The 57671-nt window shown below is 47.0% G+C and carries 46 protein-coding genes (2 of these 46 cut by a window edge); 34 read left to right on the top strand and 12 right to left on the bottom strand.

From position 1 onward, the window contains the following. Positions 1-271, bottom strand: partial view of a flagellar basal body P-ring formation chaperone FlgA gene (gene flgA, locus OEZ43_08155; protein MDH5545549.1) — the beginning only. 431 nt of this gene lie to the left of the window's left edge; the window shows 271 of its 702 coding nt (coding positions 1-271); its start codon is at positions 269-271; its stop codon lies off the left edge, out of view. Positions 272-410: 139 nt separating this feature from the next. Here flgA and OEZ43_08150 point away from each other — a divergent pair, with 139 nt between their 5' ends. From OEZ43_08150 to OEZ43_08085, 14 genes are all read left to right on the top strand, one after another. Next, positions 411-1358 carry a chemotaxis protein gene (locus OEZ43_08150; GenBank protein MDH5545548.1) on the top strand — a complete coding sequence of 316 codons (948 nt, stop codon included), beginning with the start codon at positions 411-413 and terminating at the stop codon, positions 1356-1358. Positions 1359-1401: 43 nt separating this feature from the next. Continuing rightward, positions 1402-2256 carry a protein-glutamate O-methyltransferase CheR gene (locus tag OEZ43_08145; GenBank protein MDH5545547.1) on the top strand — a complete coding sequence of 285 codons (855 nt, stop codon included), beginning with the start codon at positions 1402-1404 and terminating at the stop codon, positions 2254-2256. A gap of 175 nt (positions 2257-2431) precedes the next feature. Continuing rightward, entirely contained in the window at positions 2432-2812 is a 381-nt protein-coding gene (gene flgB, locus OEZ43_08140) for a flagellar basal body rod protein FlgB (GenBank protein MDH5545546.1), read from the top strand. Continuing rightward, positions 2812-3225: a flagellar basal body rod protein FlgC gene (flgC, locus tag OEZ43_08135; GenBank protein ID MDH5545545.1), complete on the top strand. Its 414-nt coding sequence runs from the start codon at positions 2812-2814 to the stop codon at positions 3223-3225. The genes flgB and flgC overlap by 1 nt, the downstream gene beginning before the upstream one ends. A gap of 29 nt (positions 3226-3254) precedes the next feature. Beyond that, positions 3255-3944: a flagellar hook assembly protein FlgD gene (locus tag OEZ43_08130; protein ID MDH5545544.1), complete on the top strand. Its 690-nt coding sequence runs from the start codon at positions 3255-3257 to the stop codon at positions 3942-3944. Between the two features lie 33 nt (positions 3945-3977). Next, on the top strand, positions 3978-5381 hold the full coding sequence (flgE, locus tag OEZ43_08125) for a flagellar hook protein FlgE (GenBank protein MDH5545543.1): 1404 nt from the start codon (positions 3978-3980) through the stop codon (positions 5379-5381). Between the two features lie 30 nt (positions 5382-5411). Beyond that, complete coding sequence (locus tag OEZ43_08120) at positions 5412-6152, top strand: flagellar basal body rod protein FlgF (protein ID MDH5545542.1); 741 nt, start codon at positions 5412-5414, stop codon at positions 6150-6152. 66 nt (positions 6153-6218) lie between these two features. Then, the gene (gene flgG, locus OEZ43_08115) at positions 6219-7004 is read left to right on the top strand and encodes a flagellar basal-body rod protein FlgG (GenBank protein MDH5545541.1); all 786 of its coding nucleotides are present in this window, start codon (positions 6219-6221) and stop codon (positions 7002-7004) included. Positions 7005-7015: 11 nt separating this feature from the next. Next, entirely contained in the window at positions 7016-7684 is a 669-nt protein-coding gene (gene flgH / locus OEZ43_08110) for a flagellar basal body L-ring protein FlgH (protein ID MDH5545540.1), read from the top strand. 17 nt (positions 7685-7701) lie between these two features. After that, positions 7702-8805 (top strand): flagellar basal body P-ring protein FlgI, encoded by a 1104-nt coding sequence (locus OEZ43_08105; protein MDH5545539.1) that lies wholly within the window; start codon positions 7702-7704, stop codon positions 8803-8805. Positions 8806-9137: 332 nt separating this feature from the next. Then, complete coding sequence (flgJ, locus tag OEZ43_08100) at positions 9138-10157, top strand: flagellar assembly peptidoglycan hydrolase FlgJ (GenBank protein MDH5545538.1); 1020 nt, start codon at positions 9138-9140, stop codon at positions 10155-10157. Between the two features lie 17 nt (positions 10158-10174). Continuing rightward, positions 10175-12472 carry a flagellar hook-associated protein FlgK gene (gene flgK / locus OEZ43_08095; GenBank protein ID MDH5545537.1) on the top strand — a complete coding sequence of 766 codons (2298 nt, stop codon included), beginning with the start codon at positions 10175-10177 and terminating at the stop codon, positions 12470-12472. Between the two features lie 6 nt (positions 12473-12478). Continuing rightward, positions 12479-13828: a flagellar hook-associated protein FlgL gene (flgL, locus tag OEZ43_08090; protein ID MDH5545536.1), complete on the top strand. Its 1350-nt coding sequence runs from the start codon at positions 12479-12481 to the stop codon at positions 13826-13828. A gap of 262 nt (positions 13829-14090) precedes the next feature. After that, positions 14091-15569 carry a flagellin gene (locus OEZ43_08085; GenBank protein ID MDH5545535.1) on the top strand — a complete coding sequence of 493 codons (1479 nt, stop codon included), beginning with the start codon at positions 14091-14093 and terminating at the stop codon, positions 15567-15569. Between the two features lie 83 nt (positions 15570-15652). On the opposite strand, the gene OEZ43_08080 is transcribed toward OEZ43_08085, so the two are convergent. Both OEZ43_08080 and OEZ43_08075 read right to left on the bottom strand, forming a co-directional pair. Beyond that, a complete protein-coding gene (locus OEZ43_08080; protein MDH5545534.1) occupies positions 15653-17281 on the bottom strand; it encodes a tetratricopeptide repeat protein in 1629 nt (542 codons plus the stop codon). Then, positions 17274-19061: a tetratricopeptide repeat protein gene (locus OEZ43_08075; GenBank protein MDH5545533.1), complete on the bottom strand. Its 1788-nt coding sequence runs from the start codon at positions 19059-19061 to the stop codon at positions 17274-17276. The genes OEZ43_08080 and OEZ43_08075 overlap by 8 nt, the downstream gene beginning before the upstream one ends. A gap of 353 nt (positions 19062-19414) precedes the next feature. Here OEZ43_08075 and OEZ43_08070 point away from each other — a divergent pair, with 353 nt between their 5' ends. The 6 genes from OEZ43_08070 (at position 19415) to fliT (ending at position 26523) form a co-directional block, all read left to right on the top strand. After that, positions 19415-20890 (top strand): flagellin, encoded by a 1476-nt coding sequence (locus tag OEZ43_08070; GenBank protein ID MDH5545532.1) that lies wholly within the window; start codon positions 19415-19417, stop codon positions 20888-20890. 746 nt (positions 20891-21636) lie between these two features. Then, positions 21637-23109 (top strand): flagellin, encoded by a 1473-nt coding sequence (locus OEZ43_08065; protein MDH5545531.1) that lies wholly within the window; start codon positions 21637-21639, stop codon positions 23107-23109. A gap of 58 nt (positions 23110-23167) precedes the next feature. Beyond that, the gene (locus tag OEZ43_08060; protein ID MDH5545530.1) at positions 23168-23578 is read left to right on the top strand and encodes a flagellar protein FlaG; all 411 of its coding nucleotides are present in this window, start codon (positions 23168-23170) and stop codon (positions 23576-23578) included. A 112-nt stretch (positions 23579-23690) separates the two neighbouring features. After that, entirely contained in the window at positions 23691-25709 is a 2019-nt protein-coding gene (gene fliD / locus OEZ43_08055; protein MDH5545529.1) for a flagellar filament capping protein FliD, read from the top strand. A 33-nt stretch (positions 25710-25742) separates the two neighbouring features. After that, entirely contained in the window at positions 25743-26201 is a 459-nt protein-coding gene (gene fliS / locus OEZ43_08050; GenBank protein MDH5545528.1) for a flagellar export chaperone FliS, read from the top strand. Between the two features lie 13 nt (positions 26202-26214). Further along, entirely contained in the window at positions 26215-26523 is a 309-nt protein-coding gene (gene fliT / locus OEZ43_08045) for a flagellar protein FliT (protein MDH5545527.1), read from the top strand. Here fliT and OEZ43_08040 read toward each other — a convergent pair. Then, a complete protein-coding gene (locus OEZ43_08040) occupies positions 26505-27968 on the bottom strand; it encodes a sulfotransferase (protein ID MDH5545526.1) in 1464 nt (487 codons plus the stop codon). The two genes, fliT and OEZ43_08040, sit on opposite strands and share 19 nt — an antisense overlap. A 261-nt stretch (positions 27969-28229) precedes the next feature. Here OEZ43_08040 and OEZ43_08035 point away from each other — a divergent pair, with 261 nt between their 5' ends. After that, entirely contained in the window at positions 28230-29237 is a 1008-nt protein-coding gene (locus tag OEZ43_08035; GenBank protein ID MDH5545525.1) for a hypothetical protein, read from the top strand. A gap of 112 nt (positions 29238-29349) precedes the next feature. Here OEZ43_08035 and OEZ43_08030 read toward each other — a convergent pair whose 3' ends face one another. After that, positions 29350-30219 (bottom strand): sulfotransferase, encoded by an 870-nt coding sequence (locus OEZ43_08030; GenBank protein ID MDH5545524.1) that lies wholly within the window; start codon positions 30217-30219, stop codon positions 29350-29352. 82 nt (positions 30220-30301) lie between these two features. Continuing rightward, positions 30302-32392, bottom strand: a complete 2091-nt coding sequence (locus OEZ43_08025; protein ID MDH5545523.1) for a tetratricopeptide repeat protein — start codon at positions 32390-32392, stop codon at positions 30302-30304. A gap of 126 nt (positions 32393-32518) precedes the next feature. Here OEZ43_08025 and pseB point away from each other — a divergent pair, with 126 nt between their 5' ends. The 10 genes from pseB to asnB all read left to right on the top strand — a co-directional run bounded on the left by pseB (position 32519) and on the right by asnB (position 45410). Next, positions 32519-33517: a UDP-N-acetylglucosamine 4,6-dehydratase (inverting) gene (gene pseB / locus OEZ43_08020; protein ID MDH5545522.1), complete on the top strand. Its 999-nt coding sequence runs from the start codon at positions 32519-32521 to the stop codon at positions 33515-33517. Positions 33518-33525: 8 nt separating this feature from the next. Continuing rightward, positions 33526-34662, top strand: coding sequence for a UDP-4-amino-4,6-dideoxy-N-acetyl-beta-L-altrosamine transaminase (pseC, locus tag OEZ43_08015; protein ID MDH5545521.1), 1137 nt, complete (start codon positions 33526-33528; stop codon positions 34660-34662). A gap of 9 nt (positions 34663-34671) precedes the next feature. Continuing rightward, positions 34672-35703 carry a glycoside hydrolase gene (locus tag OEZ43_08010; protein MDH5545520.1) on the top strand — a complete coding sequence of 344 codons (1032 nt, stop codon included), beginning with the start codon at positions 34672-34674 and terminating at the stop codon, positions 35701-35703. A 1-nt stretch (position 35704) separates the two neighbouring features. Next, a complete protein-coding gene (locus OEZ43_08005) occupies positions 35705-36805 on the top strand; it encodes an NTP transferase domain-containing protein (protein MDH5545519.1) in 1101 nt (366 codons plus the stop codon). Between the two features lie 91 nt (positions 36806-36896). After that, positions 36897-37925: an N-acetylneuraminate synthase family protein gene (locus OEZ43_08000; protein MDH5545518.1), complete on the top strand. Its 1029-nt coding sequence runs from the start codon at positions 36897-36899 to the stop codon at positions 37923-37925. After that, the gene (locus OEZ43_07995) at positions 37903-38901 is read left to right on the top strand and encodes a hypothetical protein (protein MDH5545517.1); all 999 of its coding nucleotides are present in this window, start codon (positions 37903-37905) and stop codon (positions 38899-38901) included. The genes OEZ43_08000 and OEZ43_07995 overlap by 23 nt, the downstream gene beginning before the upstream one ends. A gap of 1 nt (position 38902) precedes the next feature. Further along, a complete protein-coding gene (locus OEZ43_07990) occupies positions 38903-40048 on the top strand; it encodes a methyltransferase domain-containing protein (protein MDH5545516.1) in 1146 nt (381 codons plus the stop codon). Further along, positions 40045-41274, top strand: coding sequence for an ATP-grasp domain-containing protein (locus tag OEZ43_07985; GenBank protein ID MDH5545515.1), 1230 nt, complete (start codon positions 40045-40047; stop codon positions 41272-41274). The genes OEZ43_07990 and OEZ43_07985 overlap by 4 nt, the downstream gene beginning before the upstream one ends. 33 nt (positions 41275-41307) lie before the next feature. Next, entirely contained in the window at positions 41308-41697 is a 390-nt protein-coding gene (locus OEZ43_07980; GenBank protein ID MDH5545514.1) for a hypothetical protein, read from the top strand. 8 nt (positions 41698-41705) lie between these two features. Further along, positions 41706-45410 carry an asparagine synthase (glutamine-hydrolyzing) gene (asnB, locus tag OEZ43_07975; GenBank protein MDH5545513.1) on the top strand — a complete coding sequence of 1235 codons (3705 nt, stop codon included), beginning with the start codon at positions 41706-41708 and terminating at the stop codon, positions 45408-45410. Positions 45411-45425: 15 nt separating this feature from the next. On the opposite strand, the gene OEZ43_07970 is transcribed toward asnB, so the two are convergent. After that, positions 45426-46412 carry a methyltransferase domain-containing protein gene (locus tag OEZ43_07970; GenBank protein MDH5545512.1) on the bottom strand — a complete coding sequence of 329 codons (987 nt, stop codon included), beginning with the start codon at positions 46410-46412 and terminating at the stop codon, positions 45426-45428. Positions 46413-46575: 163 nt separating this feature from the next. On the opposite strand from OEZ43_07970, the gene OEZ43_07965 reads away from it, so the two are divergent. Beyond that, positions 46576-47724 carry a glycosyltransferase family 4 protein gene (locus tag OEZ43_07965; GenBank protein MDH5545511.1) on the top strand — a complete coding sequence of 383 codons (1149 nt, stop codon included), beginning with the start codon at positions 46576-46578 and terminating at the stop codon, positions 47722-47724. 14 nt (positions 47725-47738) lie between these two features. Here OEZ43_07965 and OEZ43_07960 read toward each other — a convergent pair whose 3' ends face one another. Further along, entirely contained in the window at positions 47739-48887 is a 1149-nt protein-coding gene (locus OEZ43_07960) for a class I SAM-dependent methyltransferase (GenBank protein ID MDH5545510.1), read from the bottom strand. A gap of 377 nt (positions 48888-49264) precedes the next feature. Here OEZ43_07960 and OEZ43_07955 point away from each other — a divergent pair, with 377 nt between their 5' ends. Then, positions 49265-50026 carry a Stf0 sulfotransferase family protein gene (locus OEZ43_07955; GenBank protein MDH5545509.1) on the top strand — a complete coding sequence of 254 codons (762 nt, stop codon included), beginning with the start codon at positions 49265-49267 and terminating at the stop codon, positions 50024-50026. A gap of 143 nt (positions 50027-50169) precedes the next feature. On the opposite strand, the gene OEZ43_07950 is transcribed toward OEZ43_07955, so the two are convergent. Beyond that, on the bottom strand, positions 50170-53691 hold the full coding sequence (locus OEZ43_07950; GenBank protein MDH5545508.1) for a tetratricopeptide repeat protein: 3522 nt from the start codon (positions 53689-53691) through the stop codon (positions 50170-50172). Positions 53692-53993: 302 nt separating this feature from the next. Then, positions 53994-54674, bottom strand: coding sequence for a hypothetical protein (locus OEZ43_07945; GenBank protein ID MDH5545507.1), 681 nt, complete (start codon positions 54672-54674; stop codon positions 53994-53996). A 398-nt stretch (positions 54675-55072) separates the two neighbouring features. On the opposite strand from OEZ43_07945, the gene OEZ43_07940 reads away from it, so the two are divergent. Then, positions 55073-56305, top strand: coding sequence for a class I SAM-dependent methyltransferase (locus OEZ43_07940; GenBank protein MDH5545506.1), 1233 nt, complete (start codon positions 55073-55075; stop codon positions 56303-56305). 225 nt (positions 56306-56530) lie between these two features. Here OEZ43_07940 and OEZ43_07935 read toward each other — a convergent pair whose 3' ends face one another. Both OEZ43_07935 and OEZ43_07930 read right to left on the bottom strand, forming a co-directional pair. Further along, positions 56531-57295, bottom strand: a complete 765-nt coding sequence (locus OEZ43_07935; GenBank protein MDH5545505.1) for a class I SAM-dependent methyltransferase — start codon at positions 57293-57295, stop codon at positions 56531-56533. Positions 57296-57604: 309 nt separating this feature from the next. After that, positions 57605-57671: the end of an SGNH/GDSL hydrolase family protein gene (locus tag OEZ43_07930; protein MDH5545504.1), read on the bottom strand. The gene runs 1703 nt beyond the window's last position; the window shows 67 of its 1770 coding nt (coding positions 1704-1770); its start codon lies off the right edge, out of view; the stop codon is at positions 57605-57607.

Below are 57671 nucleotides of genomic sequence, written 5' to 3'. Positions count from 1 at the left end.
GACAACTGACCTGAAGTGTGCGCCTGCTACCCGTCTGTGATGCGTTCTGCTGCGTAATTGCCAGGGCTTGTCCACAGGGTTTGAGACGTAGACGCGGGTCCAGGGCGTTTACTTCGATCTTTGTTCTAACTCCAGGCTTTTGTGTGATTGAGGCGGCAATGAACTGTTTTACCTGCGTTTGAACGGCATCAAGATCCTGCACGGCACCCTGGGCCGGGAGATGGATACAGCAAATGATAAGTGGCAGAGGTGTGCGTAGGAACTTGAACATTACAGGATCGCCTTGTTTATGAGGGATTTTTGCAAGCCACATGCCCGGAATGACCATTCGATACCTATATACCTTTAAGAATCATTCGATATCCGCCGATATTGGAAAGATCGGCGATATAGCGTTTTTAAGGTATCAGATGTCAGTTCTAAAAGGTGTAGATCAACGTACAAATCTGGTGGGGCAGAATCGTCTCGAATTACTGCTGTTCTACCTGCATAACAAACAGAAGTTCGGAATAAACGTATTTAAGATACGCGAAGTCATTACCTGTCCTCCCTTGACCCGCGTACCACATGCGAGTGGCGCGGTAAGAGGTATGACCAAGCTACGTGGTAGCACGTTTCTGGTTATCGATCTGCAGCAAGCCATAGGTTTGCCACCGTTGGAAAACATTGAGAATTGTTCTGTGATCATTACTGAGTTCAATCGTAATGTTCAGGGTTTTCTGGTATCCGGCGTGGAGCACATCGTGAATCTGCACTGGGAGGATGTCCGTCCACTTTCCAAAGCCACAGGCAATAATCACTATTTAACGGCGGTTGCCGAGGTAGACAAAGAATTGGTCGAAATTCTCGATGTGGAAAAAGTACTTTACGAAGTAACCGGCGGCAGCATTGGTATTGGAGATAAAAGTGAGAGTGGCAACATTGTTGGTAACGATGTTAAAAAACTCTGTCATGTGTTGATTGCGGATGATTCTTCCGTAGCTCGGAATCAGATCAAGCGAACTCTGGGCAGAGTTGGCGTTGATATCACTACCTGTGAAGATGGACGCAAGGCACTCGACCAACTGCAAACCTGGCGCGACAACGATCCAGAGAAACTGAGGACGTTGGCACTGGTAATTTCTGATGTGGAAATGCCTGAGATGGATGGTTATACCCTGACATCCGAAATTCGAAATGACGCAGCCTTGCGTCATCTCAAAGTTTTACTACATACATCGCTTAGCGGAGTGTTTGATTCCAGCTTGCTTGAACGCGTTGAAGCGGATGATTTTCTATCCAAATTCGATAGTGACCAACTTGGTGGATTAGTTGAGCGTAGTATTCAGGAGTGGTATGAAAACTACCAGAAAAGTTAAATGGTAGTGTAGACTGCAAGGACATTAACGCGGTGGGATCCCATTGACTAACCAGGTTATTACTAAGGAACAATACGACACCTTTCGGAGTTTTCTGGAAGACGCCTCAGGGATATTGCTAGGGGATGGCAAGCAATACCTGGTGAGTAGTCGCCTCAATAGACTGTTGGAAGAGCATAAGCTTGGTGGTTTTGGTGAACTGCTGGAAAAGCTGAAGCAATCGGACGGCATACTCACAGGGCTCAGAGACAAAGTTGTCGACGCGATGACTACGAACGAAACCAACTGGTTTCGAGATAGTTATCCTTACGAAGTGCTCAAACAGAATATTCTGCCGGCGCTTTCCAAAATACGCGATCGTCCAGTCAAGATCTGGTCCTCCGCATGTTCTTCTGGCCAGGAACCATACTCTATCGGCATCATCGTTCAGGAGTTTTTGCTGGCGAATCCTGGTACGTTTTCCGGTGGTATCGAGATTATTGCCACGGATATCTCGCCGACTATGTTGGCGTATTCCCGCGCAGGGTGTTACGACGATAGCGCCATGGCCCGAGGTTTATCGGAAGAACGCAAAAAGCGTTTCTTTATCAAGAGCGGTAATCTGTGGGAGATACGACCCGAGATCAGAAAGCGTGTGGATTTTCGTCCACTCAATCTGAAAGGTTCCTATACACTCTTAGGCCGTTTTGATGTCATCTTTTGCCGCAATGTGTTGATCTATTTTTCTACAGAATTGAAGTCAGATATTCTCAACCGCATGAGTCAGATTTTGCAGCCTGACGGTTATCTTATTTTGGGTAGTTCCGAGGCACCAAATCGTTATACCGAGGCCTATTCGATGGAGCGCGTCGGTAACGGCGTCATCTATCGTCGTAACTCACAGGCTTCCTCCATATAGCCTCTATGGCGAATTTGAGCGGTAGGGGTTTGCCGCTTTGCCTCTCCCTGGAACCAGTCTGCTTTTCGTAACTCTATGAAATCCCTTTGATTTAAGAAATGGCATGTGGATTGCTGTTTTCCCTGCAGGAATAACAGGCAGGAGTAATACCGTGCGTTTCGATCTGGACAAGGCAATGGGGATACACGAGCAGGCGTTATACATACGCACGCGCCGTCATGCCCTGATATCGTCCAATATAGCCAATGCGGACACGCCTAACTACAAGGCCAAGGATATTGATTTTCAGTCTGTGCTCCAGGGCATGGCTGGCATGAACAAAGGCGAACAACTCACGATGACGCATGCAGGCCACATCCAGCCTAACGGTGCTACAGCTGCCGATGCGGAAGAACTTTACCGCGTGCCGTTCCATGCATCACTCGACGGTAATACCGTCGACCAACAGGTAGAGAAGGCTGAGTTTGCACAGAACAGTGTGCAGTATCAGGCCAGTCTGCAATTCTTGACAGGAAAGTTTCAGGGCCTGATCAAGGCCATCAAGGGAGGTGAATAATGTCGCTGTTAGGCATTTTTGATGTTTCCGGTTCGGCGATGAGTGCGCAAATGGTTCGCTTAAATGTGACCTCAAGTAATCTCGCCAATGCGGAATCTGTGAGTAGCAGTACTGAACAGACTTATCGTGCGCGGCATCCGGTTTTTGCGGCAGCATTAAACGAAGCGCGTGAAGATGGTTCCCTTGTCGGCGTGCGCGTTAAAGGGATAATTGAAAGCAAGGCTGAGTTACGTATGCGTTATGAACCTCAGCACCCGTTAGCAAATGAAGAAGGCTATATCTTTTTACCCAACGTGAATGTGGTGGAAGAGATGGCAAACATGATTTCGGCTTCCCGTTCTTATCAGAGTAACGTGGAGATTATGAACACATCAAAGCAGTTGTTGATGGCAACACTGAGACTGGGACAATAGTTTCCGGTGAGTACGCGGAGTAAGACGCTATGAGTAACGACATCTCAAAACCGAATCCTCTGATTGATCAACTAGGGATAGGTAAAAAACAGGTCAAGGAAGCCGAGAAGCGCGACACGCTTGGTCAGGAAGAATTCTTAAAAATTCTGATTGCGCAGGTGCAGAGTCAGGATCCGATGAAGCCACAGGATAACGGCGAATTCCTCGGGCAAATGGCGCAGTTCAGTACCGTCTCAGGTTTGCAGGAAATGCAGCAGTCCATAGATAAACTGAATGAGTCCATGGTTTCAAATCAGGCACTACAGGCGTCTAGCTTGGTTGGACGTTTTGTGATGGTTCCTGCGGATAAAGGCTTTCTACCGCAAGGTGAAGGTGAGCGATTTTTTGGTGGAGTTGAATTGCCAGAAACAGCAACAGATATTCAAGTGCAAATTCGCAACAATATGGGTGTTCCGATACGCAACATATCGTTGGGCAGTGAACCCGAAGGTTTGGCGCGTTTTGCATGGGATGGTAAAGACGATCAAGGGCAAGATATGCCGTCTGGCGATTACACCATTACAGCCACAGGAAATATTGCGGGTAAACAAGAAGCTTTTACGACAAATTTTGTTGCGCCAGTTGATAGCGTTACGCTTGGGCGCAATGGCGAAGGGATGAAACTAAATGTTGCCGGTCTTGGCAGCATGACGATGGATCAAGTGAAAGAAATTTTGTAACAGTTTTGCGGTAATCGTAAGAAGGAGGCTCTTATGCCATTTCGTATCGCGTTAAGTGGTCTGCACTCAGCTTCAGCAGATTTAAAAGTCACGGGTAATAATATTGCCAACTCCAGTACCACGGGTTTTAAACATTCTCGTGCGGAATTTGTTGATGTATACGCATCGGCGTATGGTGGGATCACTGCTGTTACCAACGGTAGCGGCGTGCGTACCTCCAATATTCGACAAATTTTCAGTCAGGGCAATATCGAATATACCGACAACAGTACCGACCTCGCGATTACTGGACAGGGATTTTTCATTTTAAAAGATGACAAAGGTCGTTACTTGTCACGCAATGGCACCTTCGGTCTGGACCGTGATGGTTTTGTGGTAAATAGCACAGGACAGACACTGCAGGTGTTTCCACCCGCATCGGTGGGTACGAGTGTAACGTTCAATACCGGTTCACTTCAGGATCTGCAATTGGATAATACGATTGGGGCTCCGGTTGCGTCTACAAGAGTCAATATGAATGTGAATGTCGATGCCGATGTTACGCCAATACGGATAGACACCGCTGCTGCAGATACCTACTTTAGTAATGTTGCCCCTGGTACCGTCTTTGATCGGCTTAACCCAGCGACTTATCACCATGTTACCGCAACGACGGTTTACGACAGTCTGGGTGCGCCACATGAGTTGCAAATGTATTACCGCAAAGTAGATGAGTATGCAGGTGCTCCTCTCGTCCCAGCAGGTACGTATAACAATGTGTGGCAAATGTTTACCTTTATGGATGGTAACTCGCTAAATGCCACGAATACCGGTGCGCCAGGTGCAATACCCGCAGCGGATTCAAATCGTCCATCGGTATTGCTGTTTAACAACGACGGAACCTTATTGGAAACGCGTTATTACGACGGTACTGCGGCTGGCGCTATTAGTACCACTAATGATGAACTGGTGTTAGTCGACTACGACGCACCTTTATTGAAAACCGGTGCAGCAGCGATTCAGTTGTCTGTGGATGTGGGCCCTACCACGCAGTACGGAAGTGATTTCGCCGTTAACACGCTAGACCAGGATGGTTTTACCACTGGTCGACTCACCGGATTCGATGTGGAAGAAAATGGCGTGGTGTTCGCGCGCTATACCAACGGTAATAAAGAAGTTCTGGGCATGGTTGGCCTGGCCAACGTTCCAAACCCTCAAGGCCTGAGACAAAAAGGTGATTCACTGTGGGTCGAATCTTTCGACGCCGGTGATACGGTGCTTGGTCAACCCGGTACCGCAAGTCTTGGTTTGATTCAATCAGGTGCGTTGGAGTCATCGACAGTCGAAATCGCCGACGAACTGGTCAACATGATCGTGGCGCAACGAAACTATCAGGCCAATGCTCAGGTTATCAGTACGGCGGACCAGTTGACGCAGGCCTTGTTGAATATCCGTTAATCCCCAGTCTGACATAAGGTGACATAAACAATGGATCGCATGCTGTATATCGGAATGTCCGGGGCCAAGGAAACTCTCCTGGCCCAGGGACTCAACAGCAACAATCTCGCTAACGCGAGCACGGTGGGATTTCGTCAGGACCTGGAACAGGCGCGCAGTATGCCGGTATTCGGTCCGGGTTTGCCGACGCGCGTTTATGCGATGACAGAACGGCCAGGAATTGATTTCACACCAGGACCGATTGAGAACACCGGTCGCGATCTGGATATTGCTATCGAACAAAATGGTTGGATTGCGATAGAAGCGGCAGACGGAACTGAAGCATACACGCGTGCAGGCGATTTGCGCGTGTCGGCAACAGGCCAGTTGGTGAATGGCGTTGGCAATCCTGTTATGGGTAACGGCGGGCCGATTGTAATCCCTCCTGCCCAAGGCATTTCGATTGGTCGTGATGGCAGTATCACAATTCAGCCCATCGGCGAAGGCGCGGATGCCTTAGTTGTCGTCGATCGCATAAAGCTGGTCAATCCTGCTTTCGCCGATATGGAAAAAGGTAGAGACGGCTTGTTTCGCCAGAAAAACGGTTTACCCGCTGACGCCGATGCTAATGTCAATCTCGTGCCTGGCGCACTGGAACGCAGCAATGTCAGCGTGGTTGAGTCGATGGTGAAAATGATCGAGTTGTCGCGACATTTTGAAATGCAGACCAAGGTGATGAGTAGTGCGGAAGAAGCCGCGCAGGCGACAGATATGTTGCTGCGCATGAATTAGTGAGTGAATTGAAATTTTATCGCGACACTGAATAGTCGTTAATGCGTTTGAGCATAGAGGTACGAGATGGACAGAGCACTTTGGGTATCAAAAACAGGACTGGAAGCGCAAAATATGCGCATGGCGGTGATTTCGAATAACCTCGCCAATGTCAGTACCGTTGGCTTTAAACGTGGACGCGCAATCTTTCAGGATTTGATTTATCAAAATCTGCGTCAGCCAGGTGCACAAACCAGCGAAGATACCATCTTGCCTTCAGGTTTGATGCTCGGTAGCGGTGTTCGAACAGTGGCGACAGAAAAGCTGCATTCACAGGGCAACTTGATACACACCGAAAACTCGTTTGACCTGGCGATACAGGGGCGAGGCTTTTTGCAGATTCTTATGCCCGATGGACAGGTTGGATATACCCGTGACGGTTCGTTCCGCGTCGATGCGCAGGGACGTCTTGTAACTGCAGGTGGTTATCCATTAGAACCACAAATCACTATTCCCGAAGATGCACAGAGTATCAGTGTCTCCGGTGATGGAAATGTCGGTGTGGTAATTCCGGGCAACGTTGAACCTGTGCAAGTGGGAAATATTCAGTTGGCGGATTTTATTAATCCGGCCGGTATGCAACCTGTCGGTGAAAATCTTTATCGCCAGACTGTTGCCAGTGGTGCGCCGATCCTCGGTACCCCTGGTCTTGATGGATTTGGTTCGCTGATACAGGGCTCTTTGGAAAGCTCGAATGTTAATGTCGTTGAAGAACTGGTCAATATGATCGAAACACAACGTGCTTATGAAATGAATTCCAAGGCAGTCGCCGCCACCGATGGCATGTTGCGCAACCTTAATCAGAATACCTAGGTAGGTGATGGATGAAACAAGGATTCGTGTTTTTACCCGTATTGTTGTGCATGGCATGCGCACATAATCCGCCGCCACCTGCTGATATTGAATTTGCGCCGATTAGACCGGTCGTTGCGTCTCCGCCACCACAGGAAAACGGCAGTATTTATCAAACCGGCTATGGAATGAGTTTGTTTTCCGATATGTCAGCCAAGCGAGTCGGTGATTCGATCACGGTAATTTTGCAGGAAAATACCAACGCAAAAAAATCGTCGAGCACCAGTACGTCTAAAGACAGCTCAGTCGATATCGCGGCGCCAACGGTATTTGGCAATCCCCTGTCTATTTTGGGCAGACCGCTCAGCGCTGGACTTGAATCGGGTAATTCGTTTGCCGGCGCAGGTGATGCCAGTCAGAGCAATAGTCTTAATGGGCGGGTAACTGTTACTGTTTCCGAAGTGCTACCCAACGGCTATTTGATCGTACAAGGGGAAAAGCGTTTGCAGCTCAACCAGGGTGGGGAGCACGTAAAGTTTTCCGGTATTGTTCGACCGGCTGATATAAAAGCGGACAACACGGTGTTGTCGACGAATGTTGCGAATGCGCAAATTATTTACGGATCGAGCGGCGTGATTGCCGACGCCAATACCCAGGGTTGGTTGGCGCGATTATTTAACAGTCCCATGTGGCCTTTCTAATTCGGAGTAAGAGTTTAATGCGCACGATAAATCAATGGGTCTTGACTGTGATATTGCTGACTGTTTCGGCGAATGCTTTGTCCGAACGGGTGAAAGATATTTCCTCAGTAATGGGGGTGCGCAGCAACCAACTCGTAGGCTATGGCCTGGTGGTGGGACTAAACGGCAGCGGTGATCAGACCAATCAGACACCATTTACAGTGCAAAGCCTCAAGAGCATGCTGGCGCAGTTTGGCATTACTTTGCCACCGGACTTAAATCCACAGTTGAAAAACGTCGCCGCAGTTACGGTGCAAGCCGAGTTGCCAGCGTTTGCTAAACCAGGTCAAAGGCTCGATGTTACGGTGTCCTCAATAGGTAACGCCAAAAGTCTGCAAGGCGGAAGTTTGTTGATGACGCCACTCAAGGGCGCTGATGGCAATGTCTACGCATTGGCGCAAGGCAATCTAATTGTGAGTGGTTTTGGCGTAGATGCCGATGGATCCCGCGTGACTGTAAACATTCCAAGTACAGGTCGTGTTCCCAATGGCGCAACGGTGGAGCGTGCGGTGTTGACCTCGTTTCATAATGGAAACTCTGTAATGCTGAATCTGCGTCAGGGTGATTTTACAACGGCAAATCGTATGGCTGAAGCCATCAACCAACAGTTTGGCGAAGGAACGGCGCAACCGCTAGACGGTACAACTGTGCAGGTTATCGCGCCGCGTGATCCATCACAGCGCGTCTCTTTTGTTTCTATGTTAGAAAATATTGATGTTAAACCCGCATTGGGCGCCGCAAAAGTTATCATCAATTCCCGCACCGGCACGGTAGTGATCGGATCTGAGGTAAGAGTTTCTCCGGCCGCAGTTTCACACGGATCACTGGTGGTGCGTGTTAATCGCGAAGAAACTGTTAATCAACCTCCTCCACTCAGTAATGCGCAAACGGTGGTCACCGCCGCGACGACAATTACGGCGGAACAGGAAAATAATCGCATGTTTCTTTTTGATCCTGGTGTATCACTAGACGAAATCGTTCGTGCAATAAACAAGGTCGGCGCCGCGCCTGGTGATCTGGTTGCCATTCTCGAAGCCTTGAAAGAAGCGGGTGCTTTGAAGGCTGAACTCATCGTGATCTAGGCTTCTTCCTGATATTGGGTCTGGTACTCGACGGCTGTCTAACAAGACGGATGTTTTCACGTATTAAACTGAGCCGATTCAATTTCCCTGTCTCATCCTATGCAGTAATTTAGAACAAGTTTTTCGTTCATTCTTCAAGCAGGAGTAACTCTCCAGCGGCAAGCCATTTCCGGTGAGGCATTGCCGCTCATTCCCAGTCTTTTGCCAGTCGCCACACGGCACGGCAATCTCCTTGTAACTCATTGAAAATACGATGTTTAAATCGTCTCAAAAAAGCCAGAAGTTGGCACGCATTCTGAAATCCCATAGGCAGGAATCTCAGGAATGAAGACATGACGCTTGCTGCAAAAAACACTGACTTCTATTACGACTCACGCGCGCTGGACGGCCTGCGTCAGAAGTCACGTCGCCAGGACTCGGGTGCCTTGCAGGAAGTCGCCAAGAAATTTGAATCTATCTTTATGAAGATGATGATCAAGTCCATGCGCGAAGCAAGTGAAGGTAATCCTTTATTCGATTCCGAAGGCGAAAAGTTTTATACACAGATGTATGACGATCAACTCTCTGTTGAATTGACTAAAGGTGGCAGCCTGGGTCTGGCCGACATGATTGTGCGCCAAATGGAAGGGCCAACCAGTCAATCGCCAGCTAATCGAATTGCGCCGCGCGTAAAAAGCATTTCCACGGTAGAAGAAATGCAAAAGCAGGCGTTTCCGATAAGAAACGATAAACCCGCGCCACACAAAATTAATCGTGCGGTAAAGGCCTATGAAACACATGCCCCGACGAGTACGACGGCCGCATCACCTGTTGCGAACAATGGCGACAAGAAGCTAGATCCCACTTCACGTTTTATTCATTCCATGTGGCCGCACGCGCAAAAGGCCGCAAAAGAACTCAATCTTAATCCTGAAGTATTGATTGCACAGGCGGCACTGGAAACCGGTTGGGGAAAACACGTTATTCACAAGCGTGATGGTGAGAGCAGCCACAATCTGTTCAACATCAAAGCAGATAATCGCTGGGATGGGGACAGTATTAGTCGAAACACCATGGAATTTATCAAGGGAAAACCTGAAAAAGAGCGTGCCCAGTTTCGTGCCTACGCCTCAGTGAAACAAAGTTTCGACGACTACGTGAATTTTCTCAAGACCAGTGATCGTTACCAGTCCGCGCTTAAACATGGCAACGATCCTGTGCGGTTTGTAAAAGAGCTACAGGCCGCTGGTTACGCAACAGACCCAAAATATGCGGATAAAATTGCCAATATTATGGGTCGTGAAAACGTAAAGAACACGATACAACAACTGCGCGAACGTGAAATGCAGTTGCCGACCGGTTTAACCGGTTAACCACAGGAGTATGAAAAATGGCTGGCGGTGATATTTTACAAATTGGTTTGTCCGGACTGGCGGCTTTTCAACGTAATCTGAACACAGTTGGACACAACGTTGCCAACGTCAATACCCCCGGATATTCGCGTCAACGGGTAATCGTTACAAATAATGACCCGTCGCCGTTCGGCAATGGATTCGTCGGTAATGGCGTGCGTTTGATTACTACAGAGCGCATGTATAACGACTTTGCCGTGAATCAGGTTAGACAAAGAACGTCTTCAACTGAATTTTTTTCGGTATTCAATGAATTTGCCACGCAAATAGATAATCTTCTTGCCGACCAGGATGCGGCACTTGCACCGGCCATGGAAGACTTTTTTGATGCCATACAAGGTGTGTCCGATGACCCAACATCACTACCGGCGCGCGAAGTTATGATGACGCAGGCAGAAGCAATGGTAGACCGCATCCATACCATGGACGACTGGTTTCATGATTTGCGTAAAGCACAAAATGCGAGAATTCAAAACCAGGTTTCTACGATTAATGCCCTGGCGCAACAGATTGCCGACATCAATCAAGAGGTAATTGTTGCCACAGGTATCGGGCAGGGGAACTCACCGAATGACATACTCGATCAGCGTGACCATTTGATTGATCAGCTGTCTGAACACATCGGCATTACCGTCATACCGCAAGACGACGGTAGCCTCAATATCTTCATGGGTGGTGGCCAAAGTCTCGTACTGGGTACCCAGTATAGAAAACTGGTGGCACAGTCCGATCCCGATGATCCCCTATACTATGAAGTTGCTTATGAAGATAAATACACCAATATACTGATCCCGATCACCAATACGCTGAAGGGTGGCGATCTTGGCGGTGTTATCGAGTTTCGCAATGACATTTTAGTCCCTGCACAAAATTATCTGGGATGGATTGCGCAAGGCCTGTCACGTACTTTTAATGATCAGCACAATCTGGGGATCGACCTAAATGACAATCTAGGTCTCGATTTTTTTGTCGAGCCTGACTACAACTCGATGATGAGTTCGAGTGTGTACAACACTGGTACTGCGACATTGAGTCTGAATACTGGGGGAACAACTGCTACGCTGGCGAATAGAATCGATGTGCCGGACATTCTTCCTACAGACTACGAGTTGTCTTACGATGGTACAAATTACAATTTGTTAAATCTCTCTAACGGTACAACAACTGTGTTGACTGTCTCCGTCGCGGGACCTCCTGTTGAGTTTTCGCCAGTAGATGGTATGTATTTGGAGCTGGATGTAGTTCCGCTTGCTGGCGACAAGTTCTTTATTCACGGTACGCGTGATGCGTCGCGAAAAATTGCGATGGTTTTCGATGATCCCAATCTAGTCGCTGCGGCGTCGCCCTTGCGTTCATGGCTAGACGCAGGTAATGAGGCACGCGGCACAAACACTGGCGCGGCCTATCTTTCTAACTTCAACATCGTCGACGAAAATCTTTTGAATACCGGTCCGATACTTTTTCCGATGCCAATTTTACTACGGGACTCTGGAGCGCCAGGTAGCGGACTGCCGGCAAACCAATATTCCATCGATGGTGGTGGTACCTGGAACGCATACAATCCCGCAGGCACGCTTATCGATCGCACGGCGACTGACGGTTTTTCCATTATGTTGACTGGAAACGCCAATGATGGTGATCAGTTCTATGTGGATAATAATGGTGGTACCGAGGGTAACCAGGGTAGAGGTCAAATCGAGGAAACCACCGTAACAGATCCTACGTTGTTTGGTACAAGCGTTGGAATACCCGTGAACATTCTCATGGGACATTCCGGCGGAAACATTTACGGTCCCGCAGATCAATATTCCATCGACGGTGGCGTGACATGGAATGCCTATTCAACAACTTCTACGACATTGAACTTTACCGCGACCGACGGTTGGAGTGTAACGCTTTCCGGTGAAGCGTGGGTGGGCGATGTTTTCTATGTTGACAACAATACTTCTGGTACTGGCGATAATCGCAATGCATTGGCTCTCGCCGCGTTACAGCTAAAGGGAACCATGTTGGGTGGAAATGCTACCTATCACGAAGCGTATAGCCAAATAGTTACTGCTGTGGGTAACCGAACGCAACAAGCAGAAATTAATTACCGTTCTCAAGAGGCCCTACTCAATCAGTCCAAAGAATTGCGTGAGGCGATTTCCGGCGTGAATCTGGACGAAGAAGCTGCAGACTTGTTGCGTTATCAACAGGCCTATGCTGCGGCAGCCCAAGTAATCGCGGCCGCTGATCAAGTGTTTCAGACGCTACTTCAGGCAGTAAGGGGGTAATCCGGTATGACGACTAGAATTTCCTCAGCCATGATGACCAAATTCGCACTGGACGCCATGTTGCGCCAGCAAGGTGAACTGAGTAATACGCAGTTGCAGATCACCACAGGCAAGCGAATATTGGCACCGTCCGATGATCCTTATGGATCAGCTCGCGCGATCAATCTTCAGGAATCGACCGCGATTACCAATCAGTACCAGGTTAATATTCAGTATGCAGACAATCGCCTGGGTGAAGAAGAGGGTTTACTACAGGGGATAATGACCGCGCTACAACGCGTGCGTGAAATGGCCGTCTATGCGAATAACGATAGTCAAACAGTCGAAACACGGCGCTATATTCGAGAAGAAATATTGTTGTTGAAGGATCAGGTAGTGTCGCTAGCAAACGCGACTGATAGCAATAACGAATATGTGTTTTCAGGATACAAAGGTAAGTCCCGCCCCTTTTCCTATGATCTTTCGCTGAATGATTACGTCTACAATGGAGACGACGGAAAACGTGAATTAAAAATTGGTACGACGACCAAGATCGAAGTAAATGATGATGGTCAGGATGTTTTTATGGAGGTCCGCGATGGTAATGGACGATTTTCCGTATGGGAAGATCCGGCTAATCAGGGAACAGGCATTATCGATCCAGGCGCGGTAGTTGGAACCTATGTTCCAGATACCTATCAAGTGAAATTCATGCCTTCGACATCGGCGTTACCAAATCAACCGGTGGAATATTATGTGACGAATAGCAAAGGACAGGTAATCATAAGCGGTAGCGGTGTTGCCCCGCCTGGCGGTTTTCTTTACGCCAATGAAGCAGCGTATTTTGCCGCAATACTGGCCGCCACAGACACTGGGGTAGTGTATCAGGATTCGGAAATCATCGGATTGGAGCAATATGGTATTCAAACCTCTATCAGCGGCGAGCCAACGGCAACAGGACCGATCACTGCGGTCGGCCCGGCAACGCAGGACACCTTTACGATCAAACCCAGCAACTACCAGAACATTTTTAAAACGATTAAAAATCTAGAGGATGCACTGGTCTCTGAGCAGGCTACTGATGCAGAGAGAACACATTTTCACAGCGCCATGAATCGCGTCATCGTGGATATTGATCAGGCGATTGGTAGTGTGCTGGATACGCGTGCACGGGTGGGTGCACGTATGAATACGGTGCAAAAACAGAAAGAAATCAATGAGAGTTTTAATCTCCAGCTTAGGCAGGTTTTGTCACAAATAGAAGACCTGGACTATGCGGAGGCGATTACACGACTAAACATGCAGCTGACCGCGCTTGATGCTTCGCAAAATACTTATAAGAAAGTATCGGAATTGTCACTGTTTAACTATTTATAAGGATAGGATGATGCGTTTGCATATAGGAAGTAGACAGGAAAATGCTTGCAGTTATCTGCAAATGTTTGCCGCTTGCGCATCGAGTATGACTCGACTTGTCAATATGAAAGCAGGATTTCAAGGAGTTACATCGGTAACAAAAATTGGCAAGGCAGTTGCAATTTTTCATCAGATTATTTTAGTGCTAGAGCACTACATAGTTTCAACACCAGTGAGCGATACCGGGCGCTGATTGCGCTAAGGACGCCGAAGGAGACAGACCATGCCTCAAATTATTAACACCAACATCATGTCAATGAATGCGCAGCGTAACCTTAACCGCTCGCAGGACGGACTGAAAACCTCCTTGCAACGACTGTCCTCAGGTCTGCGTATCAACAGCGCAAAAGATGACGCTGCAGGTCTTGCAATCGTTGAGCGTTTTACCTCTCAAGTGAGAGGTTTGACGGTCGCGGTGAGAAATGCAAATGATGGTATTTCACTGTCACAGGTTGCAGAAGGTGCATTGCAGGAGGCAAGCAACATTCTTCAGCGCATTCGAGAATTGGCTGTGCAATCGATTAACGCCACCAACTCAACAAATGACAGAAAAGCGCTCGATCTGGAAAACAAACAGCTCGTTGCCGAATTGCAGCGTATAGCGCGTTCGGCCGAGTTTAATGGCCAGAAGATCCTCGACGGTACCTTTGGAACGGCACTTTTTCAGGTAGGTTCTAACGCCAATCAAACAATCGTGGCCACTACGGCAAATTTTAAGACCAATCAATACGGTGATTATCGCATCGCTGGTCAAGCCAGTACGGTCACTGCTGGCGTGGACAGATTCACTTCATCGAATGGATCGCTTTTTATAACTGGCGCCGACGGTTTTGCCAGCGTTAACTATGCATCTACTGATACTGCGGCTGACATCGTTGATGCAATTAACCTCGTGTCGGATGTAACAGGTGTTGATGCGTGGGCAAAAACGGATGTCGATTTGACATTTTCGGCGTCTGGATCCTATCAGTTCGAGATTTTGTCTGATAACCTCAGCACGCCGGCTTCAGTTAGTTTCTATCTAACAAAAGATACAGGCCTTGAGGCGCTTGGTGCGGCTGTACAGGCCGTCAATGATCATCAGGCAAGGACCGGCGTGGTAGCCACCGTGAAATCGGATGGAACTGGTATTACGTTGACCAACTATTCAGGCAACAATCTCACCATTCGTGACACACTTTACAGTAATGCGGGTAGTGTAACCGTACAGGGTGGCGACAGTCTTGGCGGCTTAGCCGGATCAGGCACCACAGTGTTAGCGGCCGATGGCGCCCAATCTGCGGCGGTAGGTACTGGTCAAATTATTTTTGATTCGGCAAAATCCTTTGCCATCCAGACGATGACGGCGGGTGAGGTATTAAGGCAAACCAACGAAGCGTCAGCCTTGCTCAAGGTAGCCGATCTCGATCTGACTTCAGTCAGTAGTTCAAACGAGGCGTTGGTAATCGTCGACAAAGCGATAGCGCAGGTGAGTGGGCAGCGTGCACGTTTCGGTGCCTTGCAGGCTCGTTTTGAGTCGACTATTCGAAATCTCGAAACCAGCGTCGAGAATCTGAGCGCGGCACGTTCGCGAATTCAGGACGCGGACTTCGCTGTGGAAACCGCAGAACTCACGCGTACGCAAATCTTGCAACAGGCTGGAACGGCGATGTTGGCGCAGGCCAATCAGGTACCGCAGAACGTACTCAGCTTGCTACAGTAAGCGATATCATAAACAAAAAAGAAAAGGCGGGACTAACATCCCGCCTTTTTCTATTGTTGCACTCTCACACGCAGCGCCATTTTTCAGGATCGCTTCAACAGCATATCACCAACGGTCTTAATGACATCGCTCCATGCATATGGGCGGTTTTGTCGTATCAGCGTCGCGCTGGGATACCATGGCGTCGCTTCAGATCCTTCACCCCAAACCCAGTAGGCCGACGCTGGTAGTAACACCCAGGTCGGTTTTCCCAACGCGGCGGCGAGATGAGCAATGCTGTTGTCGATGGTGATAACGACGTCGAGTTGATTGATCAGGTGTGCCAGGGCGGCAATATCGTTTTTTACATCGATTGAAGGAAGGGTCACATTTTCCGGCGCATCACTATGTACCTTATCGAAATCGTATTGTAGAGAAATCCAATTGTGCCCCGTACCAAACAGCGCATGCCAGTGCGGTAGAGGAATCGATCGGAAGAGTCGTTCTTCTTCGTTCTTGCCACCCTGCCAGGAAAAGCCAATGTTTAGTGTGTTAGGGGAGAGCTTTTGGCATTGGTCGTCAACCTGTGGAGGCTTGAGCCAGGCTTTTCGCTTGGGAAAATCTGCCAGTTGTTGTCTAAACATGGCTGGTAAGTCCCCACACAAGCAAAGTTGCGTTTGCTTGCTCAATGTCGTGGGAGTAGTGTTTTTACTGACAAAGGTGAATTCAGGAAACGATGTGGAAAACAGCGGTATGAGTCGTGGATCACAGGCAACCGTGGTATTCGGGGCGAGACTTGCCACATCAGCAAAACAACTGGCAAACAGTATTTCTTCGCCCAGGCCTTGTTCGCAAATCAGTAACAGCGGGATGTCGTGTAAAGGCTGACCTTGCCAATAGGTCAGCGTGCTGTTCAATTGTGGACGCAGCCCAATACTTTTTCCGACCTGATACAGTTTCCAGCCCTGATCCCATTGGAATTTCCCCAAGGTGAGCTGCGCGAGATTCCACTGAGCCAGACGGTTGTGCGGATTTACTTTCAGCGCGAGCTGATAGGCGTCTTGTGCGTCAGAATGTTTGCCTAACTTCTTCAGTATATGACCGCGATTGACGTGTAACGCATCGTCATCGGGTTTGTTTTCGAGCAAATGAGTTAAAATGGAAAGTGCGTTTTGATCGTTGCCCAAAATTCGGTGGGCGTTGGCGAGATTTATATCACGCTCGCGCGACAGCACAGGGCTATCACTGTGTATCGCTTCCAGGATGCCCAAAGCAAGATGCGTTTGATCTAGATGCATATATGCCACGGCCAATACCAGTTGCGCAGAAAGAAACTCTGGATAACGCGCTACGCATTTTGTGCTCAGATCTCTAGCCTGCGCATAAGAACCGATTTGTATGAACAAACGAGACAGACGATCGAACAGTTCAGGTCGTTCCTGTATGGCGAGAGCGTTTTGTAGCGCCGTTATTGCTGCCTGTATATTGCCCAGTTGTTGGTGGCAACTAGAAATAGCGCTATAAACATCGGCTGTTTTTGTTTGTTGCGGTACTGATTCGAGAGTGGAAAGCGCTTGCGAAAAATTACCGCTTTGAACGAGAGCAAAGCCGTAGAGAATTTGAACGTCATCTCGCTCGGGGTGTTTTGTGAGTATTTCGCGGTAACGCGTAATTGCCTCAGGTATTTTTCCCTGCGTGTGTAACTGATGCGCGGTTTGCAATAATTCATCCATGCGTGCCAAGTGCCCGTAGTCGATCAGTGGCCTTGCTCAGTACTTCGGTCCAGTCTTCGTTTGAGGACTGGCGCAATAGTTCAACACAGTCATACCAGGGTGTTTTGTCGCCGTACATCGTCCAGCGCCAGCTCGGAACATAGGGTAGCAAATTGAATGTTTTTACGCCTAGCGCGCCGGCGAGATGAACGGTGGCGTTACTTACCGATAAAACGGCGTCAAGTGCGCTGATTTGTGCGGCAAAATCATCTTGTTCGTTTTTGGGATCGCTGTCCGGCCAGTGGTGTACGGTGATGCCGTATTGATTACGTAAATCAGCAATTTCTTGCTGGCAATCACCATATTGAAGATTGATAAAGCTGATGCCGGGTAGGCTTAGCAGAGGTAGCATATCGACGAGATGGATACTGCGTTTTTCCTGATTGTTCAATTTTCCTGCGCGCCAGGAAATACCGACATTAAGATTCTCGCCTATGTCCTGATAGCGCTTGCGCCAACGCAGGATTTTTTCCTCGTCGGCGCGAAGAAATGGCGTGCCGGGAAAATTGGAGATATCACGTCGGAGCAGGCGTGGCAGACACCCACAAGGCAAGTGGTAATCGATACTGGTTAAGCGTGATAGCTGCGCAAAGTTTTCGCTGCGTGGGCCACTTATGATTTCGGCGCCTGGAAAAGCGCGTTGGTACAATTCGCCCAGTCGCGAATCACACTCAATAATGACGTGTCCTGCAACCGCAATGACATCTGGCAGGCATGAGGCGAACATGATTTCATCACCAATACCTTGCTCTGCGTGTATGAGTATCGTCTTTTCGTGTAGTGATTCGCCCTGCCAGACGGGAAAGGGAAAGGCGCGTATCATCCGTTCCCCGGAAGTATATCCGGCGAAGTAGTCATCCCATCCTCGCGCATAGTCACCTTTTAATAAATAGACAAAGGAACGATGCCAAACCGGTTTTAAATTGTCAGGCATTTTTTCGCTCGCCTGGTTTAGATAAATCAGCGCCTGATCGAGTTCACCGGAGAATAGATACCATTTGCCGAGGTTGTCTAAAACCTCAGGCGCTTCCGGCGCAATAGCCATAGCGCGTTCGAGGAAGGGCCATGCTTCTTCGAGTCGCGACATATCAATGAGTGTGGCAGCGAGGCTGTTTAGCGCAGAAAGACTTGTAGGGTTTATTCTCAGCGCGTCGTTAAGTGGTGAGAGTGCCTGTTCATATTGTTTGTCGAGATAGTAAAGACTGCCTAAATTGGCATTGGCTCTTTCATTATTCGGATCGATTTTGGTAATGCGGCTTAGGATTGCGATTGCCTGTGTTCGTTTTCCCTGTTGTTCATAGCACAAGGCCAGATAATTCAAACAGGGAAAGTGTTGCTCATCTACATGCAAGCCTTGCTCAAGCACTTCAATGGCTTTTTCTGTTTGGCCGGTCTTGCGCAACAAGTCACCGAAATTTGCGTAGGACATGAGCGCCTTCGGATGGGCCGTGATTGCGCGTTGATAGCAGTTTTTCGCTTCATCATATTGAGCGGTCTGCTCAAGAATAATGGCCAGGTTGTTAAGTGTTTCGAGATGACCGGGGTCGAGAGTCAGAATTTTGCGTAAATGCGCGATACCTTCTTCCGTTCTTCCCTGGCGGAACTCTGCCAGACCCAGGAGCATCATTGCTGTTACATTTCGCGGTTGCTGCTTAAGCATTTTCGCGCACAGGGATACGCATTGTTGGTACTGTCCCTGGTTAAAGGCCTTGGCGGCCTGCTGAAGCAATTGCGCAGACATGATGTCCCAATGATTGAAGTGGTGAACACAGGTGAGTGCAAAATACCGACCGGACGCGCTGGAAATTTGTACATAAGTGGCTGATATGGCAGCGGAAGCGTCAGCAGGCAAGCGTTTGCCGGTTGTTATACAGACGTGGCTATCTGCTTGAATTACAGGGGATTGCCTTTTAAGCCAGACGGCAGATTTTTGCCAAAAGTGCCAAACACCTCTCAAGTTTCGTTGTGGGTGGACGAAAAAGTGCGTGGGAGCGGTAAATATCTCCAGGAGAGATATATCCGCTGTGACTATATTACTCGAGCAGTAGGCTATCTACGCCTGTTGTTATCGGGGCTATTACAGAGGGCTATATCATGCCTCAAATTATTAATACCAATGTAATGTCATTGAACGCTCAGAAGAACTTAAACCGTTCTCAGAGTGGTCTAGCGACATCTCTCCAACGACTGTCATCTGGTCTACGTATCAACTCCGCCAAAGACGATGCCGCTGGTCTTGCGATCTCTGAGCGTTTTACTTCTCAGGTTCGTGGTCTGACGGTAGCGGCTCGTAACGCGAACGACGGTATCTCTTTGGCCCAGGTGGCAGAAGGTGCACTGCAGGAAGCAGGCTTGATTCTTCAGCGTGTGCGTGAGCTGGCAGTACAGTCAGCCAACGCCACTAACTCTGCCGGTGACCGTAAGGCACTACAACTGGAAGTAGGACAGCTCACTGCAGAATTGAATCGTATTGCCAAGACAACGGAATTTAATGGTCAGAAGATCCTGGACGGAACATTTGGAACAGCACTGTTCCAGATCGGCGCGAACGCCAATCAGACCATCGTGGCAACAACCGGTAACTTTAAGACAGACAAATATGGTGATTACCGTATTTATGGTCAGAATAACCACGTAGCGCAAGGTGCGGATCGTTTTACCGCTGCTGGTACTTTGACGATTGTTGGATCTGAGGGTACCAAAACGGTTAACTACCAGACTACTGACAACGCCGCTGATATTGCAGAGTCTGTTAACCTGGTTAGTGAAGGCACAGGGGTTAAGGCAACTGCATTAACCGAAATCGACATGGTGTTCTCATCCTCGGGTACATATCAGTTAACCCTGAATGGTGATAACACTACATCTGCGGTCACGATCAGTTTTAGTCTTGACTCAGATACGGGTATCGAGTCCCTGTCTTCTGCGGTACAGGCATTTAACGACTATCAGTCCAAGACTGGCGTTGTAGCCAAGGTGAAGGAAGACGGATCGGGTATCACCTTGACGCATTACCAGGGTGAAAATATCCAGGTAAGTGACACCACATATACCAATTCAGGTACGGTGACCTTAACCGGCGGTGCAGGTGTTCAAGGTACTGCTGAGGCGTCTACATCGGTATTGACGAATGAAGGTACGGCCTCTTCCGTAGTTGGCAGCGGTGAGATTTTCTTTGATGCTGAGAAGTCATTCTCGATCACAGACTCCAACACCAGCCATGCCTTGAATAACTCGACAGAGGCTTCTTCATTGTTGAAAGTTGCTGATCTCGACATCAGTACCGTTACAGGAAGTAACACAGCGATGTATATCGTCGACGCGGCACTGGCACAGGTCAGTAATCAGCGCGCACGTTTCGGTGCTCTTCAAAGTCGTTTCGAATCTACGATTCGTAACCTTGAAACCAGCATAGAAAACCTGAGTGCTGCACGTTCTCGTATCAGAGACGCGGACTTCGCAGTCGAGACCGCCGAGCTGACGCGCAACCAGATCCTACAGCAAGCTGGTACCGCGATGTTGGCCCAGGCCAATGCAATACCTCAGAACGTATTGAGTCTACTAGGATAAAAATAGCGTTTCCAAAACTGCAAGGCGGCCTGAGGGCCGCCTTTTTTTCGTCTTTCTGAAATAGATTTATCAGTGCTCGATTTGTGTTAGCTAGCAAATCAATTAGCTGCATTAATCTCGGCACGTAAAGAGCGAAGTGTACGGGTTAAGGTCTCCAGCTTGACTGCGCAAGGAAGGTGTTCTGAGGGTGATGTCTCGCAAAACCGTCGGCCGCATGGACGCGGCCGTCGAGCGTACATGGACGTATTTACAGCGTGTTTTGCGAGACATCACCCTCAGAACACCTGACACAGCGCGAAAGGCAAGCTGGAGACCTTAACCCGTACACTTTGCGACAACTCCGGCACTTAAAAATCCAACAAAAACCCCAAGGAAAGAATTTGCCCCCTAGAAAAACCATCAATACCCAAGAATATGCCTGGAAACTTTAATCTATTGAAATAAAAGAAAAAAACGGTGTTAGTTCGGGCGCGAAAACCTGGAAAAACTCTACGACCAATACTAATAATAGATATTAAAAAATAAGTGTAACTATATGTATTAAAGAGAAATATTAATGTGTGACGCGTGTCATATTTTACCTTTTTTCGCTCAATCGCTGCAGTTAAAGGCCGAAAACCAAGACAGGGAGCGGTGAATACCGGTAGTAGAGGTATATCCGCTGAAGTTTACCCTACGGGGCTCGGATTCTTCCTATTTATAGGGAGGAAGTTTTCGAGGTATGAATATAATTTGAGGATAGCGTCATGCCACAAATAATTAATACCAATGTGATGGCACTTAATGCGCAGAAGAACCTAAACCGTTCTCAAGGCTCATTAAGTACGTCATTGCAAAGGCTATCGTCTGGATTGCGCATCAACAGCGCTCGAGACGATGCCGCTGGTCTCGCGATATCTGAGCGGTTTACCGCCCAGGTCCGCGGTCTATCTGTTGCTACTCGAAACGCAAACGATGGTATCTCTCTGGCTCAGGTCGCAGAAGGCGCCCTGCAGGAGGCTAGTACCATCCTGCAGCGTGTTCGCGAGCTTGCAGTCCAGTCCATCAATGCAACCAACTCATCAGGTGACCGCAAGGCACTGCAACTGGAGGTTGGTCAGCTAACAGCAGAACTTAACCGTATCGCCAAGACCACAGAGTTTAATGGTCAGAAGATACTTGACGGCTCTTTCGGTACCGCACTGTTTCAAATCGGTGCCAATGCCAATCAGACCATTGTCGCCACCACTGGAAACTTCAAGACTGATAAATACGGTGATTATCGTATTTATGGTCAGAACAACCATGTAGCGCAAGGTGTGGATCGTTTTACCGCCGCTGGAACACTCACTGTCGTCGGTTCGGAAGGGACCAAAGCCGTTTCCTACGTCTCGACTGATAACGCTGCAGACATCGCAGAATCAGTTAATCTGGTTAGTGAGTCTACCGGTGTTAAAGCTACTGCCGTAACGGAAATCGATCTGGCTTTCTCCAGTTCCGGTACTTATCAGTTGACTGTCAATGGTGACAATGCAACCGCCTCGACTATCAGCTTCGACCTTTCCGCCGCTACAGGGACCGAGTCTCTGTCTGCCGCGGTACAAGCATTTAACGACTACCAGTCCAAGACCGGTGTCGTTGCCAAGGTCAAAGACGATGGCACAGGTATCACCTTAACGCATTATCAAGGTGAAAACGTTGTAGTCAGCGACACGACTTACACCAATTCCGGTACGGTTACCGTAACAGGTGGTGCTGGTGTGCAAGGAACTGCGGAAGCGTCTTCGACCGTATTGAGTAATGATGGTACAGCGTCGACGGCGGTTGGTAGTGGTGAGGTTTTCTTTGATGCAGAGAAATCATTCTCCATCACGGATTCCAATACCAGCCATGCACTTAACAACTCGACAGAAGCTTCTACCTTGCAAAAGGTAGCGGATCTAGATATCAGCACGGTAACGGGCAGTAATCTAGCGCTATCTGTCGTGGATGCTGCGCTGGCGCAAGTCAGTAGCCAGCGTGCACGTTTTGGTGCTCTACAAAGTCGTTTTGAGTCTACGATACGTAACCTCGAAACCAATGTAGAAAACCTCAGTGCCGCACGATCACGGATACGCGATGCCGACTTTGCTATCGAAACAGCTGAGTTGACACGTAACCAGATCTTGCAGCAAGCGGGTGTTGCGATGTTGGCGCAAGCCAATGCAATTCCGCAAAACGTGTTGAGTCTTTTGAGTTAACAGGTGAGGGGCGGCTCGCGCCGCCCCAACTCCTTTCAAGATGAGAGAGGTGATCGTAATGGATATACAAGACATTAAGCGATTACCGGCCCAGTTTGATACACCTCAAACCCGGGGGCAGGCTACAAATACAGCGTCTGAAGTAGAGCATGCTGATGCCCTTGCCTCAACTCGCCAAACAGAAACGCAAGCGGCTGCCAAGTCGGCACAGGAAACACCTGCGCAAGCCAACGTTTCTCCGGCACGTCAGGACGATATTGCAAAGGCAGTTGAAGCAATAAAGAGCCACACACAAAACCTGGATCGCGAACTGCAGTTTCAGATTGATTCTGATACCGGCAGAACCGTAGTGACGATCAAAGACGCAGCGACGCAAAAAGTGTTGCGCCAGATTCCATCAGAAGAAATGTTGGAAATCGCCAAGCGCCTGCAAAGCGCACAGGGCGTGATCTTCGATACCAAGGCTTGATTGGCATATCACTTGCAAATTTCTGGTAGAGGACACTATTCGCAGTGTCGTCATGAATTTCTCAATCTTGGTACGGCCATGGCCGATACTGAGAAGGTAGAGGAGAACTATTATGGCAATTTCGTCATTAGGCGTAGGCTCAGGTCTTGATATTCAAGGACTTGTAGGCCAATTGGTTGCTGCCGAAGGCAGCGCCAAGCAGTTGCGTCTGGACAGAAAGGAGACACAACTCCAGGCCAAGATCGGTGCAATGGCAACTGTAAAGAGTGCCTTGTCCAGTTTCCAGTCATCTTATTTAAGCCTCAAATTAGCCTCCTCTTACAGCAAGTTGAACGCTACCTCTACCAATGAAACACTTTTTACCGCCTCGGCAACGACCAAAGCGGCAATTGGCGCCCACTCCATTCAGGTGGAAAGTCTTTCTCAGGCACAGAGCCTGGTGGCTGCCGAAGTTGCTGATACCAGCGCGGTGGTTGGTACCGGTACATTGACCATAGATTTTGGTGAATTGACCGCTGGTCCGACCTATACACCTGATGCTTCGCGCCAGGCAACGATCAATATTACTGACGGTACATTGAATGGCATCAAAGATGCGATAAACGATGCGGATATCGGCATTACCGCTAGTGTTATCTATAATGGCAGTGGATATCAGTTAACCTTGAATTCCGAGAGCGGCGCGGCAAATAGCATGCGCATCGCGGTGAGTGGCGATTCGGATGGTAATGACACGGATGCCAACGGACTCTCTATGTTGACTTATGATCCGACTGGCACGCAGCACATGACGGAATCCTTGGCAGCTCAAGACGCTGTTGCAATCATAGACGGGGTTACCGTTAGTAGCGATACCGATACAATCTCTGGTGCCATCGAAGGCGTTACGCTTAATCTTAAAAAAGCGGAATCAGGAACCGTATCGACACTACGCATTTCCGCCAGCACGGCAACACTGGCGACACAGGTAGGAAGCTTTGTCGACGCCTTCAATGAGTTGTCCACTTTGCTAAAAGATTTGACTTACTACGATTCTGAATCCAAAGAGTCGGGCATGTTCATTGGTGATTCGGTGTTGCGTGGAATTGAAAGCCGAATTCGCGGTGTCTTGAATACCAGTGTTTCCAGTTTTTATGATCCGAGTGTGACCTATAATTCGTTTGCATCGGTCGGTATTACCACAAACGAAGATGGAACGCTTAGCTTAGACTCCTCCAAGTTGTCTACTGCGTTGTCGTCAGACCTGGATGAGGTGCGGAATCTTTTTGCCGGTGGTCTTGCCGGTACGAAAGATGGCAAACTGGCCAATAATCTGGAGTTCGGTTATACACCGCCAAATATTTCTTCAGAATACATCGCCATCGATATTACCGCAGCGGCAACCCATGGTGCGTATACCTCGGGCGTGGCGGCAGCTGGTCCGTATACCATGACAGCTTCGGATATTTTGAAGTTGAGAGTCGATGGTGGTCTGGAAATCACGATAGATAACATTATTGGTGCCGGTTTATCCGAAGCCGATATTGCAACGCAACTGCAAACGGCAATAAATAGTGCATTACAGGCGAGTAGCCAAAAGTCATCTGTCACTGTAAATTTTGACGCTGTGAGCAGTCAGTTCAGCATAACGTCTAATGAATGGGGCAGTACCTCATCAGTGGAAATTACTGACGCACAACTGCAGTATTTGAACCTGGGTTTTGCGGTTTCCGCCATACAGTCTGGCACCAATGTGCAAGGCACCATAGGCGGTGAAAGTGCGACTGGTAGCGGGCGTACTCTTACAGGTACTGGAAACCTTTTTAAAGATATGGAAGTCGACTATATCGGCGCGACGGCAACCTATAGCGACCGAGTAAAGAATATAACCGGTGTGTTCTCTGCATTGGATGATTTGCTCGACAGTTATCTGGATTCGGATGGCATAATTGCCTCGCGCAGCCAGATATTCAATGAACAGATTGATACAATTAACAGTGATCGATCAACCTTGCTAACCAGGCTGTCCGACCTGGAGAAACGTTATTTATTAAAGTTTAGTACGATGGACGCATTGGTAGCACAGCTGAATACGACGGGAACCTATCTCGAGAATCAGTTGAAGAATTTGCCAGGTCCAAAGAAGTCATAATGTAGCCAGGATGTCGTATAGAGGAGTTGTTATATGAGTTCCCCAAAAGCCCATAGTGCGATCAAAGCATACGGTAAGGTTGGCGCCCACTCGGGTACGGCCTATGCCAGCCCGCATCGGCTAATCCTGATGTTGCTTGAAGGCGCACTAGATAAAATTGCCAATGCCAAAGGGCATATGGAAAGGGGCGATATCTCACAGAAGGGAAACTTTATCAGCTGGGCTATTTCGATCGTAGGCGGACTGCGCGCAAGTCTGGATTTTGAAAAAGGTGGTGACATTGCAAGCAATCTTGAGGCGCTGTATGACTACATGGAACGGACACTGGTATTGGCCAATGCCGAAAATGATGTGCGCAAGCTCGACGAAGTTACCAGTTTGATCAATACGATTAAAGAGGCCTGGATGCAGATTGATAGCCAGCAACAGGCTCAGGCGGGACTTGCCGAGGAACAGGCCGGTGATTCACCGGGTGTGACAGGCGCAGTGTAACAGGTGGTGTCACATGGACAGTCAACAGAAACTCGATACCTTGCTTACGCTAAGCCATGAAATGCTGCAAATGGCAACCGTAGGTGAATGGGAACAAGTCGAGTCATTAGAACAACAAAGACAAAATATTCTTCCCGATTTTTCTATGGATTCGTTGAGCGAGTTTGAACAGGAGCAGATTCGGCAAAAGCTACAGCTGTTGACTGAGCTGAATGCGATTATTCTGCAAATGGGACAGCGCGCCAGAGAAACTCATCGCGCTGAAAGCCAGCGTATGGCTACGGGTAAGAAAGCCGTATCGTCTTACAGTAACAGCTTTTGATCCAAATCCAGGCCTTCAAACAACTCCCCGAGAAATTCCCGGTAGTTTTCCCAACGATTGACTGAGCGCTTATACAAAGGCTGTCTGACCTGCCAGTTACTTGCGGTGCGTACACTATTGGCGTTCTTGTCGAAATGCAGGCATTGCTCGGACCAGTCAAGTCCGCAATGGTCGATGATGCGGCGTATCTCTTCCTCGCCGTGACTTACCAGCTGTTCGTAGTTGACGCTGAGTATGCGATCGGGCAACAGGTTTTTCCAGTGTTCAAGTAGATGCTCGTGCAAACGATAAAACTGGCCGAGTGTTTTCAGGTCGCTGCTGTAATGATGGCGACGATTGAAATTCTGAAAGTAACAAGACAGACATGTGTCCAGAGGGTTGCGTGTGCAATGAATGATACGGCTTTTTGGAAATAATAAATGTATCAGTCCGACATGCAGAAAGTTTACGGGCGTTTTGTCTGTCAAAACCAGAAATCCTGGGCGGCGGCGTTCCAACTCGATAAGTACCCGATCGGATAGTTCGCGAATTTTTTCGTTGGACAATTCAGCAATACATTGTGGATAGGGTTCAGCGGCATCCACTATCTGGTCGATCTCATCGATAAAGTTACCAATTATCCCCATTTCGCCACCAGTCGTGACTTTGGGATGGGCGCCTATGATTTGTTCGACTAAGGTAGTGCCCGACCTGGGCATGCCGAGGACGAATATCAGCTCGCCAATCGCCGTATGATTGCGATTGCTGCGCGCCAGTAATTCTGCGTCGAAAACGCTTTCGATGGTGTAGACATACTTGCGATATGCCTCGATGTTGAATCCCTGGTTCTTTAAGTCATTACCTTCACGATAATGTTCGAAAGCCTGGGTATATAATTGTAAATCGTCATATATTTTTCCCAGGGCAAAGTGACAGGCGATCGCCTCGTTTTGCTTAAGATCATTCTGTTTAAGTAGATTTTCAATCTCTGTCGCAATCTCAGGGCTGCCACTAAAACGCTTGCTTTGCGCGAGATTGAAATAGGCATCGGCGAAACCTGAGTCCAGGCTAATCGCTTTTTGAAATAGCGCGCTGGCTTTGTCGTGCAAGCCTTCCTGCTGATAAATAACGCCAAGATTGTTGTAGGCAACAGAAAGCGAGGGATTGAGTTTGATCGCTTCGTAGTAGTGATGACGAGCATCTTCAAAGCGCTCAAGCTTTTGTAGTGATAGCGCCAGATTGTATCGAATATTCGCATCATTTTTCGCAAAGGAAAGTGCTTTTTCAAGCAACTGAACGGCAATATCGTGCCGATCTACCTCTTGGGCGATGAGCGCCAGATAATGTGTGGCATCGACATTATTGGGCTCTATGGCAAGCACGCGTTTGTACAACTGCTCGGCTTCCGCGAGGTTCCGTTGTTTGTGCGCCTTTACCGCTTCCTTGAGTAGAGTGTGAACGTTCACTTTCTTGCCGCCTGTTGCACTGAATTATTGCTATCCAGATTCCAATACATCTGGGGAAGTTATCGACAACTCAGCGGCAAATCTTGACCGGGCTATCGCGCCGGCTTTTAGAGAGCATTGCAGATAATACCAGCGAATAGCGCTTATAAATCGTCAGCCCTGGCATGAATGCTGACTGGAGTAGGATGGCTAGTAGTGAAATTTCAGTATTGAAAAAAGGCGGAAACAGTTGGGTACAAATGATGTGTTGAGATACTGCAAATGAACATTGCCTGGTTATCATCTGGAAACATAAGCATCGTTGATGGAAAGCCGTACTCCGATCTTGCCAGTGCGCGATATCGGATGACGATTCCCGCGATGGAGATGTCAACACGCGGTGCACAAATCGAATTACTGAATATTGATCAGAACACCACTGAGCATTCTTTTGAACAGATAAATCACGCAGATGTGGTGATCTTCGGCAAGACCTTTAACAAGGTCGCAAAGAGCTTGCTCAACCGAGTAAAAAAAGCGGGTGTATCCGTCGTTTTTGACCTGTGTGACAATCACTTTGAACGCAACAAAAGTGAGTTTTATCGTTACATGGCGCAACATGCCGATCTTATTGTGGCGTCAACGCCTGAAATGGCAAGAATTGCCGCAAAATATAGTGAAGTGCCGATTCAAGTCATTTCCGATCCGTACGAAGGTGTACGCGGCGAAGCGCTTTCTCGCATTGACGAACCCTTGAATCTTCTATGGTTCGGCAGTCATACCAATATAGACTCATTGCTATCAGTGATTCCGGAGCTGGAGACTTTTGCCCGCGATAGTCGCGTGGAACTGAGTGTAGTGACCTCGCCAATTAAGGGACTGGAAAAAGCGATACATGATTTTCATTCGCACACCACCAGCGGGCTGCGTATGACTTTTGTAAAGTGGAGTCTGGATACTATGCCCAGACAAATGCACGCCTGTCACGCCGTCATAATTCCAAGTACCGCTGATGAACGTCGTGCGGTTAAGAGTCCGAATCGGCTAATCGAATCTGCCTGGGCAGGGCGTTTCGTCGTGGCGCATCCCGTACCTGCCTATCAGCCGTTTGCACAGTGGATGTATGTGGGTGAAAGTATCACACGTGGTCTGGAAGATATGCGGGAAAATGTAGCGAACCTGTCGACGCGAATTCGCGATGCCCAGAGTTTCATTCAGGAACATCATTCACCTGCAGTGATCGCTGGGCACTGGATGAGAGTCTGTGAAGCCCTGAAAAAAAATGCCTGACGTTTTTTATAACTCGAAACAAGAGATGTCAATTATCGCCATTTGACTTTACCGATAAAGACTTTCCGATGTTGTTGCCTCGATCCTCAGCAATGTGCACCTTTTGTCCGAGTTATTCCAGTGGGATATCTCCATATCCAAGCGATTGTATCAGCGGGTCGGTGCGAACCTCATTGTAGAGTGCTGTTAGTGACGGGTTCTGAGTAAAGGCATAACGCCGTTCTTGCTTGACGTCTTTCGCCAACTCAGCGATATCAATAACCGTGTTATCCATGCCGCAAAATTGCACCAGGTCTGTTAGCGTCCCAACGGGGTTCTGCAGGAATTCTTCATAGTGTACGTCGCGCCAGTCAGCACTAGAAAATAGCCCGCGCTGTTTGTCGACCTGTTGTAAATATTCTTTCCACAGTTTTACGCCCTCATGCAGATGAAAAACCCGCGGAGATCGGTGGCGTTTGAATTCGCCAGTGGCAACCTTACCGGGATGAGCGACCAGGCTCGCTTCCATACGCTGTGCGTAGCTGAGCTCACGTTTGTGCAAGCTATAGGCGATGTCGATGGGATTGCGATAGATGTTTAACACCTTCATATCAGGGAAAATTCGTTTCCAGATGTGTAAAGTGATGCAGTTTCTCGGGTCTTTCCAGCCCCAGCTGAACGACAATTGGTGTAGATCCGGGTGTTGTGTTGCCAGATTAGGGCCTAAAAAAGCCGCAGGCGCATTTGCCCTTAATTGTGCTTGCAGTACCTCAACGAAATATTCCTCGAGCTCTTGGTTGATAAATTGAAAGTTGTACGGATTATCCCAGCTGGCATTGGCCTGCCGTAACATCCACTCATTCAGCTGGAGAAAAAAAATCGCTTCGTTGTTGCCCTCTTTATTGTATCCGACAAAGAGTCCCGCCCGCTCCAGCAAACGGGTAAGCATAGACGTGCCTGAGCGATGCATGCCGACTATGTAGATTGGTTGGTGTATGGTCATTCAGTCTTACCAGTTCGGTGGTGTAGGCTAAAGCGACGTTGGTCGTGATTCATACCGTACAAAAAATGCGCCGTTAAATGGGTCAGTGTTTGTGTCCCAGTGGAAAAAGCGCGGGCCACTCCCCTTCGGGCGACTGGCGAAGAATGTGAAAACCGGGACACCAGGGCGTGCTATCGCCGCTATACATCCAACGCCAATCCGGTGGAAAGAGAACCAAAACCTGTGCGCTGCCGCCTATTGCTGTCATCAAGTGCATATTGGTATTGCTCACGCCGATATAGTCGTCGAGTTGCGCGAGTAGTGCGATCATTCCTTCCAGATCATCGTTTAGGTCTGAAAAATCGTGAACAGGTACAGTGAGTAATTCTGCCAATGTGGAAAGTTCCTGGGTTTCCACATCACGTTGAAGAATGAGGAAGTGCGCGTCTAAGCCGTGAACCATCGCTGCGAATTTTTCCAATTCAATTTGTTTGCTGAGTACGCGTGCGTTTTCGAAGCCGGTGTTTGCCTTTCGGGCGCCTGCGCGCCAGGTCAGGCCGACGATAGGTTTGCCATCCTGGTATGGTAGTAGGCGGTGTTTGATTTGGACGATTTTGTCTGGCAACGGTTGAAATGTGATCGGCGATGGCATGTCATCTTTCGAGGTGCAGCCGGTTATCAAAGGTAAATCATCGACCATAAATGTAAAGTCATGGCCTCGCTGATCGGGGTTGTTCTCATCTTGCACCGAGTCAATAAACGGTAAACGCTCAATAATTGCGCGTAGCTTTTTATTTGGGCAGTAAGTGAGTGTTGCTCCCTGTTCGGCAAGTAGCGTGGCATAGCGCAGAAACAGAATTTCGTCTCCTATCCCTTGCGCGCGCAGCAGCAATATTTTTTTTCCGGTATATGATGCCTGTTGACCAATCGGGCTCAGGCAAATACCGTCTGGCGGAAATCGCAGGCGGTGAAAGTAGTGGTGCCAGCCTTCCTCGAACTGGCCCATAGTTAATAATGCAATTCCGAGATTGAGTGATGCATCGGCATAGGTGGGATTCAAGCGTGACGTTGCTCGATAGCATTGCGCCGCGTGAACCAGGTCTCCGCGTCGTTGCAGCAGATTCCCGAGGTTATACCAGGCCTTGAAGTTGTCGCCATCCTGTTCAATAAGGGTGCGCAATATTTGTTCAGCGCCGGAGATGTCTGATTCTGACTCGGTGATGTTGGCCAGACACAGCTTCGCTCCCACATCATTTGGGGCAAGTTGCAGCGCCTTTTCACACCACTGTCGTCCTGCGCGGTATTCATTTTTCCGCCAGGCAACTCTTCCGAGGTTGACCAAGGTAAGCGTCGATTCGGGTTTGATTGCAAGCGAACGCAGGTAATAGTCGTTTGCCTGCTCGTATTGTTCGCGCTTTTCGGCGATAACACCGAGATTGTTGAGCAGTATTTCGCTATTGTCATTCTCTTTTAGCAGGCGCTTATACAAATGTTCTGCTTCGTCCAGGCGACCTTCTTCGAGATGCAGGTTTCCCCATTGCAATAATAGGGGAAAGGCCTGAGGCGCATATCTACTGCTTTGTTCAAGGACGTTGCGTGCATCGTTAAACATGCGTTGGTGTAAGTAAAGGCTTGCTAGCTTTGCGCTCAAGTCGATGTCCTGCGGCGAGAGTGACCAGCAGATTCGAAAGTGGTGTATGGCGTTTTGTAACAAACCACCATCCAGAAAGCACTGGCCAAGCAGATAGTTGGCCTTGGCGTGCTGAGGTTCTTGCCCAACCAGCGTCTTCAGCGATTCAATCGCCTCAGCTAGGCGCTTAGTCTGTATGTAGAGTATTGAGAGATTCAGCATTGCCGCAGCGTAATTTGGGCGCAGTGCTAAGGCGTGTTTTAAATGTTGTTCAGCGAGTTCTGCACTGTTGCTGTCTTTATAGACACATCCGAGCGTGTTATGTGTTTCCGGGCTATTGTCGTGAAGCTTCACGGCTTTTTGCAGGACGGTTGCGGCCTGGTCCAGAGTCTTGCCGAAATACAAGACAGTGCCATAGAGCTGAAGCGTTTGGACGTTGCTCGGCTGTGTGCGCAACAATTTTTCACACAGGCCACGAGCCTGCTCCAGATCTCCCTGACGAAATCGGTCTACGGCCTTCTGAAACAGATCTCCGCTGGCATGGGTGTTTGGAATATGGCGCATAAACCTCAGTAGCAATTTCTCGACCAGTGAAGTGCTTGCTCGCGTTTAAAAAATGTCGCCATACGGTTAATGTGTGGTACTTTATGCCTGACGCTATCACTGAGTAAAAGGAAGGCGTAAACCCGAATGCTAAATGACAAAGTAGTTTTGGTGACCGGGGGAACCGGGTCGTTTGGTCAAAAATTCGTCGAAATCGTGACTCAGCGATTTCGTCCGCGCAAGTTAATCATCTTCAGTCGTGACGAGCTCAAACAATCGGAGATGGCGGCGCGCTTTCCCAAGTCAGAATTTCCCTATATTCGTTATTTTATTGGTGATGTGCGTGATCAGAACCGTCTTTATCGCGCCTTCGATCAAGTAGACGTGGTGATTCATGCTGCCGCCCTTAAGCAGGTTGACACCTGTGAATACAATCCCTTTGAAGCGATCAAGACCAATATCAACGGTTCCGCCAATGTTATTGAGGCTGCGCTGGACTGCAATGTCAGCACGGTGATCAATCTGAGCACAGACAAGGCCGCCAATCCCATTAATCTATACGGTGCGAGCAAGCTGTGTGCGGACAAGATGTTTGTCGCGGCGAATAATTATCGCGGTACAAAGAAAACGCGCTTTGCCGTGGTGCGATATGGCAATGTTGTCGCCAGTCGCGGTAGCGTGGTGCCCTTGTTTATGCGTCAAAAGCAAACTGGCGCGCTGACCATTACTGATCCGGAAATGACACGCTTCTGGATTAGCCTGGATGAGGCTGTTGAGTTTGTACTTGATTGTATGACAGGTATGGAAGGTGGCGAGATTTTCGTGCCCAAGATACCCAGTGTAAGAATCACCGATCTAGCTCACGCAGTTGCGCCGGAGTGTGAACTGAACGTCGTCGGTATTCGACCGGGTGAGAAATTACACGAAGTGATGGTGGCGCGTGATGACGCCCGTTACACCATTGAACTGCAAGACCGCTTTATCATATACCCCACCTATATCGATCCAAAAAATGAACGCAAGGAAAAGGCTGCCCGGAAAGGTGGCACCTGTTGTCCAAATGGATTTGAATACAGCAGCGAAAAAAACGAGGACTGGCTGGACGTCGACCAATTGCGTCGCATGATCTCTCAAATGGGGTTCTGAAAACGCCTATGTTGCCTTACGGACGTCAGACGATTGATCAGCAGGATATCGATGCCGTTGTAGAAACATTGCGCTCACCCTGGTTAACGACCGGACCGAAGGTTTCGCAGTTTGAGGATGCTATTGCAAAGTTTTGTGGTGCGGAATACGCCATCGCTGTAAGTAGTGGCACCGCCGCTTTACATTGCGCGATGGCCAGTATTGGTATTGGTCCTGGTGACGAGGTTATCGTTCCGACGATGACTTTTCTCGCTACCGCGAACTGTGTTGTGTATCAGGGAGGAACGCCGGTATTCGCGGATGTCGATGCGGACACTTTGTTGCTTGATACCGCTAGCGTTGAACAACGAATTAGCGCTCGCACTCGCGCCATTATTGCCATGGATTTCGCCGGACAAGCTTGTGACTATGACGCGCTGCGTAAAATAGCCGATAGACACAATTTGATTCTTGTTGCCGATGCCTGTCATTCACTGGGTGCAAGCTACAAAGGAAGGCCGGTGGGAACCCTGGCCGATATCACCGTTTTCAGCTTTCATCCCGTCAAGGCTATTGCCTGTGGTGAGGGTGGAATGTTGGTCACAAACAACAAATCGCTGGCAGAATTTTCGCGCCGGTTTCGCAATCATGGCATGTCGCGAGACAGTCAACAGCGCGAATTGTCGAATAACTGGTATTACGAAATGCATGCGCCGGGTTATAACTATCGTATGAGTGATATTCATGCTGCTCTTGGGCTGAGTCAGCTATCTAAACTCAAACACTTTATCGACAGACGACGAGAGATTGCACAGATCTACAATGAGGTTTTTTCCACTGTTTTCGGTATTGCGCCGCTGTCAACGGTAAGCGAGATAGGTCATGCCTGGCACCTCTATATCATAAGCATTAGCGATGGTGAACTTGATCGCGATGAACTGTTTGCGCAATTGCGCAAAGCGCAGATTGGTGTCAATGTTCACTATTTTCCGGTCCACCTGCAGCCCTTTTACAAAGAGATGTATCCAGCGGCGAATTGCGTGGTTGCGGAGCAGGTGTCTCGGCAAATTATCAGTTTGCCGATCTTTCCGGCAATGACTAATGCCGATGTGCAGCGTGTAATCGAAACGATTTTGGGACTGGTAGATAGTTTGCGGAGTCAGTGAAAACACACGATGAAAGTCGAAAGACAGTTTTCCATCGAGCCTAAAAAAAGTGGTCGCTATTCCGCTTTTCCTACCTTGATTTGCCATGGCGACAGAATCTGGATGGCGTGCCGACAGGGTGTCACGCCTTCGAAAACCCCGCATGGAGATGGTGGCAAAATCTATTTTTATTTCGGTGACGGTGGGACGGAGAATCGCTGGCAACGTGTACCCGTTTTCTTTAATCAAACACATACGCTTCCCAATGATCTTGACGCAATACTGAGTGGCCCGTTCGACGGACAGTGCGTTCTGGTTTCCAGGCATTATCGAAACAATCAGGAAAACGTTCCCTATATCAGCATTTTTGATGCTTCTCGACTCGACGAAGCTACACACGGTAAAAGTCCGCTCATTTTAAATCGTCGGCCTATCAACTCCCTGATAGATCGTCGCAACGGTGGCGTATTGGTAGCAGCGGTCTACGGGCATGTGAGGCTTATCGACACAGGAGAGTGGCTTATGTCGAGCTACGCTACAGTTGAGGGCGATATCATGCATTCGCCAGTAATACTTGGGTCGCAGGATAGAGGAAATAGTTGGTACATCAAATCAGTAATCGTTCACTCCGATGCACTCAAGAAATATCTGAATGAAAATACCTTCGTGCAGATGAGCAACGGTAAGTGGATTGCAGTGATCCGTGCCGAAGCTAAACCCAATCCGCTTTATTTTGCGATCTCTGAATCAGGTATGACTGATTGGCTACCCGTACAGGAGACCGGTCTGCACGGACACTCTCCGGTATTGATTAAAGGCGGTGACAGGCCCGTGTTACTCTACCGCGATCTCGATAATCACCAGCCTGCGATTTCAGCGGCGGAATATTGTGACGGTGTGTGGAAACGTATATGTGTATTGGCCGAGTATGAGAATTTGTATAACGGTGGCTATGCTGACGCACTCATTGCCCCCGACGGGAAATTGTTTTCTGCCGCTTACATGGATGACGACGAAGCGTTCCCATGGATAGAAGGGTTTCGTTTTGAGTTAGGGGGCTAGCTTGTCGGCTCGAAAAACTGTCGCCTTTGTGCCCGTTAGATTGAATTCAACTCGTTTGCCCGGTAAGCACTTTGAAATGATCGGGGATCACAGTCTATTGTCCTGGGTTATCAAGCGACTGAAAGATGTAAATCAGTTCGATGACATTGTTATTTGCGCTCCTAATACTAACGCCAGCCAGGTATTGAATGGATTTGCCGATGGCGAAAGCGTCAATCTTTTTTTATACGATGGCAATGAAAATGATGTTGTTGGAAGACTGGTTTCTGCTGCGAAAATCTATGAGGCAGAGATATGCGTACTTGCGAGCGGTGATTGTCCCCTGTTGAGTTCTAGCAGTATTAGTCGTCTGATCAGTGCGATAAAAAATAGTCCTGATGTTGGTATTGCGTCGTTTTCGCGCCTGAACAACAGACGTCCGATACATGAGGGCGTTCTGGTTTCCGTTTTCGAGGTGTGGAATAAAGCGGATAGACTCTCTGATACTGCGGAGCTGCGTGAACATCAGTTTCCGGCCATTTGGAAGAAGCCTGATCTTTTCCGTGACTATGGTGTGGCGCATATTGCAGATGACGCTATCTTCTATCAATTACAACACCGAATCTCTATTGATACCCCTGCGGATCTGGCCTTTCACAAGGCGCTCTATTCTGTGCTCAAGGAAAAGTCGCTGGAGTATAATCTCGCCAATGTAATAGAACTGGCCTTGTCTCATCCTGGTGTCTTGGACACTAATCGTAATGTTCGGCAAAAAAGTCTCGAAGATGTGTCGTGTACGGTCGCAATATTTTTGGGTAAAGATGCGATATCCAGTGACAATGTCAGGCGCCGTTTGAATGTATTTGTGGAGAGTTTGATCAACCAAATCGGCGTTGGGGTGGAAATTATTTCATTTGATGCGGATACGCTTGAACGAATCAAAATTGACGGAATTCAAGCTAAATTGCTGCAACCCAATCCGCAGACATTGAAGGTATTGTTATCACCGTATCGCTATGTTGGTGTGTTTGGTGAAAATTCTGACCAGCGCTTAGTTACCGGTGGGAGCGAAGACGGAAAGATAGTTAAATGCGAAGACCTGCAGAATTTGGATTTTACATAGTGTTGAATATGCGCTCTCATCGAAGCGCCGCAAAGGCTTAGAGAGCGCTTTGTCGATGACAAAGAACAGTAATACGTGATAGGAACAAAATATGAGCACAAGTTGGTATGACGAAGTTTTACAAAACCAAAAAACCTATGTGATCGCCGAGATAGGCTCAAACTTTGGTGGCGATCTTTCGCTAGCCAGGGACTATGTGCACGCGTGTGCGAAGTCCGGCGCAGACGCGGTGAAGTTTCAATCCTGGAATACCTCAACGCTACAAAATGGAATTGATCAGAAAACAGGACAACCATCGGCGGCAATTCCCGTGCTCCAAAAATACGAGTTGCCAATTGAGTGGCATGTGCAACTCAAACAGGAGTGCGACACTGTCGGCGTAGACTTTTTATCGACCCCGTTTGATCTGGATCGCGCCGATTTACTGAATGAAATAGGATGTCGGGCAATCAAGATTGCCTCCGGCGATCTGACGTATACACAATTGCTACGCAGAGTTGGTCGCATGGGTTTGCCCGTTATCTTATCGACCGGGATGTCAGATTATGCAGAGATAGAAGCTGCCTTGGACGCATTAGGCGATGCAAGAAAAAATACAATACTATTGCATTGTGTTGGCGCCTATCCACCAGATATTAGCGACGCCAATCTTCGTGCGATACCCAATATGGCGAACTTTTTCAATTTGCCTATCGGGTTTTCCGATCACTATCCGGGAGATGCAACAGCGATAGGGGCAGTCGCCTTAGGAGCGCGTGTGATTGAGAAACACGTTACTTTTTCGAGAGACGCCGGTCACCCAGACAGTCCTTTTGCAATGGAAATGAATGAATTTTCACAAATGATTGCACGGATTCGCGAAATTGAAAGTGCTCTCGGTAACGGCGAAAAACGTTGCATGCGCACTGAGCAGGGAGGACGAATAGGCGGGCGTCGTTCATTGTACTGGAGGCGAAGCATGGAAGAAGGATGTTCGGTAAGCGAGCTGGATATGGCGGCCCTTCGTCCAGCAGAAGGGCAATTTGAACCACGGCATATGGAGTCTCTGGTTGGGAAAAAGCTTGTCCGACCAGTATTGGCGGGCCAACTGGTTAACTATGCTGACTTCGTCAATGAATGAAGACCTCATTATCTATACACATGCATCTAAGCAGTTCGGATACGGGCATTTACATAGATCGTTTGCGCTGGCTGAGCAGGCCCGGAAACAGGGAATACGGGCAACTGTTGCGCCAGTCGATGTTGAGACCACCCATATCATGAGTGCGTTTGGTATAGCATTGCCTGATCCATTCGCATCAGAGACCGTGGCTTATATTATTCGCGACGTGCCTGTTGGTAGTCCGCTTGAAGTGGTCGAAAAAGATATGGCGGAAGGAAAAGTCGTTCTGCTTATGGATGACAGCGGTCCGGCCAGAACAAAGGCAAACATCGTGTCTGACGCTATGATGACATCAGATAGAATCGCCGCATTAGCACACAGTGATAACGTTCGTTATCTTTACGGTTTTGATTACTGTGTATTGAAATCTGATGTGCTGAATTATCAAGCCAAGGCAAGTCCGGGTCTAGGGAAGTACACCACGATTGTTTTTGCGCTTGGTGGCGGTTTCAGCGAAGACTATCTTTCCAGTTTTCTAGGAGCTTTAAATAAAATTCAGTTTGACGGGAAAATCGAAATATTGCTGACGGATCCTAGTCAAAAAACGGCAGCGCTGCAACAATACGCAGGCAATTTACAGGCTACCATTCATGTTGGCATTAGCGAGGTTGGAAGAGTTCTTTCGTCTGCCGATATTGTGGTAACCAAGATAGGCGTGAGCATGCTAGAGGCGTTTGCCGTCGGGCTTGGGTGTTTCCTGATCGAGCCGACAGACGCACATCACCTCGTTGGTGTATCGCTAATGAAGGCCTACGATAATTGGCCTGCGATCGAGACAGGCATATATACATCGTCATCAGTCGATGAATTAGCCACACAGTTGATCGCGCTTGTTCAAAACCGTACACAGCTTACATCGTTCGGAAGCGCTGCAACGACATTGGTCGATGGTAGCGGCGGAGAGCGACTGATTAATGCCTTGCTCGAGACCTAGTATGGAAAGCAGAAGCTGTCCAGTTTGCCATTCATCGTCATTTGAGTCGATTTGGTCCAATACAGGTTTGTCCGTCGGAGCTTGCCAGAATTGTGGTCACATCTATTCGCTTATCGAATCAGAGGTGCGGGCGGATTATAGCGAATACTCGCAAAGCTATGATGAGGCATTTCTGTTAAGAGATGACAACGTCATCAATCAACTGGCAAAATCCAGGCTGGAATATGTGAAGGCATTTACGCCAGGGGAAATGCTGGAGATTGGTTGTGCCTACGGCCACTTTCTGCATTTGATGGCTAAACACTCGTGGCGTGTCAGGGGAGTTGAACCGTCAGTGGTTCAATCGCGTTTTGCGCGCCAGCATTTTGATCTGGAAGTGGAAAATGCCTTATTTCACGAAGCGCATGTCGAGAATAACAGTCTAGACCTGATTGCGGCATTCCATGTCCTGGAACACCTTGAGCATCCGCTAGACTTTCTAATACAACTGCGTAGCAAGTTAAAACCGGGTGGCCACGTAATTATTGCTGTACCCAATGTTTTGACGTTGCCTCACGATTTTACTGAATTCTACTATATCGCCAAAGGCTGGCATCGCCATACCTTTCATCCCGATCATGTTAAATTCCTGCTAAGACGTGCGGGCCTAATGCCTGTATTTAGCACAAATGAGCCAACAACAACGATGTCACCCAGTAGCTACCTGATCGTCGCCAATAAGATTGAACAATTTGATGATGATAATATTCCCCATACGAACAGCGAAGACTACATTCGTAATTTTTTTCATAGCATGGCGGCGTATAAATTGAAGTTACGCGATTTACTAAAACAATGGCATGAGCAAGAAAAAATAGTGACGATCTATGGTGGCGGCTTGCATACCAGGGCCGTGATTGAACTTTGTGAAATCGGAGCTAGAGTAATAGACGGGGTCATCGACGACGATCTCGGCAAGCAAGGACAGCAAATCGCGGATTTTCACATTTTCCATAGTGACGACGCTAGAGTCGCTTTGGCAGATGTGTTTTTGGTCTCTAGCCTTTCTGCTGAGGATACTATGCTCAGGAAGCTCAAAACCAGATTTCCTGATAAACTGGCCTACGGGCTTTATAGAGATATTTTTCCGGAAGGAATGCATAGATGAATTCACCCGAATCATGGGTAATTATTATTGGCGCGAGCGATCTGGTTTTTCCTGCGTACGTCCACGCCAGAGAAGATCTCGGGCATGGAATCATCGCATTTGACATGGATGTGAATGCGCCCGGAATGCGGTATGCGGACATCGCCGTCGAAGTGAGTACGAAGGATGTGGACAAGACTGTCGAACAGGCCAGGGAGCTTGCCTCTCGTCACCACATAGCTGGCGTGTTTACCTGTGGCGCCGATGTTGAGATTACCGTTGCTGCGATTGCAGAAGAATTGAAACTTCCCGGCATACCGCTTTCAGTAGCACGTGACTGTAATGACAAGATTCGTATGCACCAGTGTTTGGACGCATTGGATTTTCACGCAAAGGCGCGGTATCGCGTTATCAATTCTGCAGAAGAGCTAGACGAAGCGATAGCATTCGTTGGTCTCCCTTGCGTGATCAAACCTGTATCCAACTGCGCTTCAAGAGGCGTTCAACGTATAGATGCTGCACATGAGTTGCGCGATGCCTTTCATCTGGCTCGTCAATTCAATCTGGGTGATGATAAGCAGGTTATTGTCGAGCAATGTCTGGAAGGTAGCAAACACACGGTTGAAATGATTGCATACGACGAAAATCGCCAACTATTGTCCATTATTGACACTCATTACATCTCTCCGCGTTGGCCTTGTGAAACAAAGCTTACGACGACACTGTTGTCGGAACAGAAGCAACGGGAATGCTTTGAGTTTGCAAAAAACGTTGCCGGGTTGATAGGGATAGACTTTGGCGCGCACAAAGTGGATATCAATATAGACAGAGATGGCAGCATTTCATTAATAGAACTGACAGCCAGGCTTTCTGGAGGTTTTCACTGTCAATATGCCTCGCCCCTCGCGTATGGATCACGTGATATTTTGGCGGCGCTAAAATTAGCAGTTGGCATGCCTTTGGATATGGATGATATCGCGCACCGTTGGAATAAGGGGGCGGTTGTGATGTCTGTGTTTCCTGAGCCCGGCGTAATCACTAAGATTGACGGCGTTGATCTTGCGAGAAGTCAACCAGGCGTGGCTGAAGTGTTTGTTATAAGGAAGCTTGGGGACAGAATCGGGCCTTACTATAATTCTGCAGACAGAGTGGCGTTTGTGATCGCCGAGGGAGATAGCGTGGAACTCGCGGAAAAAAATGCGCTGCGCGGCGTGAATTTAATTGGCATTGAAACTCGAACGACTTGAATAGTTTCGGCAGTTCATCGGAATTGGTTGGACATGTTACATAAGACCAAAGTCATTCTTTTTGGGGCGGGATTGATAGGCCGAGAGGTGTTGCCTAAGTTGGGGCAACACGTGCAGGTATTGGCTTTTTCGGATAATGACCCGGGAAAACATGGAAGCACAGTATTAGGTGTGCCGGTGATTGCTCCGTCGAAAATTCGTGAATTCGACTACGATATTGTGCTGATTTCCAGTACTTCAATATCTGATATATATGATCAATTGCTTACCCTGGGCGTAACCAAAGAACATATCGTTGTCGCCAACGATGCTGAACGAGGGCATTCGCCAGAATTTCCCTGGGATGCGTTCGGGTGTCTGGCGGTAATAGTCGTTGCACTGATCGCACTAGTGCTCTTTTCTATTTATACACTATTGGAATAGAGAATCGTATGTGTGGAATTGCGGGAATAGTTCAGTTCGAAAAGTGTCTGGATAGTCATCAGCTGAAAAGCTGTCTGGAAAAAATGTCCGCTACCATCGCGCATCGGGGGCCAGACGCAAGTGGCTTGTGGATCGATAATGATGCGCGCATTGGACTTGCCCACCAACGTCTCAGCATCATTGATTTGTCCGACCAGGCCGTTCAACCCATGTGGTCTCATGACCAGGCATTCTGCATAAGCTTCAATGGAGAGATATACAACTACCTGGAGTTGCGCAGCGAATTGTTAGGGGCTGGTCATGTATTTCGTACGCAGTCTGATACTGAAGTCCTGATTGAGGCGTATAGAAGATATGGTGCAGACATGCTGTCTCGCCTGGATGGAATGTTTGCTTTTGCGCTATATGATGTTCGTAAGGACATGCTTTTCGTGGCGCGTGATCCGTTCGGGGAAAAGCCGTTTTATTACACGCATACCGATAGGTATTTCGGTTTCGCCTCGGAATTGAAGGCGCTATTACATCTTCCGTCTTTTGACGATGTGGTGCCGTATGAGGAAGTATCCAAATACCTTAGTGCACAATATTTCGATGGGGAATCTACGATATACCGAGGCGCTAGAAAGCTTTTGCCCGGACACTATGCAACACTGGCTAGAGGTAAGCCGCTGCAGACCAAACGCTATTTCGAATTCAGGCCAGGTGAAAACACAAGGCATGCATCACTCGATGAATTGGCTGATGAGCTCGAGGACATTTTAGTCCGCAGTCTAAAACGTCGTTTGCGTGCAGATGTGCCGGTCGGTGCATTTCTGTCCGCAGGCGTAGATTCATCAACAGTAGTCGCTCTGGCGATAAAAAAGCTAGGAATTCCCATTAAGGCTTTTTCAGCAGGCTTTAAAGGATTTTCTGGCAGTGAACATGTCGAGGCTGAAGAAATAGCAAAACACCTGGGCGCGGAACATCGGGTTTATCTGGTATCGCCCGACGACCTGGTGCTTGGCGATCATCTGGGTGATTTGATTGACGAGCCCAATGGCGATACATCGCTTCTTCCTACCTATCTGTTGTGTCAATTTGCACGAAAGGAAGTCAAGGTGGCGCTTTCAGGCGATGGCGCGGATGAATTGTTTGGTGGATACGGCAGATATAGCCAGACTTTGAGTGAAGAAACGCTTGCAGGTCAGACATCCTCCGCCGGGCGTCGTTATTACAGCAATAGAATTCTCGTGTTTAATGATTCGGAGGTTTCTTGTCTTATTGGTAGACATCAGGAACATCACCATGATTTTATTCGTTCGCTACAGAACGAGGTCGACGCCTCCGGAATCGATGTGTTCTCCAGTTTACGCAAGACTGATGTTAATCACTATATGCCAGGCGCAGTGTTGGCCAAAGTGGATAGAATGAGCATGCGGCACGGTTTAGAGGTGCGGACACCTTTTTTAAATCTGGAGGTCGCGCGCTTCGCGGAAAAATTGCCTACGTCGGTTTTAATGCATGAGGGCGTTGGCAAATATTTATTGAAACACCTGGCGTCACGTTACCTTCCAAGAGAGTGGATGATGAAGCCCAAACGCGGCTTTGGTATTCCGTCTTATCAATGGGCGGGAAAAGCGCTGGCGACGCTGGCAAAAACGCGTCTGATTACAAACCGTAACCGCCGGACATTTTGGGCGAGCAGGACAGGGGTAGAATCATGGTTTGAATCTATAGAAGAAGGTGGCGATAATTGCGACTATAAGCTGTGGTCGCTATTGCATCTTGATAAGTATCTGCAGAACAGTGCTGGAAAGCCTCCGGCTGAGGTTGATGCATTGATGATTTGTAGTTTACGTCTGGCACTGGCGAAGGAGCATGCCGATGTTATTGGTCTGGCCACAAGAATCTTCCCCCGTTGGCGAAGCTTTCTTCCTAACGTAAAATATGTGGTATCCGAATGGGCTGATGATACCGAGGATACCATTACCGCAGACTGGTCGGCGAACGCTGCTACCGTGCTGGAAATGGTTTCCAGGATATATTCGATTGAAAAAATTTCCGTGATTCTTCTTGATAGAGGAGGGTTGGACAAGAAGCTTCGCCTTGAATTGCAGAGTCAGAATGTAGAAGCCGTATATTACTACCAGAATGCAAAGTGGGTTAGAGAGTCTTTCGATACGCAAAAAAATTCCCGTGAGAGACAAAGGACGCCGATGGTATTTAGTAAGGCGGAGGAATTGCCTCACCGTTTTCAGAAATCACTTGTTCGAGATGATTTTATTCGACAGCTTCCATTCATTGGTCGTCGCCTCTTTCCAGAAGTATCTTCCGAATGGCTGTTTCGCCAAAACACCGGGTTAATTCGGCGCGATACCTTGTCTCGCAGCGTACAGCTGGTATCGGAACTACATTCCTGGTATTCAATGAGTTCCCGCGAGAAAAAAGTCCTTCGACGCATCGCGACTTGGGCAAAGGAGTCCAGTCAGAAGACAAATGCAAGCGATTGGAAATCACAAAGAATAGCGTTGATTATTAGCGACTTCAGTTCTGGTGGTGCAGAACGCCAATTATCCAATCTTGCGGTTGGGCTGGCCGCGTCAGGCAAGAAAGTGAAAGTGATAACCTTGCACGGTTTGCAGGGAGGGGGAGCGCATTATCTTTCCTTGTTGCGTGGAAAAAATGTTGAAGTAGTATCGGGTACACAATCGTGCGATGGATTTGATGAATCCAATATCCCGGTAGACAATCTGACGTTGCCGATAGAGCTCATTGGTGAGCTTCCGGCGTTCATGCGTAAATATGTATGGCATGCCTTTAGTCATCTGGTTTCCTGGAAGGCCGATACGCTAATCTGCTATCTTGATCAGCCAAACCTTATGGGAGGTCTCGCCGGTCTTCTTGCCAGGATTCCGAAAATTTACATCTCTTTCAGAAATCATCATCCACAAAACTTCGAGTTTTATCATCGGTGGTACAAGCCATATTATCGAGCGCTCGCTTCCTCAGGCGCTGTTCAGATGACAGGTAACTCACAATCAGGAAATAATAGTTATGCTGACTGGATAGGTGTGGAACGACACCGCGTAGAATTAGTGAGAAACGGCGTCGACTTCTCTACGATACATGTTCCAGGCGACGAAGAAGTCAGAGCGCTGCGTAGTGAACACGATGCATCGAATATTCCTCTAGTGGTAGGCGTATTTCGCCTGGCCAGTGAGAAACAACCCATGTTGTTCTTAGATGTTGTTCATGGCGTTCAAAAAGTGATCGGCTCGCTCAAAGTGTTGGTATTAGGCGAGGGACCGGAGCGAAAATCACTGGAGGCTGAAATACAACAACGTGGTCTTGGCGACACCGTGAAGTTACTTGGTCGAAAAACCGAGGTGTCTACCTATCTGGGGGCCGCCGATGTGGTATTACAGACGGCCTGGCTGGAAGGAACGCCTAACTCATTGCTTGAGGCGCAATATCTTAAACGAGCAATCGTAACTACCGCTGCGGGTGGGGCCGCCGAGGCGGTACAGCACAACTATTCAGGTTTAGTCTTTGATACCAGTGAACCGGGCCCTCTGATCAATGCAGTATTGACTGTTCTTCAGGACGCGGAACTTGCCAGGACTCTCGGTGAAAATGCGTATAAATCGGTTAAGGAGCGATTCGGCGTCGACAATCTGGTGGCAAGTTATCTCAAACTGTTTCGGCAAGATTCGAAAGAAGAGGAAACAGTATAAGTCGCCCAGGTAATTCTACTTTCTGACCACATTGGCAACTATGCCGTTGCTGCCATAAAATATATCGGTAGAGCTGTTGTCCGCTGATTCTACCATTTCACTAATCTTTTCCAGCGTCTTGGGTTGGTCATATCGCGCACCTAATGCGTCAAACGTATCCATGATCGCCCATATCCGTCTTTCTTCATCTGACAGCCCGAGTCTTGTGTAATTCCAGCAAGGAATGGGTATCAGGCCTGCGAGATAGAAACCGATTTTCGGAATTTTTCTTATAAAAGTGTCTATCGGCAGATATTTTGGAATATAAAACCTAATGATCTTCAACAACAGGGCTGGAGGTAATCGCGAGCATATTGGTCGCCAGATTCTTTTAGGCGTAGACCAGGGCGATATCAGGCCAAGTTTTCTGTAGTAGTCGATAGAAATTTTCCCACCGGGTTTTAGTTTGGAAAATATTGATCGATAGGCTGCATCCGGATCTGGCGTATGCTGAAGTACACCGTAGCAAAATACATAATCAAAATATTTGTCTGGAAACGGAATATCGTATAAATCACCCTGAAAAAGGAATAGGTCGCCTTTGTTTCTGTTATTTGTGTAGTTCGCTTCTACCGCGCCGCTAAAGTCAAAACTGACAACTTTCGCTCCACATGCCAGAAGCACTTCGGTAAACCGGCCGGCTCCAGAGCCGACTTCCAATACCGTTTTTCCTTTTAGCTCAACCTCTGTCCATTTGGTGTTTGTCCAGAATCTTTTGGTGGAAATAGGTCTGCCTGAAACGCTGTCCAGCTGTGTCGCACGAAAGACATTCCACTGAAGTCCAAAATTCTCGGCATAATTACCGTTGCCACTAAATCTGGGTATTCCACCTTTTATGGGAATATTGCGTTGCTTTTCGTCTCGAGCGACAAGGCTTCCTTCTAAAATTTCATCGTCTTCTCGTGTATCGACGCTGAGATCAAATCTCTCCGAAAGATATTCCTTGTAAAGTGATTCCTTCATAGGGTAGTTCTTCTACACAAGGACACAAGAAAACTGTATTTGAGGGAAAATTTCATATGATTTGATGTTTTAACTCAACTCGTGTGCAACTTCTGTCGTACGTGTCTATTGTTGTCAGAGAGGGATCAGTATAATGAATTATGCCTAAATTCGGAAATGCAAGATGATGAAACTCCTGGCCGTCAGTCATAACCTTAATCTTGAGGGCGCGGCTATCAGCATGTTTGAGATGATATCGGCTGTCTCAACACAATCCGATCTAGAACCGATAGTGATGTCATTCCAAAACGGGCCGCTTGCTGCAAGATATCAGGAGAAAAATATATCGATGATGAGCCTGCCATTTTCCGAAGGTATGCTTCGTCGCGAAAAGGAAATCGAGACCGCTATCGGTGAACTAGCCAATTTAATTGAAAAACTGGAAATCGAAATGGTTTATGGCAATACGTTTTTAGCCTACCCGGCAATCATCGCAGCGCATCGTAGTGGTCGGCCGTCAGTGTGGAATATCAGAGAAAGTCAAAGTATAGATTATTGGCAGACGTATCTGGGCAGCAGACTGGAGCTGGCTATGGATGCGCTTTCGAAGGCGAGCAAGATTGTGTTTGTCTCCCAGGCTACGAAAACGCTATGGAAGGAGCGCGTCGCAGAAATTGCTGACGATTGTATTCCCAATGCACTAAATACGGCCGAATTTCTTAATAGAAAAACAGGATTGAGTCGTGAATCGTGGCGAGAAATGCATCAGATACCTACCGATGCCTGCGTATTTCTTTGTGTTGGCACATTTCACGAGCGCAAGGGTCAGATGGATATTTTGCAGGCGCTAAGTCGCGTGCAGGTAGACGGAGTGCCGGCCGTAGGGGTTCTTATTGGGGATGCAGGTGGTGAATATAGCGAGGCAATGAATGCCTATTGTATGGGCAGACAGGTAGATTGTCGTTTATTACCCAAGACGGATATGATTCTTGATGGCTACCAAGCGGCTGATGTGTTTATTTGCAGTTCTCGAAACGAGAGCTATCCACGTATCATACTCGAGGCCATGGAATGTGGTTTGCCCATCATTACGACCAATGTTTTCGGTATCGCGGAGCAGGTAGAGTTCGGAGAAAATGCCCTGGAATACGCGCCAGGGGATGTTGATGCCCTGGCAAACGCTATTGGCTTACTATGTGCGAATGTCGAAAAACGAAAGGCTATGGCGGAAAAATCACTTGCATTGACCCGGCGACATATCACCTTTGCCGACATGACAAAACGATATGCCGATATATTCGAAAACATCACAGGCCACATTTCAGTGCCTTGAAGTAAATATAGCTCTCAGCGCTGCTTTCTTCGCCAAAGAGTATAGATTTTATTGTTTATATTCGGGTCGGAGTTGTCGGAGCTGGAAAAGTACAGATATTCTCCTGTGTGGTTAAAGCGGCCCTCGCCTTTATCTTTAATAGCGGTAAGAGGTGCATGCGGAAATCCTATCAAGGCGCCGTCTTCGAACAACATGAGTGGGGAGCGGGTTTTATTGTCAGAGGTATTGGCGATAGCGATCTGCTCGGGCAAGTGTGTTTTGTAACATGCGCCGTCTTCGAGGATGAAAGGTCGGGTTATTGGTATTTCTTCGACAAAATAGTCGTTCTCGGGACTGATTGCCTGTTTTGTCATGACAAACTCGGTATTTCCGTGTCCACTGTTTATATTGACGATATTCAGTCCGCGTTCGTAGCAAAATCGAGCTACATCGCTACTGGTGGAAAATTCAATTGGGTAGCCGCCCAGCCAGTCTCGAACATCTGTCCAGAATTCCATACCCCGGCTTTTGTTATATTCATCGATTATGGTAAACGGGTTTTCCCCTTGCATGGCTCTGCCCTTGAGTACTCGCTCCCAGGCGTACCAGTTTTCCATTTCCTTTTTTTCCTCAGGGCCTGCGCGATTGTATTTTAGTTTAATATCGATCCAGTACTGAGGTGACGGGTTCTGATATACCTCGTCGGCGTATAAGGCGATATAGTAAACACCATCATCTTTGAGCGGTATTATTGAGTTGTTCACCGCATTCCACAGATCGCCAGTATGATGGAGAACGCCCCATGAGTAGACAATATCGCCTTTGGGAAGCGAGGACATAAAATCGCGATCCAGCACCGAGCCCTCGATTATCTTCCAGTTCTCAGGATGGCCCGCACGTTCCCTTAAAGACTTAGTCGCTTCCACAGAATCGGGATCAAAATCAAAGCTGATAATTTGACGAGCACCGGAAAAATAAGCAGCAAGTGAATGCAAGCCGCTGCCGCAGCCGATGTCAACAAAGTCTTTGCCCTGTAGATCTTCCAGTTGCAGGGTGTCAAGAAGATGCTTTCTGGACGTTTCAAGTCTGTCATGATCAAATTCTGTCAGAAAGGCCTGCCAGTTTTTGCCGAATTCGAAACGGATCGTTTCCGCGGATTCAGGGGCAACAGTTGATTTGTTCATACGCGTGAATTTGTCTCGCTATTGAGCTATAGAATGGTTTCAATGGATTATAAAAGCAAATTGATCCTGTTACAAAATGCTTTGCGGTTTTTTGGGGTTCACCACTTGGATAACAATTCTGATAACCGCTGTCACAAGCGACAGACCGTCTCCGTTCTGTAGAATAGACAGTTTGAAGGTCTCTTTACGGCTAGTCAATTGTGGCAAAATTCTTGAATGATTTCGTTGTTGTTCATAGGGTGGGGATAATTGAGACTCTTAAATGTAGGCGCCCCAGTATCGTGTTTGGCCAGCTGGAGCGAGGCACCGTTGTTAATTGTTCAACGGGAAAAGTAGATTGCGCCTGTGCTTTGTTTGAATATTGACGAAAGGATATTATGAATTTATCGACGCCTAAGAAATGCTATGTAATCTGTGCATCCCATCGCACCGGAAGTAACCTCCTCTACGCAGGATTAGTTGATTCAGGAATTGCAGGCATTCCCTTGGAGTACTATATGCATCTACGCGGGGAGAAAGGTCCGCTTCCTGCTCTATGGAAAAACTCACCCGAAGAGTTTAACAGGAGGATGTACGAAAAAGGTACTACTGAAAATGGGTGCTTTGGTGTAAAGATCATGTGGGAAAATCTAGAGGATATGAGGCGTTTTTACATATCTATACCGGAATGGTCGAATTTCAATGCCCCCGAAGTATTAGAAAATATTTTTCCCAACGCAAAATATATTTACATTTCCAGGCGAGATAAGGTCAGGCAAGCGGTGTCAATGGTAAAGGCAATAAAAACCGGCTACTTTACCAGTCGACAAGAGGACGAGGCAAAAGAAAAAGGTGAATATAAAACCGCAAAAGAATATGATCATGAAACCGTATTTCAACAATATAAACGACTATTGAAAGAAGATGAGCTTTGGCAGAATTACTTTAAACAAATAAATGTTTCACCTTATCGAGTTATTTATGAGGAGTTTGTCGATAATTATGAAAAAACAATTCGAAATGTGCTCGAGTTTATCGATGTTGAAGGATGGAATGCGATCGAAATCGGCGAGAAAGCTCTAAGAAAGCAAGCTGATGAGGAAAACGAAAAATGGGCAGAAGCGTTTTATAATTTTCTATCGAGTACAGAAATTAGTTAGTTTGTCTAAAAAGGCATTCGAAAAGGTATAGTTTCAGGTGAATGGAATAGTCTGAAAATATAATTCAAATTGTTATTGTAGAATTGCCTGTTGTGGGTGACGGCATACTCTTATGCGGTTAAATTCATAGTTGTATTAGGTGATTATTGTTTGTTTTTTCTAAAAGATAATTCTTTAATTAGTTTTTCAATATTGGGTATTCTGGTTTCTAGCTTAAGGAAATTATTCCATCGGATTCCACCATTTTGCGGAAACACTTGAGGGTATGGTGATGGTGCATCACTATATAAAATCGTCATTATGCCCATGCTAGACGATATATATCCTAAAAAAGTATCAGTGATAAATAGATCGAAACCCTCGATACAGTGTATTATTGCCGATAAGTTTTCAGAAATTATATGAGTGTGACGATCAAATTCTTTGCTATCGAAATCAAATATGTCTTCTAGCAGATTGTCTAGATGGAAAAAGTTGTAGTCTGGGATGTCAGAAGTGTATGCTTTGGATAGATATTGCGGGTTTCTTGTATAAAACCCAATCCGTGGCAGTTTGTTCTTGAATTTAATTTCACTGTCTTCAAATAAGAAGAATCGTTTCACCGGCTGTTCTATAGTAATATGGTTACTTCTTATAAGGTGTAAAATAAATCGTTCTAAGGTGGCGTGATAGAGCTTGTCGACAGGTGATGAAGATTCGAGTGTGCTAACAAAGTTTATATTAGAATACAGTCCTTTCAACGTTTCAATTGTGCCACTTGGGGCAATGATAGTGATGTGGCTTTCTAAGGTGTTGAGAAAGCGTAGTACCGGGCTCCATAAAAATGCATTTTCCCAATAGTGGCGTATATCCAGTACTAGGTCATCGTCAATGCGTATTTCTCCATTCCATTTTTTCTGTGTTAAGGGGCTTTGAGAAAAAGTGTGCCCTTCGCTAACTTCTAGTGCAATCTGAAGACTTCCTGCATCGTAAAGTCGGTCGATAATATAGTTAGTACTTTGTCGGTCATTTATCGTTCTCTTTAACAAGGTTTTTGAAGCAAACTCCGTAAATTCCTTATTTCCGTCTCTGGCAATCGCAGGTAGAGTTTCGTACAAAGCGAAAAGAATATCTGGCGATACGCAATTCGATGTGGTTGACTTCTCAATTCTATCCATCATTTCTAAGTTATTGTTGAGGATCGGTGCGTGACGAAAGAAATTGTAGATAAAGTCTGCGATCAATCCTGTTGGTACGTGGTTTTCTATTGATGAGTCAAGCGATATCATTCTGTTCCAAATAGAACTTTTTTCAAATTCATATGTATTTTTATCGTAATCATATGTGTCCGGATTGGGATTCAAAATCTTTTCCATAATGGGACATAATTCTGCTTTTACGGAGATTTGTTCATTTTTGTGTAGCTGTACATTTGCTTGACTAATAAGGCCACTTTTTAGTTGGTCAAATAGTTCATGGTTTCGACTAATGAATGGTCTAAAGTTACGTAACCAATGTCCCAGCGCACTGAAAAGCGTTCGTTCATTTGGGAATACTTGATTTAACAATGTAGTAGACGGATGCCAGGGATAGTTGTCCGCTCCCAGGCGCATGGGATCGTTCCCTCGTTTGCTGTTAAGGCGCCATATTGGTTTTCCAAGGGCGCCCGCGAGAGGTGCGTTTATGTTGCCAACTGTTATGATCAGGTCGAGAGCGGATATCAAAGCAGCGAGTTCGTCAATATTATTTCTTATATCGACACCATCGATAACCGAAAGCCTAAATCCGGATCTTTTCTCAAGGTCGTCATTTTCTTGCGAGATGTCATCGTACTGAAGATTGATAAAGTCTATATTGTCAGTAAATTGAAAAAGCTGTTTCCAGTCCCCTAGCGAGACATATCCGGGACGCCCGAAACCAGTACTTCCGCTGCGCCAAGAGAAGCCAACTTTTTTTCGCGGGCCAGTTTTCTTAAACTGTTTACGCCAAAAGTCTACTCGTTGTGAATCAGCATGAAGATACCTGCAGGTCTCAGAAAAATCCTCGATTGAGTTGCGAAAAAATATCGGTAGGCTTCCGAGAGGTGCGTGATAATCAGGAACTCCAATGTCATTCCAGTCATGTTGAAGTGTAATATCGTTTCTGGGGACGAAGAGCATCGTAGGAAAGCTTCGAGAAAAGAGCTTGATTAGGCGTTTATCGCACTCGACGATAAATTTACCTTGTAGCTTTTCGACGTCGGTTAGACAAGAGGCGAATAGTATTTCATCGCCGATTCCTTGTTCAGCGTGTAGAAATAAAGTCTTGTTGGTCAGGTCTTCACCTTGCCACTGAGGAAAGGTGAAGGCTCTCCGCTTGTGAGTTCTGATTTTTAGTCGCCATTCGTGTTCTATCCAACCTTCTCTGATGTGCCCTGCGCTTAGGAGTGCGAGAGAAAGATTGTTGTGTGCCTCTGCATTGTCAGGGTCTAGAACGAGGGATTTTTTAAGAGCGTCTATGGCTAGTTCTGGCCTCGACGTTCGCAAATAGGCTAAGCCAAGGTTTTGATGAATAGTGCTGTCGTTTGGGTTCAACACGGAAGCACGAGAAAAGTAATCGGCAGCTGTATTACAATTGCAGACTTTCCGTCCAGTGAAGTATATCCCTCCCATGGCATTCAGTGCATTGAAGTTATTTGGGTTCGCTTCTATCGCACGAGTAAGGTATTTCTCGGCCGTTATGTATTCTTTGCGGTTAAAATAGAATATACCTAACTCGGTGAGAATAAAGTCACTATTGTCGATTGAGGTAATACTCTTTAGGCATCGTTCAAAGCCAATAAGATCTCCAATATTCGAAGAAAGAACTGCTAGCTGCCACAAATGTCTAGGACTGGATTTGTCGTAGACTTTCTGTAATGCGATACATATAGTCTTCAAGAACTCCGTTGGTACGTTGGCTTGCGAAAGTGAAGTGGTATAGTTGGCATAAGAAATATAACGGTTTAAGCTATCCTGAAGAGCATTGTCATGGTTAGGAAAACAGCGTAAAGTTTCAATAGCTGTTATCACAAGCTTAATTAGATTTTCATCCTCTTTCAAAATAGCGTTCTGTTCAGCAATAGCCTGCGCAGAGTCATACATCTTTTCTGAAATATAGAGCTTATACAATACTAACTCAAAGGACTCGCCTCCTACTCCAAGTTTTTTCGCGCGTTCAAAATGTTGAATTGCTTCGTAGTGCTTTCCTTTTGATACATAGCACTTGGCGAGGTTTTTGTGAGCAATGGGAAAGTCATTCTTCAATTCTATCGCACTAAGATAATGACGTATTGCCAATTCCATGTTGTTAGAATTTTGGTAAGCTATGCCGAGCAAATAAAGCGGTTCATAGGCATTGGGTTTTAAAGATTGTACTTGCGACAGATACTTGGCGGCCGTGTGCCAATCCTGCTTGATTAGATAGCCTTTCCCAAGCAAGGTCAATATATCAACATCATTAATCGAGCGATTTAGTGCAAGGCTAAGATGCTTTATTCCATCATCAGTTCTATTGTTTTCTACATACAACTTTCCAAGTATATAGTGGGCAAGAAAATTCTCCTGTGATTCGCCGAGCGCAGATAGACACCTAGTTTCAACGGCGCCCTTCTCTCCTCGATTCCAAAGTTTCTCAGTCTCATTTGCCCAGGTTTGATCGAATTTCATAGGGTAAGCTATATATGCCTCTATTTACGAAAAATCACATCTAATGCTGTATGTGTTTTGCTAAACCTTAAGCAAAAATTACGCCCAACGACAATTTGTCCACCGGAGGCAGGATGGCCGGTGCTATCGGGATATATAGCGCTTTGAGTAGAGCGTGAGATTTGTTGTTTTCATGTTTTGTAGGGGGAGAATCTATATTGCCAATCGGCTGCAAAACAAAATGTCAGACATTCATGAATTTTCGAGGTATGCGGGCATTATCGTTTAGGGGTATGGAAGTCAAAAATGCAATAACCGGCGTATCAACATTTCCATAGTTGAGCAATCTCAGGGTAGAAATCCTGATACGCACGTTCGATGTTCGCCATCAGTTCTGATATGGAAACAGGGAAAACACCCTCAAGGGAACTGAGTTTTACCCCGTCAAATATCGCGATACATTCCTCGAACTCGTGTAGCAGCATACTGCTAATGGCATCAAACTTTTCCTCCATTTGTGCTTGGCATGACCTAACGATATAGTTGTATGTGTTGACTGGTATTCGAAAGTTATTAAATTTCTCTGTGAGCTGAAGGTATGCATGAATCTCTCTATGCGGCGAAAGATACTTATGCCAACATTCAGGACATTCAAGCCTAGCGATACAATGTGCAAACTGGCTATAAACAATCTCTCCGTAACTGGACAATCGAATGACAAATGGCATTTCGTTTATATTCAACTCAATGCCTTTCTCAAAAAGAAACCTGTCAAACTGACTGTTTTCTTTTATCGAGATAGGGGAAAAACGGTTTTCTATTTCGAAAAATACACTCAACTGCTCCGTGGTTGCTGATAATGCAGGCGGCGACAACGCGGACATATCTATGGCGGCATGTTTACCCGCCCTTTGGCAAATCTTTATAGCCTCCAAAAAATGATGTTGAGGAAGCTGACGAAAAAGTGATGAAAAAAAGGCAGCAATATCTGTCGGCGGAGACATGTTTCTTGCGATGTAATGAAAAAGGCTCCCATTGGCGAATCCAAACAAGCCATCATTCGGATTGCGGATCACATTTAGGCAAAAGGTTTCGTGCGTGGTCCCGAGTAAATATGGTAGTTGGTACAAGTCTGTATACGAGTGAGTCTGTATTATGATAGGTGTGTCGGAGGCATGTGCGAGGAGATGGCTGTTCTTTAGCCAGTACTCGGATTCTCTATATGGAGGTACATATATTCCTTGATTGCTAGATAATAACTTGTGAATGGCAATGGTGCCAACATTGCCTATTGAAATGATAAAACGAAAAGGGTTCATTTTTCATCCGCATATTTGGGTGACAAAACAAATGTGTTAGTATCGTGTAACTTTAACTACTCGTCAATTAAAGGTTTTCCTTGATGAAGAATCCGCATTTTGATGACAACAGGGTGATTTGGAAGAATGCCTACAGTGGACTGTATCAACCCGTGGAGTACAGCATTCAGTTTGATCTGCAGTGGCGCTTGTTTCTAGAGCAAAAATCGGGGTTCACAAAGCTGGCCGGCGTAGAAACTGATGATGCATGGATTGATGATCGTGTGTTTGATTTAACTGGTGTCAGTGGCATGATAAGTGATGACAAGGCGGCTGGTGCGCGTGGTATTGGTGGGAGACAAAAACTCGACTTGAATTTTTCTGCCAATCACTTTGAAAACAAACACTGTCTTGATGCAGCCTGTGGTGCCGGTCGCTGGACGAAAACTTTGATGTCACTTGGTGCACGGGTTAAATCTATTGATGTGTCGGAGGCCGGTTTGGAATCGGTAAAGAGATTTAATCAAGATGTGGAGAAGTTGGACATATTTCAGATTAAAACCCGACCAGACCTACAAAGCCGGTTTGATTTTACTATCTGTTGGGGAGTGGTTATGTGTACCCATGACCCCAAGCTGGCTTTTGATAATGTTGCGGCCTCAGTAAAAAATGGTGGAGAGCTCTACGTCATGGTATACGCGCCCACATATCACAGCCGTGCAGATATTTTGCAGCACCGGTTGCATTATCACACGAAGTTAAAAACTAATGAAGAAAGACTGGCATATGCCTACGAAATCGCCGACCGTCCCGAGAATGTCGCTACTTATCTCGATATGTTAAATACTACATACAATTGGGTTGTGGAGGAGGAAACTATACATGGGTGGTTTCACAATAATGGATTTAGTGAAGTTATAACCTTGAACGTTAGTGAGAAATTTCCTGTTGCTTATCATGTATTGGGCCGCAAACGTGAGTTTATGAAACCGCAGTATGATGATTTGGGAAATAGCATAGCAGAAGAAATTGATTTGCAAAATTTACGTATTGTTGATATTGATCAACCCATCCGTAGCGATCAAGGCCACGCATGGTATGTCAAGTTAGCAAATTACGAATCAGAGGCGGATTCAGAACAAAACCTCTATCGTTCGAGGTTAATTTTGCTAGAGGATGGCAGGCCACTGTCAGAGCGCCACTGTAATCATAATGTAATCCGAGAAAAAGGCGACGGTCGATACTCTCATTGGAGAGGTGGGCTGCTTTTTTCCACTTCGGATAACAGTGACCCTACAAAGAACGGTCGTCACTACCAGTTGGCTTTTCTGAAATAACATTAGCCCAGTATAGGCTGTATGCTAACCAATTTTGTAAAGATGCGGTTGATATAGTTGTTGGTAAATTTATATCTGTTCTCGTCCAAAGGGACGACAAAAATGCCAGACCCAGAGTTTTTGAGTTGTACCAAATATGGAATGATCTGCTAACTCTTTGCGTATGGTTTAATAAACTAAAATGAACTGAGTTTCAAATTTATTAATCTGATTGTAAAGTCCTATTTATGATAGCCAAATGTTTTTTCTTACCCTGCCGAACCAAGTTCCCCAAGGTAAGACACCAAATGACTCTACACTACCATTGTCAATATGTTCATTAACCCATTTACTGACTAAAACAGCCTTGTGTATAGCTCTTTTGCTCGTATAGTCATCCATAACTAATATGCAACTATCGGAGAAGTATCTTCCGTATGTATTAACATCCGCTTCTACATCTCCGTCGGCGTCGACGAAAAATAGCCCGATTTTATCTCGAGAAAGTTCAGTGACTACCTTTGTTACTACATGTACATCTCTGCTTGAACCTTCGATTACGAAAACATTTTCTGTCAATTCGTAAGACGCTATATTACTTCTTAAATCGTTTACTATATTCTCGGACGGGATTAGGGGGTGATCTAAATAGCTGCCGCCCTTTTCAATTGTGATGACGGGTGCTCCACACCTTTCGCTTATACCTTTCGCCAAGGCGACTGTTGAACCTCCAACATACGGGCCAATCTCCAATACTCTTCCATTGGCGACTTTCGCGAAATATAGCATTAGGAGAAGGGTAGATTTACTTAGCATCGAGATGCGGTTTAGGCTAGTAATTAGATTAGAAGATGGGTGAAAATCCACACCTCTTGCATAATGATGTAAAAAATCTTTAGAAAATTTGTGTTGTTCGATACCTGCCGGAAAGTTATATTGTGCATACAAATCGTTGTAAAATTTATAAAAGTAGGTGTCAGACAATGCTATTCTATCTTCACTAATTCCCATATCTAGTAGCTGGTCGCGAGGTTCGCTGTACTGAGATATGCAGATGATGACTAAATCAAAACAGACCTCAATCAATTGAGAAGGGGGGAGTATCTCTATTCTACACTGGTAGCTACTTTGTTTCTCTAGGTCATTATCGATTATGGCGATCACATGGTATCGAGCAGGCAAGATTTCAAGAAGATGTTCTGTTCGTTGACTTGACCCGAACAATACTACCTTCTTGGAACTCAAGTTCTTAGTTGAATGATTGCACATAGTAAATTCTTGTTCAAAAATCTAGTCGAAAAGCAGGATAAACGCTATTGACTATGAGTATATGAATATTTCATCGCTGGAAAATTGATTTTCCGTGCACCGCATGCGTATCGGTCTA

This window comes from Gammaproteobacteria bacterium (assembly GCA_029881255.1).
GTDB lineage: Bacteria > Pseudomonadota > Gammaproteobacteria > S012-40 > S012-40 > JAOUMY01.
This window is presented reverse-complemented; position numbering and strand designations above follow the sequence as displayed.

Coding starts and splice junctions, on each gene's coding strand:
- OEZ43_07965 (MDH5545511.1), top strand. CDS start 46,576: ATGATGAAACTCCTGGCCGTCAGTCATAACCTTAATCTTGAGGGCGCG.
- OEZ43_08080 (MDH5545534.1), bottom strand. CDS start 17,281: ATGGATGAATTATTGCAAACCGCGCATCAGTTACACACGCAGGGAAAA.
- OEZ43_07980 (MDH5545514.1), top strand. CDS start 41,308: ATGTTACATAAGACCAAAGTCATTCTTTTTGGGGCGGGATTGATAGGC.
- fliS (MDH5545528.1), top strand. CDS start 25,743: ATGAGTTCCCCAAAAGCCCATAGTGCGATCAAAGCATACGGTAAGGTT.
- pseC (MDH5545521.1), top strand. CDS start 33,526: ATGTTGCCTTACGGACGTCAGACGATTGATCAGCAGGATATCGATGCC.
- OEZ43_07960 (MDH5545510.1), bottom strand. CDS start 48,887: ATGAACAAATCAACTGTTGCCCCTGAATCCGCGGAAACGATCCGTTTC.
- OEZ43_08120 (MDH5545542.1), top strand. CDS start 5,412: ATGGATCGCATGCTGTATATCGGAATGTCCGGGGCCAAGGAAACTCTC.
- OEZ43_07955 (MDH5545509.1), top strand. CDS start 49,265: ATGAATTTATCGACGCCTAAGAAATGCTATGTAATCTGTGCATCCCAT.
- OEZ43_08105 (MDH5545539.1), top strand. CDS start 7,702: ATGCGCACGATAAATCAATGGGTCTTGACTGTGATATTGCTGACTGTT.
- flgK (MDH5545537.1), top strand. CDS start 10,175: ATGGCTGGCGGTGATATTTTACAAATTGGTTTGTCCGGACTGGCGGCT.
- OEZ43_07935 (MDH5545505.1), bottom strand. CDS start 57,295: ATGGGAATTAGTGAAGATAGAATAGCATTGTCTGACACCTACTTTTAT.
- asnB (MDH5545513.1), top strand. CDS start 41,706: ATGTGTGGAATTGCGGGAATAGTTCAGTTCGAAAAGTGTCTGGATAGT.
- OEZ43_07995 (MDH5545517.1), top strand. CDS start 37,903: ATGCTGACTTCGTCAATGAATGAAGACCTCATTATCTATACACATGCA.
- flgJ (MDH5545538.1), top strand. CDS start 9,138: ATGACGCTTGCTGCAAAAAACACTGACTTCTATTACGACTCACGCGCG.
- OEZ43_08075 (MDH5545533.1), bottom strand. CDS start 19,061: ATGTCTGCGCAATTGCTTCAGCAGGCCGCCAAGGCCTTTAACCAGGGA.
- OEZ43_08035 (MDH5545525.1), top strand. CDS start 28,230: ATGAACATTGCCTGGTTATCATCTGGAAACATAAGCATCGTTGATGGA.
- OEZ43_08065 (MDH5545531.1), top strand. CDS start 21,637: ATGCCACAAATAATTAATACCAATGTGATGGCACTTAATGCGCAGAAG.
- flgH (MDH5545540.1), top strand. CDS start 7,016: ATGAAACAAGGATTCGTGTTTTTACCCGTATTGTTGTGCATGGCATGC.
- OEZ43_07985 (MDH5545515.1), top strand. CDS start 40,045: ATGAATTCACCCGAATCATGGGTAATTATTATTGGCGCGAGCGATCTG.
- flgG (MDH5545541.1), top strand. CDS start 6,219: ATGGACAGAGCACTTTGGGTATCAAAAACAGGACTGGAAGCGCAAAAT.
- OEZ43_07990 (MDH5545516.1), top strand. CDS start 38,903: ATGGAAAGCAGAAGCTGTCCAGTTTGCCATTCATCGTCATTTGAGTCG.
- OEZ43_08025 (MDH5545523.1), bottom strand. CDS start 32,392: ATGCGCCATATTCCAAACACCCATGCCAGCGGAGATCTGTTTCAGAAG.
- OEZ43_08060 (MDH5545530.1), top strand. CDS start 23,168: ATGGATATACAAGACATTAAGCGATTACCGGCCCAGTTTGATACACCT.
- OEZ43_07945 (MDH5545507.1), bottom strand. CDS start 54,674: ATGTCTCCGCCGACAGATATTGCTGCCTTTTTTTCATCACTTTTTCGT.
- flgC (MDH5545545.1), top strand. CDS start 2,812: ATGTCGCTGTTAGGCATTTTTGATGTTTCCGGTTCGGCGATGAGTGCG.
- OEZ43_08010 (MDH5545520.1), top strand. CDS start 34,672: ATGAAAGTCGAAAGACAGTTTTCCATCGAGCCTAAAAAAAGTGGTCGC.
- flgB (MDH5545546.1), top strand. CDS start 2,432: ATGGGGATACACGAGCAGGCGTTATACATACGCACGCGCCGTCATGCC.
- OEZ43_08130 (MDH5545544.1), top strand. CDS start 3,255: ATGAGTAACGACATCTCAAAACCGAATCCTCTGATTGATCAACTAGGG.
- pseB (MDH5545522.1), top strand. CDS start 32,519: ATGCTAAATGACAAAGTAGTTTTGGTGACCGGGGGAACCGGGTCGTTT.
- OEZ43_08070 (MDH5545532.1), top strand. CDS start 19,415: ATGCCTCAAATTATTAATACCAATGTAATGTCATTGAACGCTCAGAAG.
- OEZ43_07940 (MDH5545506.1), top strand. CDS start 55,073: ATGAAGAATCCGCATTTTGATGACAACAGGGTGATTTGGAAGAATGCC.
- flgE (MDH5545543.1), top strand. CDS start 3,978: ATGCCATTTCGTATCGCGTTAAGTGGTCTGCACTCAGCTTCAGCAGAT.
- fliD (MDH5545529.1), top strand. CDS start 23,691: ATGGCAATTTCGTCATTAGGCGTAGGCTCAGGTCTTGATATTCAAGGA.
- OEZ43_08000 (MDH5545518.1), top strand. CDS start 36,897: ATGAGCACAAGTTGGTATGACGAAGTTTTACAAAACCAAAAAACCTAT.
- fliT (MDH5545527.1), top strand. CDS start 26,215: ATGGACAGTCAACAGAAACTCGATACCTTGCTTACGCTAAGCCATGAA.
- OEZ43_08085 (MDH5545535.1), top strand. CDS start 14,091: ATGCCTCAAATTATTAACACCAACATCATGTCAATGAATGCGCAGCGT.
- OEZ43_08150 (MDH5545548.1), top strand. CDS start 411: ATGTCAGTTCTAAAAGGTGTAGATCAACGTACAAATCTGGTGGGGCAG.
- OEZ43_07950 (MDH5545508.1), bottom strand. CDS start 53,691: ATGAAATTCGATCAAACCTGGGCAAATGAGACTGAGAAACTTTGGAAT.
- flgL (MDH5545536.1), top strand. CDS start 12,479: ATGACGACTAGAATTTCCTCAGCCATGATGACCAAATTCGCACTGGAC.
- OEZ43_07970 (MDH5545512.1), bottom strand. CDS start 46,412: ATGAAGGAATCACTTTACAAGGAATATCTTTCGGAGAGATTTGATCTC.
- OEZ43_08030 (MDH5545524.1), bottom strand. CDS start 30,219: ATGACCATACACCAACCAATCTACATAGTCGGCATGCATCGCTCAGGC.